Here is a 54802-nt window from a genome sequence, read left to right on the forward strand (position 1 = left end):
CCCGGCGCTGATGGACGACGTCACCGTGCAGACCATCGCCGAGGTGGCCGACCAGCGGGTCACCGCGACGCTGGACCGCTTCGGCGTGCAGGAGGACGTCGGGGCGGGCCTCGACGCGGTCGTGTCGGCGCTGCGTCGCAACCAGGTCGACACGATGCTGATCGTGGACGACCCGTCGTCGACGGCGCAGCTGTGGGTCGGCCCCGAGCCGACCGACATCGCCATCGACCCGGGCCAGCTCACCGCCGTGTCGGTGGCCGACCCCCGGCGGGTACGCGCCGACGCGGCCCTGGTGCGGGCGCTCGTCGGCACCGACGCCGAGCTGACCGTGCTCGCGCCGGACGAGGCGCCCGAGCTGACCGACGGGGTGGGCGCGGTGCTGCGCTACGTCGACGCCGGCACCCCCGGCCGGTCACATGGCTGAGCGTACGGTCGCCGACCTGGTGGTGGAGCGGCTACGGGCGTGGCGGGTGCCGCGCGCCTTCGGGTGCCCAGGTGCCGCCGTCGCCCCGCTCGTCGCCGCCCTGGACCGTGCGGGCGGGGACCCGGAGTTCGTCCCCGCCCGGCACGAGGAGACGGCCTCGTTCATGGCCAGCGGGCACGCCAAGTTCACCGGCGAGATCGGGGTCTGCCTGGCCACCCAGGGCCCGAGCGCCGTGCACCTGCTCAACGGCCTGTACGACGCCAAGCTGGACAGCAAGCCGGTGGTGGCGATCGTCGGCGAGGACATCGGCGGCCCGCTCGGCGGCGCCCACGAGGAGATCGGCCTGAGCCGCCTCTTCGGCGACGTCTGCAACCAGTTCGTCCGCTACGCGCGCGCCCCAGCTCAGGTGCCTGCCGTGCTGGACCAGGCGTTCCGCACCGCCGCCGCCACCCGCAGCCCCACCTGCGTGGTGCTGCCCCGCGAGTTGCAGGTGGCCCCGGTGCCCGACCTGGTCCCGCAGTTCGCCGGGGTGATGTCGGCGACGCCGGGGGAGCCCTTGGCGCGGGTGCTGCCGCACGACGCCGACCTGGCCGCCGCCGCGTCGGTGCTCGGCATCGGCGACCGGGTGGCGATCCTGGTCGGGCAGGGCGGTCACGGCGCGGGCGACGAGATCGTGGCGCTGGCCGACCGGCTCGGCGCGGGGGTGGCCGCCAGCCTGCTCGGCAAGCCGGTGCTCGACGAGCGGCTGCCCTTCCACGCCGGGGTGCTCGGCGAGGTGGGCACCACCGCAGCGGCCCAGCTCATGGGCGGCTGCGACACCCTGCTGCTGGTCGGCACCAACGATCCGTGGACCGACTACTATCCGCTGCCCGGCCAGGTCCGCACCGTCCAGATCGACATCGACGGCCGGCGGATCGGCAACCGTTACCCGGTGGACGTGCCGCTGGTCGGCGACGCCACCGAGACACTGCGGGCCCTGCTGACCCGCGTTGCGGACCGGCCCCGGCGGGCGTGGCGGGAGACGGTGGAGGCGTCGGTGGACCGGTGGCGGCAGGCGGCGGCGGCCCGCGCCGCCGAGCCCGCCGGGCCGGTCAACCCGCAGCTCGTGCTGCACGAGCTGTCCGCCCGGCTGCCCCGGGAGGCGGCCGTCGCCGTCGACGTCGGCTCGGTCGTCTACTGGTACGCCCGGCATCTGGAGCTGCCGCCCGGCGTCACCGCCCACCTCTGCGGCACCCTCGGGTCGACCGGCTGCGCCCTGCCGTACGCGGTGGCGGCGAAGCTCGCCCGCCCCGACCGGCCGGTGCTCGCCCTCGCCGGCGACGGCGCGATGCAGCTCAACGGGCTGGCCGAGCTGATCACGGTGGCCCACCACTGGCGGGAGTGGTCGGATCCCCGGCTGGTCGTGCTGGTGCTCAACAACCGCGACAACTCCGGGGTGGGCGACGGCCGCCCGCCGGCCGGGGTGGCCGACCGGCGCCCCGACGTCCCGTACGCCGGTTGGGCCCGCCTGCTCGGCCTGCACGGGGTCCGGGTGGATCGGCCGGAGCTGGTCGGCGCGGCGTGGGACGAGGTCCTCGCGGCGGACCGGCCGAGCGTGCTGGAGGCCGTGGTCGACCCGACCGTCGCGCTGCGCCCCCCGGAACCGGCCCTGGCCGACCTGCGCGGCCTGTTCGCCGGCGGCGACGCGGCCCGGCGGATCCACGGGCGGATGCTCGACAACCGGGTCGCCGTCGAGGCGGAGGACCTCGTGTAGCCCGCCCCGGGCCAGGGCGAGTGACCCACCTACGACACGCCGGGCGGCGTGGCGGTCTCGGGATTCCGGGGCCGCCACGCCGCCCGCGCGTACGTCCCAGGGTCGGCTCGCGGTCCCGGCTCCGGACGACCCGCCCAGCGGGCACGCGCGAGGGCGGACGCCCCGTTTAGACCCCATCGGGACGGGAAGCCGGGCCGCGTGGTGAGCGAACGAGGCGGGTCCGGACCGGCGCACACGGTGCGCCCGGACCTCACGGCGGACGGGGCCGGACTTGCCGGCGACCGGGTGATGACGGCGGGCAGCACGGCCCGGATCATGGTCGCCGCCGCGGTGCGCGCCCTGCGCGGGGAGGACTGCGCCGACCTGCGGAACCCGGGCGTGCCGTCCCGCTTCCCGGGCGCCCCCGAGCCGGTGCGCCGGGGCGCGGCCGCGCGGGCGGCCGGGCGGGTGGCCCTCACCCCCGACCAGGCGGCCGAGGTCGACGCCGACCGGGTCGCCCGGTGGATCGTCGACCAGTACCCGCGCCGGTGCTACCCGGGCGTGGTGCTCGGCTCGCCGCACGGCGCGGCCGTGCACCTGGCGGTCGCCCTCGGGGTGCCCTGGCTGCCCGCCGCCTTCGAGACGACGGTGCACTGGAGCGGCGGCGCGGTGGACCGGCCCGACGCCGCCCTCGACCACGGCGCGGCGCTCGCCGGCCGGCTGCTGGCCGACAACCCGGACGTGCACGTACGCCAGGTGCACTGCCCGGCCAGCCGGGGCCCGTTGTCCGGGGCGACCGTCTCCCTCACGGTGCGCTGGCAGTCGCTGCCGACGGCGTACGCCCGGTTCCTCGCCGACCGCCTCGCGCCCGACGCCCCGGTGCTGCTGCTGCGCGACGCCCGCACCTGGCCGGTGTACGACGCCGGACGGGGGCACAGCTTCCAGGCCGGCTCCCCGGCCAGCGGCCTGGACCCGGTGGACTTCCACCCGGACTCGCACGTCCTGCGCCAGGTGCTCCGCTGCGTCGGCGGCGACGGGGCCCGCTGGCAGCCCCCGGAGGTCCCCTGCCCGCAGGGCTACGCCGAACACGGCGTGGAGCCCGGTTTCGAACTCGCCGTCCGGGACTGGGCCGGGCGGCGGGGCAACGGCGTGCACCGGGTGCTCTTCCCCCGGCCGGAGGCGCTCAGCGCCGCCGTCGCCGACCTGTACCGGGGATGGCTGCGGCGGGCCGGCAAGACGGGCGACCGCCTCGTCGTGGAGTGCGGGCGGCTGCTCGACCCGTGGCAGGTGGTGCGGGCGGGGCTGGTGCCGTACTGGTGCGAGAACGCCACCCGGCGCACCGTCGACGCCGCCGAGTGGTGGCTGGCCGGCAGCGAGCCGTTCAGCTCCGTGGACGTGCTCCCGGAGTCGCCGGGGATGCGCTCGCCGGCCCTCGCGGGCCTGCCGCAGTGGCTGGCCGTGGCCGCGTTCGGCCGCCGCCGCCGGGCCCTGGACCGCATCGCCGCCCGGGGCTACCCGGTCGCGACGGTGCCGACCCGCCGGGCCACCGAGGTGCTCCGCGCCCAGCCGTACGACCTGCCGGCCCCGCCGCCGCTGTCCGCCGCGACCGCCGTCGAGGCGTTCCGGGCCGGCGGCGCCCGGCACGGCCTGGTGGTCGGCTGACCGGTTCGTCCGCCGCGCCGCGGGACGTCCCGGGCGGCGCGCCCAGTCGGTCGCACCGACCGGCCGAAACATCCTCGCGAACCCGGGCCGGCGTGATTGAGTACCTACGGAGCGGGAACACCGCTGGCTGCGACGGCCGGGCAAGGCTGCGCAGCCTGCTGTCGCCGCTCCTCGACGGATCCCGTCATGTGACCCACTTCCGGCCCGGTGCGTGGCTCGACCACGCGCACGTCCGGTTTCCCGACCCGGGCGGGGGACCTTCCTGAGGGAGGCGCGGATGTTCGGACAGCCCAGCACGACCACGGCACCACCCCCCACCGACCGGGGGCTGGAGGATCTCGACGCGGCGGCGCTGGCGTACGCGGCGCGGATCGAGGGCCTGCCCCCCGAGCGGCGGCAGGAGGCCCGCGACGACCTGGTGCGCTTCGCGTTGCCGTTCGCCGGCCGGCTCGCCCGCCGCTACCGGGGGCGGGGCGAGCCGCTGGAGGACCTGGAGCAGGTGGCCCGCCTCGGTCTGGTCAACGCGGTCGACCGGTACGACCCGGAGCGGGGCTCGTTCACCGCGTACGCGGCGATCACCATCGTCGGGGAGATCAAGCGCCACTTCCGGGACCGCACCTGGGGGGTGCACGTGCCCCGCCGGCTGCGCGACCTGATCCTGGAGGTGGGGCAGGCCACCGCCGCGCTGACCAGCGAGCTGTCCCGGGCCCCCACCGTCGCCGAGCTGGCCGAGCGGCTGGAGACGCCGCAGGAGGAGATCCTCGCGGCCCTGGAGTCGGCGGCCGGCTACAGCCCGGCCTCGCTCAACGCGCCCGTCGGCGGGGAGAGCTCCGCCGAGTTCGGTGACCTGGTCGGCGAGAGCGACAACGCGCTGGAGTCGGTCGACGACCGGGTGACCGTCAGCGGGCTGCTGCACCGGCTGCCCTGGCGGGAGCGGCGGATCCTCGCCATGCGCTTCTACGGCAACCAGACCCAGGCCGAGATCGCCGCCCGGTTCGGCATCTCGCAGATGCACGTGTCCCGGCTGCTGTCGCGGGCGCTGACCTGGCTGCGGCAGGCGATGCTGGCCGACGCCCCGCCGCCGTGGCAGAACGGCCCGGCCGAGACGGAACCGGTGACGAAGCGCGGCTGAGGCGCAAGGAAGGGCCCCCTGTTAACGCCTGAGGTAGAAAGGGGCGCCCTTCTCACACCCCGGAGCCCGGCGGGCTCACGGCTCCGTCGAGTCGCCGCGGCTGTGCGGGTGCCGCCACCGCTCGTTCTCCTGCGGGGCCCGCTCCGCGTCGAGCCCGCCCGGCTCCGGGGCGTCGGACTCGTCGAAGCTGGGCCGGCGCACCTCCTCCGGCTCCGGCACGTCCACCGGCCGCGCGCCCGACTGCGGCGCGGGCTGGTACGCGACGGCCTCCCGGGCGCCGTGCGCGCCCTCGGCGGCCGGCGACTCGGGCGCGTGCCGCTCGTGGTGCAGCTCCTCGGCGAAGCTCTGCGGCGGCTTCGTGGTGCGCTGCGGCAGGTCCCGGCCCAGGTCGGAGACGAGGCGGCCGTACTTGGCGTCGAAGGCGGGGCGCTCGGAGCGGATCCGGGGCATCCGGTCGAAGTTGCGCAGCGGGGGCGGGCAGGTCGTCGCCCACTCCAGCGAGTTGCCGAAGCCCCACGGGTCGTCGACCGACACCATCGCCCCGTACCGCCAGGACTTCCACACGTTGTAGATGAAGAACAACGTGGACGCGCCGAGCACGAACGACCCGACCGTGGAGATCATGTTGAGCGTGGTGAAGCCGTCGCCGGGCAGGTAGTCGGCGTACCGGCGGGGCATGCCCTCGTTGCCGAGCCAGTGCTGCACCAGGAACGTCGCGTGGAAGCCGACGAACATCGTCCAGAAGTGCAGCTTGCCCAGCCGCTCGTCGAGCAGCCGCCCGGTCATCTTCGGGAACCAGAAGTAGACCCCGCCGAACGCGGCGAAGACGATGGTGCCGAACAGCACGTAGTGGAAGTGCGCCACCACGAAGTACGAGTCGGTGACGTGGAAGTCGACCGGTGGGCTGGCCAGCAGGACCCCGGTGAGCCCGCCGAGCAGGAAGGTGACCAGGAAGCCGACGGCGAACAGCATCGGCGTCTCGAAGGTGAGCTGCCCCTTCCACATGGTGCCGATCCAGTTGAAGAACTTCACCCCGGTGGGCACGGCGATCAGGTAGCTCAGGATGCTGAAGAACGGCAGCAGCACCTGCCCGGTGGCGAACATGTGGTGCGCCCAGACGCTCATCGACAGCACGGTGATGGCGACGGTGGCCAGCACCAGCCCGGTGTAGCCGAAGATCGGCTTGCGGGAGAAGACCGGGATGATCTCGGTGATGATGCCGAAGAACGGCAACGCCACGATGTAGACCTCGGGGTGGCCGAAGAACCAGAACAGGTGCTGCCACAGCATCGGGCCGCCGGTGGCCGGGTCGAACACGTGCGCGTCGAGCAGCCGGTCGGCGGCCAGGGCGAACAGGGCGGCGGCCAGCAGCGGGAAGACCAGGATCACCAGGACGCTGGTCAGCAGCATGTTCCAGGTGAAGATCGGCATCCGGAACATGGTCATGCCGGGGGCGCGCAGGGTCAGCGTGGTGGTGATCAGGTTGACCGCGCCGAGGATGGTGCCGAGGCCGGAGATGGCCAGGCCGACGATCCACAGGTTCCCGCCGATGCCGGGGGAGTGTTCCATCCGGCTCAGCGGCGTGTACGCCGTCCAGCCGAAGTCGGCGGCCCCGCCCGGGGTGGCGTAGCCGCCGACGACCAGGGTCCCGCCGAACAGGTAGAGCCAGTACGCGAAGGCGTTGAGCCGGGGGAACGCCACGTCCGGCGCGCCGATCTGCAACGGGACGATGTAGTTGCCGAACGCGAACACCAGCGGCGTCGCGAACAGCAGCAGCATGATCGTGCCGTGCATGGTGAACGCCTGGTTGTACTGCTCCGGGGAGAGGAACTGCATGCGCGGCTGGGCCAGCTCGGCCCGCAGCAGCAGGGCCAGCACCCCGCCGATGAGGAAGAAGACGAACGAGGTGACCAGGTAGAGCAGGCCGATCTGCTTGGCGTCGGTGGTCCCGATCAGCTTGATCAGCTTGGCCCCCGGCAGGGCCGGGCGGACCGGGCCGGGAAAGCCGCCGAAGCGGGCCGGCGCGAGGATCGCGGGCCCTCGGTCTCGGGCAGGCTCCGTGGTTACCCGCTTGGGCATGCTTCTCACCCCGTCGTGGCGACAGAAAGGGACGGGCGTGCCTACCCGCCCCTCTCCCTATGTAACCAGGCGAGAGCGGTAATTTCGGTCAATTCGCGGGTGGGCGGGTCTCCGTCAACCGTGAACACGACCGCGTCCACCGGCAGCCGGGCGACCGGCGGGTCAGGTGGCGGGCAGCATCGCCCAGACCACCTTGCCGTCGACCACCGGCGCGCTGCCCCAGCGCTGGGCCAGCTCCCGCACCAGCAGCAGGCCCCGGCCGCCCTCGGCCCGCAGGTCCGTCCGCGTCGCCGCGCGCGCCGCGGCGCGGCTGCCGTCCGCGACGGCCACCTGCAGGTACGGCCGGCGCAGGGTCAGCGTGACCTGCATCGGGGTGCCGGCGTGCCGGACCACGTTGCCGACCAGCTCGCTGAGCACCACCGAGGCCGGGCCGACCAGCTCCGGCAGGTGCCACCGGCCGCAGGCGTCGGCGACCAGCTCCCGGGCCCGCCGGCACGCGCCCGCCACCGGTTCCAGGCGGACCCGCAGCCGGGGCGCGGCGGCGGCCCCCGCCGTCCGGGTCGCCTCGGCGCAGTCCCGCTGCACCGGCAGCCCCCGGCACACCCTCGACTGGGTCAGCCAGCTGGCCGTTCGCGCCGGTGGCGCGCAGAGCACGACGGGCACCGCCGGCCAGCCGGCCGCCTGGCGGGCGGTGGCGGCGAAGACCGACAGCGCGAGCCCGTCCCGGACGGTGAGGTCGTGGAGGTCGACCACCAGCGCGTCCGGCTGGGCGGTGAGGCAGCGGTCGAGCACCCGGTGCACCGTCCGCATCGTCGCCAGGTCGAGCGCGCCGGCGATGCGTACGACGGTCACGGGCGACTCGTCGCGGACCTCGCAGGTGATCCGGCTCGGCATGCGTGGTCCTCGTTTCCGTCTCGGGGTGACCCGGACGTACCCGGCGTGGTGCCGGGTGAAACGGAACGGCGGCGCGCTCAGCGGGGCCGGCGGTCACGCGTCGTGAGCACGCCCAGCGCGATCATGCCGGCGCCGAGGACCAGGTGCAGCCAGTTGTCGGCGTTGTTGACGGGGATGAAGTTGGCGCCGCTGCCGTGGTCGACCACCAGGCCGTAGAGCCACAGCACGAGGTAGATCGCCCCGCCGCCGATCAGGAACGTCCGCGCCCCGTCCCACGTGCGCGACAGCGCCAGGCCGGCCAGCCCGAAGGCCAGGTGCACGGCGTTGTGCAGGACCGAGACCTGGAACACCCCGAGCAGCTTCGCCCCGGAGCCGTGACCGGCGAAGCGCAGGTCGCCGAAGTCGGTGGTGATCCCCGGGACGAAGCCGAGCAGCCCGACCAGGAGGAAGACCACGCCGACGGTGGCTGCGGCACGCCGCACCGGCGCCCGGCCGTCGGCCGGGTTGCGTCGGGCCCGCGCGTGGGCCATCGGACCGGCCACCACGACCTCCTCACCGCGACTGTCCGACCGCCGGGCGGGAGCCCCCCGGTCGGGCGGCGCGTTCCCGCCACCGCCCCGCGCAAACGCGGGCGGTCCGCGCCGGCAGTGTCGGCAGTGTTTGCAGGGGGCCCCTGCTATGCAGAAAGCGTTAATAGGGTGCCCTTCCTTACCCCGCCGTCAGGCGGGTTGCAGGGGGCGGGCCGCGGTCTGCCGGACCTGCTCGTACAGCCCGACGTACGCGCGCGCCATCACCGCCGGGGTGAACCGCGTGGCGGCCTCCCGGCGGCACTCGTCGCCGTCGAGCACGCTCGCGGCCAGCAGCAGGTCGGCCAGCTCGTCCTCGTCGGCGGTGAGCAGCCCGGTGCGGCCGTGCTCGATCAGCTCCGGCAGGCAGCCCCGGGCCGTCGCCACGACCGGGGTGCCCAGCGCCAGGGACTCGACCACGGCCGTGCCGCCGGGCTCCTCCCAGCGCAGCGGGAACAGCGAGGCGCGGGCCCCGGCCAGCAGGTCGTCGCGCTCCTGCCCGGCGACCGTGCCGACCCAGCGGACCAGGTCGCCGTCGACGTGCGGGGCCACCTCGTCGTAGAAGAACCGCACGTCCGGGTTCTGCCGGGCCTCGTCGCCCGCCGCGGCCAGGTCCTGCGGCCGGTGGTAGGGCCCGACCGGCCCCGCGAGCACCAGCGGCACGCCGACCCGCCGCGCCAGCCGGGCGCCGACGTCCTGACCCTTGCCCGGGTTGATCCGGCCCAGGATGATCAGGTAGTCGCCCTTGTCCGGCCGGGGCCGCCGGTCGGCGTCGACGGCGAGCGGGGTGGACAGGTGCACGTGGCCGACGGAGTGCTCCTGCAGCGCCCGGGGGGCGCGGGCCAGCTGCGCGGCGGACACCCCGTTGACCCGGACCCGGTCGCCGCCGTCGAGGTTGCCGTACAGGTCGGGGTGCTTGGCCAGGTCCCAGTGCAGGGTGTGCAGCACCGGCGGGGCCTGCGGGCCCATCGCCGCGAGGGTGGCCAGGCCGACGGCCTCCACGTGGTCGTGCACCAGATCGATGTCGTCGCGGGCGTGCAGCGCGCGCACCACGCCGCCCAGGTGCGCCTGGGAGATGCCGCAGACCTGGTTGTACGGCCGCTGCAGGGCGTGGAACTGGCCGTCGTCGAAGACGGCGATCTTCTCGTCGACGGGCAGGGTGCTGCTGTCCACGGAGGCGAGGACCACCCGCACGCCCAGCCTGCGCAGCTCCGGCACGAGGGTGGCCACGACGTTCTCGATCCCGCCGTAGCCGGGCGGCGGCACGGACAGCCACGGGCCGGCGTTCATCAGGACGGTGAGGCTCATGCGGGATTCCTTCCCTCGGCGGGCCGTCGGGTCGCGCTGGCGGACGCTCCGGCGCGCCGCCACCCCGTTCGTGTCGGCGCACCGGCATCCGGCTTCGGCGCGCCGGCTACCGGTGGCTTCGTCACGCGGGCACCCGGCGCCGCGGCACCCGGTGCCGCAGCTCCGCCAGGGGCGGGCGCTCCTCGACCGAGACGTCACTGACGACGATCTCCCGGTCGAGGTTCGGCAGCGCGTCGGAGCCGCCCCGCCGGAACTGGGTCAGCAGGGCGGCCGGCACGGTGCCGGGGTTGGCCCAGCCCCGGCGCTGCAACCGGGACCAGGCGGTCAGCATGATCTGCGCCGACATCCGGCCCAGCGCCGCCGTGTCCTGGTGGCGGTGCCGGCGCTCACCCAGGTCCACCTGGGCGAGCGCGTCCAGGCCGACCAGGTCGAGCAGGTCGATCAGCATCGCCGTCTCCACCCCGTACCCGGAGACGAACGGCACCCGCTCCAGCACGTCGCGGCGGCCGGCGTACTCGCCGGCGAGGGGCTGGACGAAGCCGGCCAGCTCCGGCCAGAACAGGTTGAGCAGGGGGCGGGCCATCAGCTCGGTGACCCGGCCGCCCCCGTCGGCCTCCACGCTGGCCGCCCCCACCAGCGGCCGGTGGTAGAACCCCTTGACGAAGTCGACCGACGGGTCGGTCAGCAGCGGACCGATCAGGCCGGTGACGAAGTGCGGGCGGAACTCGTGCAGGTCGGCGTCGACGAACGCGACCACGTCGCCCTCGGCCGCCGCCAGCCCGGCCCACAGCGCGTCGCCCTTGCCGGTCAGCCGGGGCAGCCCCCGCGTCATCTCGTCCTGGCCGACGACCTCCGCGCCGGCGGCCCGGGCCACCTGCGCGGTCCGGTCCGTCGACCGGGAGTCCACCACGATCAGCTCGTCGACCAGGGCCACCCGGTCCATCAGGTGCTCGCGGATGGTCGACACGATCGCGCCGACCGTCGCCTCCTCGTTACGCGCCGGCAGGACCACGCTGACCCGGCTGTCGCCCTTGGCGCGCAGCAGCCGCCGCGACGTCCACTCGGCCGCCGAACTGGTCCGATACGTCGCCCATGCCTCCACCACCGGTGTCACACTCGCCTCTGCATCCCGCACTGACGCACCCCCAGATCGTGGTGGAAAACGCGGAGGACGGAATTCCCAGTTCCGTCCGCGCGCTAACCGGATTGTCGCTAACAGCTTGATCACGGGCCGCGCCCCCACCGGTTTTCGGCAGGTGAACGTTTGATTGCGCGCCCCACCGGGGAGTGTGCATCGCGCGAATGCGACAGCGTGGCGAAAGGGTGTGCCGATGCGCGGGTGCCGGGTGGGACTGGTCGGGGCCGGCGGGGTGGCGCAGCGCCACGCCCGGGTGCTGGACGGCTTCGACGACGTCGAGATCCTCGGCGTGACCGACGTGGCGCGCGACGCCGCGACCGCCCTGGCCGACGCGCACGGGGCACGGACCTTCGCCGACGTCGACGAGCTGCTCGCCGCCGGCCCCGACGCGGTGTACGTGTGCGTGCCGCCGTTCGCGCACGGGCCGGTGGAGGAGGCGGTGATCGCCGCCGGGGTGCCGATGTTCGTGGAGAAGCCCGTCGCGGTGGACCTGGACACCGCCGAGCGGATCGCCGACCTGGTCGCCCGGCGCGGGCTGCTCACCGGCGTCGGTCACCACTGGCGGTACCTGCACGTGGTCCGGCACGCCCGCGAGCTGCTCGCCGACCGGCCGGTGCGGATGGTCGGCGGCGCCTGGCTGGACAAGGTGCCCCCGGTCGCCTGGTGGGCGCGGCGGGACCGCTCCGGCGGCCCCGTGGTCGAGCAGGCCGCGCACGTGCTGGACCTGATGAGGGTGCTCGTCGGGGAGGTGACGGAGGTGACCGCGTACGGCGACGGCACCCCGCCGCCGGTCGACGGCGCCGACGTCGACTCGGTGACCACCGCCGCCCTGCGCTTCGCCGCCGGCGCGGTCGGCACCGTCTCCGCCGCCTGCGTCCTGGGCTGGAAACACCGGGCCGGGCTGGAGATCCTGGCCGACGGCCTCGCCCTGAGCCTGACCGAGGACGGCCTGACCGTCCGCGACGCCGACGGCGAGCGCCACCTGTCCGCCGATCCCGACGCCGCCCGCACCGCCGTCGACCGGGCCTTCGTCGACGCGGTCCGGCGCGTGGGCGACGACGTGCGGGTCCCGTACGCCGAGGCGCTGCGCACCCAGCGGCTGGCCCTCGCGATCGCCGAGTCGGCCCGCACGGGGCGACCGGTGTCCCTGCCGACCGGTCCCGCCGCGTCCCCCCACGCCGCCGTGCCGACCGCGACGCGGGTGGGCGTCGATGCGTGACCGGGTGGTGGTGGTCAGCGGCCCGGGGCGGGTCGAACTGGTCGAGCAGGACGCCGACGAGCTGCGCGACGGCACGTTCCGGGTGCGGACCCTCTACAGCGGGGTCTCCGCCGGCACCGAGCTGAGCTTCGTCAAGGGCACCAACCCGTACCTCAACGTCACCTGGAACTCGGGGCTGGGGCTGTTCCAGCCGGGGGAGGCGAGCACCCCGTACCCGGTGACCCGGCTGGGCTACATGCAGGTGGGGCGGGTGGTCGAGAGCCGCACGCCGGCGGTCGCCGTCGGCACGGTCGGCGCGATGACGTACGGCCACCGCACCGGCCACGTCGCCGACCCGCTCGCCGAGCGGTTCGTCCCGCTGCCCGACGACCTCGACCCCCTGCTCGGCGTCTACGTCGCGCACATGGGCCCGATCTGCGCCAACGGGCTGCTGCACGCCGCCGCCGACCTGCACGGCACCGACGTGCGCTCCCTCGGCGACGGGGTGGCCGGCCGCCGGGTCGCGGTGGTCGGCGGCGGCGTGGTGGCCCTGCTCACGGCCCTGTTCGCCCAGCACCACGGCGCGGCGTCGGTGGTGGTGCTCGACCCGACCCCGCAGCGGCGGGCGGTCGCCGAGGCGCTCGGCCTGCAGACCCTCGACCCGGCCGCCGACGACCCGGCGGTGGTGCTGAAGACCCGGTGGAACCACGCCGCGGGCGACCGGGGCGCCGACGTCGTCTTCCAGTGCCGGGGGCAGGCGTGGGCGTTGCAGCTCGCGCTGCGCCTGCTGCGCCCCCAGGGCGCCGTGATCGACCTGGCCTTCTACCAGGCGGGCGCGGACGCCGTCCGCTTCGGCGAGGAGTTCCACCACAACGGGCTGTCGCTGCGCTGCGCCCAGATCGGCCGGGTGCCGCGCGGGCTCGCCCCGACCTGGGACCGGGAGCGGCTGTCGGCCGAGACCGTCGACCTGCTGCGGGCGTACGGTGATCGGATCCGCACGCATCTCGTGTCGGCGGTGGTGCCCTTCGATGAGGCTCCGGAGCTGCTCACCGACCTGGCCGAACGCCGCCGACAGGAGTTGCAGGTGGTGTTGACCGGCTGACCGGGCCGCACGATCCGGCCCGGGTCGCGTACCGTTGCGGCTCATGGGTGTGTCGCAACGGTTGAAGAGCAGGTTCCGTCGGTTCCTCCAGCGCCCGGGGACCACGGTCGACCTGGGCCCGCTGGAGAAGCTGCTGCCGGCCATCGAGGGCCGCGAGGAGGAGCTGTCGGCGCTGACCGACGCCGAGCTCACCGAGGCCGCCGGCTCCGCCACGGGCTACGAGGAGATCTGCGCGATCGGCCGCGAGGCCGCCCGGCGCGGGCTGGACCAGCGGCCGTACGACGTGCAGCTGCTCGGCGCGATGGCCCTGCTCTCCGGCAAGGTCGCCGAGATGGCCACCGGTGAGGGCAAGACCCTGACCGCCACGATCGCCGCGTACGGGCACGTCCGGCTCGGCAACGGCCCGGTGCACGTGCTCACCGTCAACGACTACCTGGCCCGCCGTGACGCCCGCTGGATGGAGCCGGTCTACACCCTGCTCGGGCTGACCGTCGGCTCGGTCAGCGAGGCGTCCACCCCGCAGGAGCGCCGCGACGCGTACGCGTGCGACGTCACGTACGTCTCGGTCAGCGAGGCCGGTTTCGACTACCTGCGCGACCAGCTCGTCACCGACCTCGACGACCGGGTCCAGCCGGCGCTGCGCACGGCGATCGTCGACGAGGCCGACTCCATCCTGATCGACGAGGCCCGGGTGCCGATGGTCCTCGCGGGCGCGGTCGGCGGCGAGCAGGACCCGGTGCACGCCGCCGCGGCCCTGGTGCGCGGTCTGCGCAAGGGCAAGCACTACACCGTCGCCGAGGACGGCCGCAGCGTCGCGTTCACCTCCGCCGGCCTCGCCGCCGTGGAGGCCAAGCTGGGCGGCATCGACCTGTACGACACCGAGCACGTGGGGCAGCTCTCGGCCGTCAACGTGGCCCTGCACGCGCACGCCCTGCTGCACCGCGACGTCGACTACATCGTGCGGGACGGCTCGGTGGAGCTGATCGACGAGATGCGCGGCCGGGTGGCCCAGCGCCGCCGCTGGCCCGACGGCCTCCAGGCCGCCGTGGAGGCGAAGGAGGGGCTCGACGCCACCGCCGAGGGTGAGGTGCTGGGCACCATCGCCGTGCAGGCGTACATCGCGCTCTACCCGAAGGTGTGCGGCATGACCGCCACGGCGGTGCTGGTCGGCGACCAGCTGCGCGAGTTCTTCGGCCTGGAGGTGGCGGTGATCCCGCCGAACACCCCCTGCGTGCGCGAGGACGAGCCGGACCGCATCTACGCCACCCGGGCCGAGAAGGACGAGGCGCTGGTCGACGAGATCAGGCGCTGCCACGACAAGGGCCGGCCGGTGCTGGTCGGCACCCTCGACGTCAAGGAGTCCGAGCAGCTCGCCGTCGGGCTGGAGGCCGCCGGGGTGCCCTGCGTGGTGCTCAACGCCAAGAACGACGACGACGAGGCGGCGATCATCGCCGAGGCCGGCGCGTACGGCGCGGTCACCGTCTCCACCCAGATGGCCGGGCGGGGCGTCGACATCCGGCTCGGCGGCAGCGACTCCGCCGACCGGGACCGGGTCGCCGAGCTGGGCGGCCTCTACGTCATCGGCAGCGGCCGGCACGACAGCCGCCGCGTCGACGACCAGCTGCGCGGCCGCGCGGGCCGGCAGGGCGACCCGGGCGGGTCGGTGTTCTTCGTCAGCCTGGAGGACGACCTCGTGGTCCGGCACGCCAGCGACGCCATCCCGGCGTCGCCTCGGATGAACGCCGACGGCCTGGTCACCGACCCGCAGGTCGACTACGCCGTGGAGCACGCCCAGCGGGTCGCCGAGGGCGTCAACCACGAGATCCACCGCAACACCTGGCGCTACAGCGTGGTGATCGAGCAGCAGCGCAAGGCCCTCGCCGAGCGGCGGGAGCGGCTGCTGACCAGCGACATCGCCGCGCTGATGCTGCTGGAGCGGGTGCCGGAGAAGGCCGAGGAGATGGACGAGGACCTGCTCGCCCGGGCGGCCCGGTCGATCGCCCTCTTCCATCTCGACCGGCTGTGGGCCGAGCACCTCGCCGAGCTGTCCGAGGTGCGCGAGGGCGTGCACCTGCGCGCCCTGGGCCGGCTCGACCCCCTCGACGAGTTCCACCGGGCGGCAGTGCCGGCGTTCAACGCGCTGGTGCCGGAGATCGAGGCCCGCACCATCGCCACGTTCACCGAGACCGAGTTCGACGAGGACTGGGAGCCGGACGCCTCGACGCTGGTGCGGCCGTCGGCGACGTGGACGTACCTCGTCCACGACAACCCGTTCGGCTCGGAGCTGGACCGGCTCATCGCCTCGGTGGGGCGTCGGCTCAGCGCCGCGCCGCGCTGAGGTGCGACTTTTCGGCCGTTTCGACCCGGCTTGCCGGGGGTACTAGCGCGCGTCGAAAGAATCGGGAGAGCACAGACGATGAGACAGCGCAGGGGCGGTACGGGGCGCCGGTGGTCGGCGTTCCCGGCGGGGGCAGTGGCCCGGTGAACCTGGAGGCGCAGGCCGCCGGCACCGAGACCCTGAGCGTGCTGGAGACGGCGGCGCTGCTGCGGGAGCTCACTGCCGGCCTGATCGAGGTGACGGATTTCGACGCGGCGCTCGTCCAGTTGGTCGGGCTCACCCAGGCGGCCGTCGCCGGGGTCGCCTGGTGCGGTTTCACCGCGCTGCGGGCCGGCGAGCCGGCCGGGGTGGCCGCTTCCGACCCGGCCCTCGCCGGCCTGGACGACCTCAGCGACGGCCCCGACACGCCGGCGATGAGCGCCATCCACCGCCGCGAGATGATCCTCGCCGAGGACCTCGGGCGGGAGTCGCGCTGGCCGGCCTGGACGGCCCGGGCCCGGCAGGCGGGGGTGCGTGGCGTCATCTCCGCGCCGGTCGACGTCGACGAGCAGGTCATCGGGGCGATCAACCTGTACGCCTCGACGCCGGACGCGCTGACCACCCGTCACCAGCTCACGGCGATGCTCCTCGCCGAGCACGCCGGGCTGCTGCTGGCCGCCGTCCGGGGCCGGGAGCGGCGGGCCGCCGAGGCCACCGAGCGGGACGCCGCGCTGCTCGGCGAGGGGGTGGTCGGGCAGGCGATCGGCGTCATCATGACCCAGCGCGGCTGCCCCGCTCCGGAGGCCCTGGAGGTGCTGCGCAGCGCGGCGACGTCGCTGGACATCCCGCTGCGCGAGGTCGCCGAACGCCTGGTGGCCACGGTCGCCCGGCCCCGGGAGGGCTAGCGCCGGGCCGGGGCGGTCGGGCCCGCCGGCCACCAGCCTGTCGGCGATCCGACGGCCGGCCGTTTCCCCACGGCGACCGGCGGGTAGCACCCTGGACTGGTGAGCTGAAGCGACCAGGGGAGGGCGCGATGGAGAGCCGACTGCGGGTGCACGGGCATCCCATCCAACCGATGCTGGTGACGTTCCCGTTCGGGCTCTTCGTCAGCGCCACCGTCTTCGACCTGGCCGACGTCGCGGGCGGTCCCGCGTTCCTCGGCGAGGTCGGCTACTGGACCTCGGTCGCCGCCCTGGTGGCGGCCGCGCTGTCCACCGTCGCGGGGATGGTCGACCTGTGGGACGCCGCGGGCGAGTCGACCCGCCGCACCAAGATCACCTTCAACCTGGTCAACGCGGCGATGGCCGCGCTGTTCCTGCTGACCTGCCTCATCCGGGCGCACTCGCCGCAGCGGGGCGCGACCGGCGTCATGCTCGCCGCCGAACTGGTCGCGCTCGGGCTGGGCGGGGCCGGCGTGTGGCTCGGCGCCCGCCTGATGCGTCAGTTCGAGGCGGGGCGCGCCGAGACGGGCACCCTCGACGCGCTGGGCCCGGTGGCGGGCTCCACTGTGGAGATCGTCCGGCCCCGCGCCTGAAACCCGGTTGTCCCGGCGTGGTGGGTGCGGCGATGCTTTCGCCCATGAGCGGAAAGCGGGGATTCGAGGAGCTGATCGCCGAGGGCGCGTCCGTGCCCGTGCAGGGCTGGGACTTCTCCTGGCTGCTGGGGCGGGCCAGCGAGGAACGACCGCCGTGGGGCTACGCCCGGCTCGTGGCCGACCGGATGGCCCGGGCCGACGCGGCGCTGGACATCGAGACCGGCGGCGGGGAGGTCCTCGCCGAGGTGCCCCGCCCGCCCCGGGTGCTGCTGGCCACCGAGGCCTGGCCGCCCAACGTGGAGGTGGCCCGGCGCAACCTGCGCGCGGTCGGCGCGAGGGTGCTCCAGGTCGCCGAGGGCGGCGGCCTGCCGGTGGCCGACGCCGCCCTGGACCTCGTGGTGAGCCGACACCCCGTGCATACCCCCTGGGACGAGATCGCCCGCGTGCTGCGGCCCGGCGGGACGTTCCTGTCCCAGCAGATCCGCGGCGGCACTATGCGGGAGCTGAGCGAGGCGATGCTGGGTCCGCTGCCCCCGCCGCAGCGGCAGCTCCCCGGCCAGGCCGTCGCCGCCGCCGAGGCGGCCGGGCTGACGGTGCTCGACCTGCGCGAGGCGCGGCTGCGCACCGTGTTCCACGACGTCGCGGCGGTGGTCTACTTCCTGCGCAAGGTGGTCTGGACGGTCCCCGGGTTCACCGTCGAGCGCTACCGACCCCAGCTCGCCCGCCTGCACGACCGGATCGAGGCCGACGGCCCGTTCGTGGCCCACGCCCGGCGCTTCCTGATCGAGGCGGTCCGGCCCGCCTGAGCCTGCCTGGGCCGACCCGCGGCCGGCGTCGCCTGCGCCGGCCGCGGGGACCGCTGCGGTGCCCTGCCCGCGGTCGGCGTGGCTGTGGTCAGCCGTGCGCCTCGGCGTGATGCGCGGCGAGCACGTCCGCGCCGAAGTCGCTGGCAGGGCGGCGCAGCACGGTGTGGGCGTGGTTGCCGTCGTCGGCGGTGTTGTCGTACTCGATGAGCAGGTCGTCGCCCTGCACCCGGTAGTAGTGGCGCTGCCCGGGCCCGGTGGGGCCGGCCCAGGCGAAGTGCAGCGGCCCGCCGGCGAGCCGGCGGGCCTCCCGCGCGGCCAGCTGCGGCGGCAACCGGTCCAGGTACACGGCGACGAGCTGGTCCAGCAGGGCCCGGCCGGTGGGGCCGAGCCGGTCGGCGGGCACCCCCAGTGGCGCGATCTGCCCGGCGACGCGGGGACGGGTGGCACTGACGATGTCGGCGGGGGCGTCGTCGGCGACGATCGCCGCCGCCCGTCCCGCCGGACCGATGGCGTCGAGCAGGGCCCGCCCCAGGTCCTCCTCGACCCCGAGCGGCCGGGACACCGGGTGCCCGGCGTGCCGGACGGCGGCCGGGTTCGCGCCGAGGAAGACGGGCGCGGGGGAGACCTGGTCGTCGACCACGGTCATGCTCACCGACAGGTGGTGTCCCTCGAACCGCCAGGCCCACCGGTCGTCGCGGGCCGGGTCGCCGAAGACCGCGACCCAGTAGTCGCCGCTGTGCCGCCCGCGCCGCCAGCCTTCGGCCCGGTCGAGCACCTCCTCCAGCGCGACGACGGCCATCGCCTGCGCGTACGCCGCCGGGCTCAGGGCCGTGGCCAGCAGCCGGTGCGCGGCCTTGCGGCCGGCGCGGTCCAGGTCGGCCAGGCACACCCCGGGGCGCGGCCGGGGACGGTACTCCAGCCACCGCCGGGCCCCGTCGTCGTCGAACCGGTGCGTGGCGCGGGCCCGCGCCGACTCGTCCAGCGCGCCGAGCAACGCGGTGCCGGCCGCGCGCATCTGTTCGGGTAGGGAATCGTCCACCGACCCTGTATACCCGGGCGGGACGCGGCCAGCGCGCCGCGAGCGGGGCCGGCGCGTCGCCTGGTAGCTTGCCGGGCCGGCGCGGGAGGGGCGATGGGCGACGACAGGGTGTACGTGGGCAAGGCGGACGTGGACGGCCCCCGGGAGGGCGGCTGGCTGCTGGGCCACTTCATGCCGGAGGGCGATCCGCGGCGCAGCGGCGACGTGGAGGTGAAGTGGGGCGTGCACGCGGCGGGGGAGGCCCGCTCGCGGTGGGCCACCGACGAACGGCGCACGGCGCTGCTGGTGCTGGTCAGCGGCGGCCGGTTCCGGGTCGAGCTGCCGGACCGCACGGTGCTGCTCGCCGAGCCGGGTGACTACGTGGTGTGGGGGCGGGGCGTGGACCACTCCTGGTACGCCGAGCGCGAGTCGGTGCTGCTGACCGTGCGCTGGCCGTCGGTGCCGGGCTACCGGGTGGAGCCGCCGGTGCGCCGCTGAGGCGCGCGCCGGACCCATGGGATGTCCCAGCATGTGGTATTACCTACTAAACCTATAGGCTTTACCTCCTATGCTGGTGGTTGCACGCTCCGTACCGATCCCGTGAGGTCCCGCATGGTAGTCAGCCGCCGTCCCGAGCCCGACCTGCTCGCCGTCGCCGCCCGGTACGCCGCCGACCCGGCCGGCTGGTCGGTGCCGCTGCGCTTCCATCCCGAACACCGGTGGTACGCGCGCCTCGCGGTCGCCGCCGACCACGAGGTCTGGGCGCTGAGCTGGCTTCCCGGCCAGGGCACCGACCTGCACGACCACGGCGGCTCCTCCGGGGCCTTCCTGGTCGTGGACGGCGTCCTCACCGAGGAGACCGTCAGCGGCGGCCGGCTGCGCCCGCACCGCCTCGCCGCCGGGGCCGGCCGCCGCTTCGGCGCCCGCCACGTGCACGTGGTCACCAACCGCGACGACCAGCCGGCGGTCAGCGTGCACGTCTACCGTCCCGCGTTGACCCGGATGACCCGCTACCGCCTCGTCGACGGCCTGCTGCGGGTGGCCGAGGTCGCCGAGGCCGGCGTCGCGTGGTGACATCGTTGACCACCTCGACTCCCTGGAAGGACCCGATGATGCCGCACCACCCCGCCCGCGCCGAGAGCTGTCCACGTCCCGTGCCACCCCCCGGCTCCCGGGGCATCGACGAGATCCTCGCCGAGGCGCGCTCCCGGCTGCGGCGGCTCGACCCCGAGCAGGCGCACCTGGCGTACCGCGAGGGCGCCCTGCTGGTCGACATCCGGCCGGCCGCGCAACGCGCCGCGCACGGCACGGTGCCCGGCGCCCTGGCGATCGAGCGCAACGTGCTCGAGTGGCGCTTCGACCCCCGGTGCGCGGCCCGGCTGCCCCAGGCCGTCGGCTACGACGTGCCCGTGGTGGTGCTGTGCCAGGAGGGCTACACCTCCTCGCTCGCCGCCGCCGCGCTCCAGGACATCGGCCTGCACCGCGCCACCGACGTCGTCGGCGGCTTCGCCGCCTGGCGCATCGCCGGCCTGCCCACGCTCGGCCCCACGCCCCCGCCCCGTTCCCCGTCCGTCGCGCCGCCGGTGACCGCCGGCCGGGCGCACCACTGACCGCCGCGCCCCACCGGACGCGGCGGTCGGCACCGCCATCTGAGGAGGCACCATGTCCGTCGTCGCCATCTCCTCGCGCCCCCACCCGCCGGGCCGGGCCGAGCGGGCCCCCCAGTGCCGCCCCGACCGCGCGCCGGCAGGCCGGGTCGACCGGGTCCCGTCGCCGGGACACGCCCGGTCCGTGCCGACACTGACCGTCACCGTCGAACTCGCCCCCGGCCAGCTGACGCCCCGCCTCGCCCGGCTGGTCGAGCTGCTGGGGGAGCTGGCCGAGTCCGGCGAGGGCACGCTGCTGGCGGGCTCCACGGAACAGGGTCGCCGCGCACCGGAGCCGTGGGCCCCGGCGGAGCGCCGGCCCCGCCCGGTCGAGTTCCGGTCGGCGCAGGCCGACCCGGCGGGGCCGCGACCGCTCGTGCCCCGGGTCTCCGCCGCCGCCCCGCCGCCCCCCGAGGACCCCGAGGAGGTACGCATCCTGGCCGCCTCGCGGGTGGTGCGGCAGGGCCCCCGGGTCATCCCGCTGACCCGCATCGAGTTCGACCTGCTGCACTTCCTGGCCGAGCACCCCCGCCGGGTCTTCACCCGGTTGCAGCTGCTCAGCAACGTCTGGGGCTACGAGCACGCCATCGCCCGCACCGTCGACGTCCACGTCCGACGGCTGCGCGCGAAGCTCGGCGCCGCCACCCCGTTGGTCACCACCGTCTACGGGGTCGGCTACCGGCTCGCCGACGAGGCGCGGGTCAGCGTCGACCCGCACCGCTGAGACGTCCGCCGCGCAGCCGGCGACGCGGCGCACCCCGGCTCCGGGGTGCGCCGCGTCCGCGTGTCGGACGTCCGCGCCGCCTGGCCGGTCACCCTGCGGCCCGAGCGCGAACGGCGGGCCGCGCGGGTACCCCCCCGTATCCCACGATCATGGTGACTCTGCTGTAATCATCAGGCCTCGTACGCAGAGCGAGCATCCGGCTCCGATGTGTTCGTCAATTGTCACATTCATGCAACGTAGCCGCCCCTTGACCGCCAGGTGGGCGCCGGGAAGCATCGATGCAGCGGCGTCCCGGGCCGTGGGGAGATACCCGGACCAGCCAAGGAGGACCATGTCGGTCAGCCCCGCATCGCCGCGCGCCGGATGGCATACGTCCCAACCCGCGGTTCCCGGTCGGCCCCCCGGCGGTCAGCGCCGTCCCGTCAACGGCACCACGCCCGTGCTCACCGTGACCCTCAGCATCCCGCTCGTGGCCGAGGAGACCCTGACCCCGGCGGCCCGCCGCCTGCTCGACGCGGCCCGCGAGATGCTGGAGCGGGGCGAGGGGGTCGTCACCGCCGGCCCCGTTCCCGAACGGCGGCCCGACCAGGTGCCCGCCGGGCGCACGCCGCCGCGTCCCCTGGCCCCGACCATCCCGGCGCTGCACATCCTTGCGTCGTCCCGGTCGGTGCTGCGCGACAACGAGCCGCTGCCCCTGACCCGGCTGGAGTTCGACCTCCTGCTGCACCTGGTCGCCCACCCCCGGCGGGTGTTCACCCGGCTGCAGCTGCTCAACGCCGTCTGGGGCTACGAACACGCCGGGGTCCGCACCGTCGACGTGCACGTGCGCCGGCTGCGCGGCAAGGTCGGCGTGGACGTGCCGCTGGTCACCACCGTCTACGGCGTCGGCTACCGGCTCGCCGACGACGCCCGGGTGACCATCGACCGCAGCGGCTGACGACCCCACCGGCCGGGCCCGTCAGGGCCGGCCCCGCCGCCCGGCCCGCGTCGCGCGCGGCGACCGGGCACGATGGTCGGATGCGCGTGCGTCCCATCTCCCCCGACCGCCTCGTCACCGAGCTGACCGAGCGGCTCGTCGCCGCCGACCCGCCCGGCCGGCTCCGCGTCGTGGTGGACGGCGCCCCGGCGGCGGGCCCCGACGAACTGGCCGCCGCGCTGGTCGACCCGTTGCGCGCCCTCGGCCGCCCCGTGCTGCACGTGCGGGCCGCGGACTTCCTCCGTCCGGCCTCCGTGCGGCTGGAGTTCGGCCGGACCAATCCCGACGCCTACTACGAGGGGTGGGTCGACGAGCCCGGCCTGCGCCGCGAGGTCCTCGACCCGGCGGGGCCCGGCGGCTCGGGCCGGATCCTGCCGTCCCTCTGGGACCCCCGCACCGACCGGGCCAGCCGGGCCGGCTACGTCACGCTGCCGCCCCACGGCGTCGTCCTCGTCAGCGGGGCGCTCCTGCTCGGCGGCGGGCTCCCCGTCGACCTCGCCGTGCACCTGGAGCTCTCCCCGGCAGCCCTGGCCCGGCGCACCGACCCCGCGCTGCGCTGGACGCTGCCGGCCTTCGCCCGCTATGCAGAGGAGGTCGCCCCGGCCGGCTTCGCCGACGTGGTGGTGCGCGTCGACGACCCCCGCCACCCCGCCCTCGTGGAGCCGGACGCCGCCCGGTGACCCCGGGGCCGCACGCCCCCTGGGGCGCCGCCCCGGGAGGCGGGCCGCAGATTCCAGAAATTCGGTGGTTTGGCGCGGCCGCACCCGGGGTAATCGCCCGGCTCACAGAGCGCGAGTGATCTCCACCCGCCTCACGCAGCGACCGGGCCGGGCACCACCCCGGCGCACCAGCCAGGAAAGGCAGGCAGCGATGCTCGTCCACGACACGGTAGCCACCGGCCGATCGCAGGCGGACACCGACCAGATCCGGGCGTCCCTGCGGGCTCGCTACGAGGAGCTCTCCGCCGAGTACGAGCAGGCGGTGCTGCAGAGCCAGGTGCTGCGCCTGGTGGAGGTCGGCGACACCGCCGGCGACGACCAGGCCGACAGCGGCACCAAGACCGCCGAGCGGGACACCGCGCAGTCGCTGCTGCGCACCATCCTCGACCGCCGGGCCCAGTTCGAGCGGGCCCTGGGCCGGCTCGACGAGGGCACGTACGGCTTCTGTGAGGGCTGCTCGGCCCCGATCCCGGTGGAGCGGCTGGAGATCTTCCCCTCCGCCACCGCCTGCGTCACCTGCAAGCAGAGCCGGGAGCGGCGGGCCGCCTGAGGCGGCCCCCTCCGGTTGCCGGTCGGTAGCGGACGCGGTGCACTCCACCCATGGGTGAGATCAAGGTGGGCACCGCGTCCTGGACCGACCGGACCCTGCTCGACTCCGGGTGGTATCCGCAGACGGCGGACAACCCGGAGAAGCGCCTGTCGTACTACGCGAAGCAGTTCCCGCTGGTCGAGGTCGACGCCACCTACTACTCGCCGCCGGCCGAACGCACGGCGCGACTGTGGGCCGAGCGCACCCCGGCCGGGTTCACCTTCAACGTCAAGGCCTTCAGCCTGCTGACCGGCCACCCGACGCGGGTCTCCGCGCTCTACAAGGACCTGCGGCCGGACACCGACAAGCGCAACGTCTACCCCGGCGACCTGCCCGCGCAGGCGTACGAGGAGGTGTGGACCCGGTTCCTGTCCGCCCTCGACCCGCTCGTCGAGGCGGGCCGGCTCGGCGCGCTGCTGTTCCAGTTCCCGCCGTGGTTCACCATCAAGCGGGACAACAAGCAGTACCTGTTGGAGGTGGCCCGCCGGTGCGCGCCCCTGCGGCCGGTGTTCGAGTTCCGGCACGCCTCCTGGTTCGCCGGGGACAACCGCGACGAGACGCTCGGCTTCCTGCGCGAGCACGAGCTGGCGTACGTCTGCGTGGACATGCCGCAGGGCCACCGGTCCTCGGTGCCGCCGGTGCTGGCGGCCACCGCCGACCTGGCCGTGGTCCGCTTCCACGGCCACAGTGCCAAGTGGACCAGCAAGGACATCCACGAGAAGTTCGGCTACGACTACTCCGACCGGGAGTTGCGCGACTGGGCCCCGAAGCTGCGCTCGCTCGCCGACGACGCGGGCGAGACCCACGTGCTCATGAACAACTGCTACCGGGACTACGCACAGCGCAACGGCCAGCGCCTCCAGTCCCTCCTGGACGCCGGCCCCTGACGCCGGCTGGTGTGCTCAGGCGGGCCCGGGGAACAAGATCGTGCTCAATCAGGGAATGAGTGGCCTCCGCCCCCACACGCGTCGCAGACGGGTAGATCTTGGAAGCGGGTGGCCCCTCCAGGGGCCGGAATCTTCCAAGATTCGCCCGGCCCCGGCTTGTCGCCGTGGTGCCGGCGCGCGTTCGAGGGCAACCGGGTAGGGAGTCCTGAGCCGGGGTCAGCCCGCCTCGACGCCGCCGGCCCGGAGGATCTGCCTGACCCGCTCGCGGGTGTAGCCGGTGGCCCGGACGATGTCGACTTGGCGCATGCCGTTGCGGGCTGCCTCGACGATGGCTCCCGCGAGGCGGGACCGCGCCGTGGCGATGTTGCCTTTGGCCTCGGCGATGATTCGGTCCGCCTCGGCCTGAGCGCCGGTCATCGCCGCCCGCGATTCTTCGTAGGCCCGGACCGACGCAGCGAGGTCTGTCACGACGCAATCGTTCCACAGTGAGTTCGGCTGTCCGCGCGGGCAGCGCCAGGTCTTATGCCCGGCTGGCCCTCAGTCGGGCTCCACGCCTGCCTGGCGCAGGAGGGTGCGGATCCACTCGCGGGACAGGCCCGTGGCGGCGACGAGGTCCCGCATGCGGGTGCCGGCCCGTGCTTCCGCCACGATCGCTTCGCCGAGGTCCCGCCGCGCTTGACGCAGCGCGTCCTGGCTCGTGCGCACCTGAGCCTTGGCGGCGTCCACGGCGTTCTGGGCAGCCCGGTAGGCCGCCGTCACCGAAGCCAGATCCTTCGCCACGCCGTCACACTGTCACACCAGCGATCTTGGCCATTTGTCGGTCGAGAAACTGGCCAGCTAAGTGTTCTAGTATTGGCCAGCAAGAGGTTATTCTGTTGGCATAGAAGGATTGGGGTCGACAGGGGAGGTTCTCACCGTGAGTGTGTTGCCGCCGTTGCCCGGGTGCGGGGGTCGGCCACCGTCCGGATCGAGGTGTACGGGGCAGGCGGCCTCGACGCCGCCGCGTACGCATGCACTGGGCACGCGGCCCCGATCGTCGCGACGATCGAGGCCGCGGGTGGTCCGCTTGTCCGACGCCGCGCGTCCCCGAGTCGGGCCGGCCCTGCGGGCACGTCTACCGGTACCCGACCGGCGGGTTGGCCGACCCGCCCGGCGACGCCCATCCTCGCGCTGGTGCGACCGGGACGGCTGCGCCGCGAGGCGGCGGCACCGCTCCGTGCGGCTCCCGCTGACGCCGCGCTCGCCGGCACCGCCCGCCGGTCCCCTGGCCGCCGAAGACCCGACCGCCGAAGACCCGACCGCCGAAGACCCGGCGGCCGAAGGCCCCATCGCCGGAGGCCCGGCGATCGGAGCCCCGCCCGCCGAAGCCGCCGCCGACGTGGCGCTGGCGCTGGCGCTCGTGCCCGGCGCGGGCCCGGTGCTCGTGGTCGCCGTCGGCGGGGCCGAGCCCGGCGAGCTGATGCTCACCCTCGACCAGGGGCGGGTGCTGTCCTACCGGCTCCGCCGCCTGCTCGACCTGGCCGCCGCGACCCACGCCCGCCGCGCCGGCCCCGGCGTGCGCCCCCGCAACCGGCGCGGCTGCCCCTGACCGGGCAGGGGTCAGCTCGTCTCGCCGGCCACGCTGAACGAGCGGAGCCGGTCGATCGCCAGCGCGGTGAAGCCCACGCTGATCAGTGCGCTCATCACCGCCGCCACCGGCACCGACACGTCACCCAGCAGCAGCTCGGTGGGGGCGATCCGGTCGGCGAGGGCGATCACGTACTGCTGGATGGAGAGCACCCGCGTGCCGCTCACGACGCTGCCGAGCAGCCCCTCCCAGATCAGCACGTAGACCAGGCCGAGCAGCACCGGCCGGCGGGTGAGCAGGCTGAGCGCCAGGAACAGCGCCGAGTACGCCAACGCGCCGACCGCGGACGCGGCGGCCAGGGCCAGGCCGAGGCGTGCGGAGTCGGCCAGCAGGCCGGCGGCGTAGAGCGGCACGGCGACGGTGACCCCGGTGACGGCGGTGGCCACCGCCAGCTTGGGCAGCACGATCTGCCAGCGGGGCAGGGGCTTGGTCAGGATGTGCACGACCGTGCCGTCGTCGATCTCGGCGCCGAGCACGCCGGTGCCGACGATCAGGGCGACGACCGGGAGCACCACGGCCAGGCCGAGGCCGACCAGCACCGGCGGGGCCCAGTCGCGCGGGGTGACCCCGAGCGACCGGGAGAGCACCGCCAGGCCGACCAGCACCACGGGCAGCGGCAGCAGCAGGAGGAAACGGCGACGCCCGAACAGCCCGCGCAGGGTGAGCCAGGAAACGGTGGACATGGGGTTCAGGCCTCCACGAGGTAGGAGAAGACGCTCTCCAGGGACTCGTCCTCGGGCACCAGCTGGCGCACCCGGACGCCCTCCCGCAGGGCGATCTTCGGCAGCACGCGGGTGAACGCGCCGTAGTCGCCGGCGCGCACCGTCAACCCGGCGCGGCCCAGCTCGACGCCCGTCACCGACGCCTCGGCCATCAGCGCCACGGCGAGCGCCCGGTCGTCGGTGGAGCGCACGGTGAACACGTGCGGCCGGTTGGTCATCAGCCGGCGGATGGTGCGGAAGTCACCGGAGGCGGCCAGCCGGCCGGCGACCATCACCTGGACGGTCCCGGAGACCTGCTCGACCTCCTCCAGGATGTGCGAGCTGAACAGGATGGTGCGGCCGGCGTCGCCGAGGCGGTGCAGCAGCTCCATCATGTGCAGCCGCTGCCGCGGGTCCATCCCGTTGAACGGCTCGTCGAGCAGCAGCACCTGGGGCTCGTGCACCAGCGCGGCGGCCACCCGGGCCCGCTGCCGCATGCCCTTGGAGTACGTGCCGATCCGGCGGTCCTGCGCGCCTTCCAGCTCCACCAGGGCGATCGCCCGGCGGGCCGCCGCGGCCGGCTCCGCCAGCCGGTGCAGCTTCGCGCTGGCCAGCACGAACTCGTACGCGGTGAGGTAGGTCTGCACCGCCTCGCGCTCGCTGACCAGGCCGAGCCGGCGGTAGACCTCGGGGTTGCGCCAGGTGGGCTGCCCGCCCAGGGTCACCATCCCGCGCGACGGGGCCAGGAAGCCCGCCATCATGTGCAGCAGGGTCGTCTTGCCCGCGCCGTTGGGGCCGAGCAGCCCGGTGACTCCGGAGCCGAGGCTCATGCTGACGTCGTTGACGGCCACCACGTTGCCGTACCAGCGGGAGACGCCCGCGAGGTCGAGGGCGCCGGTGGCGGCCGTGGGCGTCCCCGTCGCCGGGGCGGCGCTGGTCGTGGTCATCGGGCGGCCACCTTCCGGTATCGACGCAGCAGCAGGGCGACGCAGCCGGCCACGAGCAGCACGGCGGCGACCGCGTAGACAGGGCCGAAGCCGCCGATGGGGACTCCGCTCTGGCCCTCGGACGTCAGCAGGTCGCCGAGCGCCCAGGAGCCCACGCCGCCGACCAGCGTCGACGGCGAGGCGAGGAAGGCCAGCTCGTTGACCGTTCGCGACGGCATGACCGACAGGGTGCCGACGATCGGCGTGGTCATCAGGAACACGGCGACGATCCCACCGGCCGCGAACGCCCGCTTGCCGGTGAGGGAGGCGACCAGCAGCCCGACCGAGGCGAAGACCGCCGCCCACAGCCCGGCGTAGAGCAGGCTTGGCAGCAGGTCGAGCAGCTCCTCGGCGACGCCGCTCATGCCGTCGCCGGTGCTGAACGCGGCGCCGAGGAACATCACGAACTGCGGGCCGCCGAGCAGCAGCCAGAGCGCGGTCGCCAGCGCCAGCAGCTTGGCCAGCGGGTAGTCCGCGCGCGGCAGCGGCCGGGAGAAGTAGAGCGGCAGCACCCCGCTGCGCAGGTCACGGGAGACCAGTTCGGGCGCGGCCACCGCGACGAAGAAGATGACCAGCCAGCTCATGTTGTCGGCGAACTGGGCGTACGTCATCACCGCCTCGCCGATCTGGGCGCGGATGGCGGTGAGGGCGGCGGCGACCGCCGTGACGATGCCGACCACCAGCCACGGGAAGATCTTGGCCTTGGCGCTGCGCCCCAGGCCGAACGCTGTCCGCAGGCCGTGCAGGTAGAGCGCGCCGAAGACGGCCCGGCGGCCCAGCCGGGGGCCGGTGTACCGCTGGTAGCCGATGTCGTGGATGACGCCGGTCGGCTCAGGCATGGCTGGGCTCCCTCGTGGCGAAGAGTTCGGCCACCCGGTGCCGGCGCTGGTCCAGCCGGTGCAGCGGCAGGTCCAGCTCGGCGACCGCGCCGAGGATCAGGTCGTAGGTGGCGTCGTCGACGAGCTCGACGAGCAGCAGCCGGCCGTCCCGGCGCACCGGCAGGCCGAGCGCGCCCAGCCGGGCGGCCAGCTCCTCGGTGCCCTCGCTGACCTCCACGGCGAGCACGTCGGTCGCGGAGGTCATGGCGGAGATGTGGTCGGCGCGCAGCAGCCGCCCGCCGTCGATGGCGACGAGGGTGTCGCAGATCCGTTCCACCTCGCCGAGCAGGTGCGAGCAGACCAGCACGGAGATGCCGAACTCGGTGCCGATGCGGTGCACCAGCGTCAGCATCGCGTCCCGGCCGGCGGGGTCGAGGCCGTTGGTCGGCTCGTCGAGCAGCAGCAGGTCGGGGTCGTGCACGAGGGCCTGGGCGAGCTTGACCCGCTGCTTCATGCCGGTGGAGTAGCCGCCGACGGGGCGGTAGCGCTCCTCGTAGAGCCCGACGTGCCGCAGCGCCTCCGAGGCCCGTTCCCGGGCGACCGTGCGCGGCAGGCCGCTGATCCGGCCGAGGTGGGTGACCAGTTCCGCGGCGGAGAGGTCCGGCGGCAGGGCGTCGTGCTCGGGCATGTAGCCGACCCGGGCGCGCACCCGGGCGGAGTCGGTGGTCGGGTCGAGGCCGAGCACCCGGGCCCGGCCGCTGGTCGGGGTGAGGAGGCCGAGCAGGATCTTGATCAGGGTGGACTTGCCGGCGCCGTTGGCGCCGACCAGCCCGATGATGCCCGGTTCGACCGCGACGGTCAGGTCGGCCAACGCCGTGACCCCGCCCCCGTACGTCTTGGTCAGCGACTCGGTCGCGATGAGTGTCACGCCGTACAGCGTAGGGACCGGGGGTCGCTTGTGGCCGGCGGCCCGTCCCGGGCGGATCCCTGAACTTCCTGGCCGGCTACCCCTAGGGTCCCGGGCCGACGCGGGCGGCATCAGCCTGGCGCAGCGGACTATCGACTAGAACCAGCGGAGAAAGCTACGCTGCGACCGAACTTTCGTCGGCCTGAGGAGAAGTCGTGTCGCGCCGTACCGGCAAGCCCTCCTACCTGCTGGCGGCGTCCGACACGCGCCGCCGTAGCAAGGCCCGTCTGGCCGCCATCGTGGCGGCGATCGGGCTCGCGGGCGTTCTCGTGGGCGGTGCCACCGGCTACACGGCCAGCCGACCGGACGGCGTCGAATCGGCTGTGGCCGAGATGCGCAGGGCCGAGGTGGAGCGTGACACCCAGCAGGTGGCCGAGCTGACGACGACGGCCCGACGCCTTCGTGACGAGATCTCTCCCATTCTCAGCGCCATCCGGGCGGCTCCGTCGGACGGTGGGCAGCCGGGCCCGGAGCAGGCCCGCCAGTGGCGACAGACCCTGCTTCGGGCCTTGGAGCCGTTCGCCAACCCTCCGTCGGGCACCACCGCCACCAACGTGGCGCGCGCAGGGCTGAAGGGCGCTGTGGAGCAGGCGTCCCTGGCTGTCGAGTCGTATCTCCTCGCTGTCACCGGGCCGCCGACCCAGCGGGGTGCTCTGACGGAGCTGGCGAAACGACAGGCAACGCAGGCGGTGGCGGCCTGGTCGGTCGCGGCCACCCAGCTCGATCAGGTCAACATCGACACCGGCCAGGGCCACCAGCATGTCCACCTGGACGCCGGTCCGGGCGGCGACGCCTTCGCCCCCGACGGCGCGGCGGAGGGCTCCGGCGGCTGACCCTGCGCCCGCGCCCTGCGGGCGGCCGGTCTCACCCCCACGGGGTGAGGCGGCCTCACCCGGGCGGGGCGCAGGGTGGGCGGTGTGCGTGGCCCGTCGGTGGGCCACCCGAGTTGGGCAGGGGGTGCGCACGATGACGGTTCGGGACGTGCCGGATCGACGGCGCGGCGACGTGTTGCACGTGGTCGGGTCGGCCGGCGACCGCCCACGCGCGGTGGCGCGGCCCGGTCGGGTCAGCCCCGTTCGGCAGTGGCGCGGCCCGGCCGGGCCGCCGCGCCGCGAAGACCACCGACGGTGAGGGTCACCGACACCGGACACGACCGACCTACGGGGGTGGGCAGATGGCTGAGCAGCTGATCTCGGCGTTCGAGAGTTCGCTGGACAAGACCAACCTGATCCTGAAGGACATCGAGGCGGCGTACGGCTGGCCGAAGGAGCAGCGCAACCAGTCGTACGCGGCCCTGCGCACGGTGCTGCACCTGCTGCGCGACCGGATGCCGGTGCAGGAGAGCGTGGAGTTCGCCGCGCAGTTGCCGGTGCTGCTGCGGGGCATCTACTTCGACGGCTGGCAACCGTCGGACGTGCCGATCAAGCTGAACCGGGACGACTTCCTCTACGAGGTCCGCCAGGGCTTCCCGTACGACGTCGAGGGCGGCCCGGAGCGCGTGGCCCAGGTGGTGCTGGACACCCTGCGCCGGCACGTCACCCAGGGGGAGTGGGACGACGTCCGCTCCACCATGCCCGAGGACCTGGCCCAACTCGTTCCCTGACGCCCGGACGCCGGCCGGCCGACCCCGACGACGGCGGTCGGTCGGCCGCGTCGGCCCCGGCGGGGTCGCCCGCGTCGGGCGGGCGGGTCGTGGGACGGGCGTCGACGGTGAGGCCGTGCAGCACCGCCACGGCGGCCAGCGGGAACAGGGCGGCGACGGCGAACCCCGGCCCGAAGCCCAGCCCCGCCACGGCCAGCCCGAACAGCGGCGGGGTGGCCGTGGCGGCCACGTTCTGCAGCACGGTCTGTGCGCTGGTGGCCCGACCCGCCCAGCTCGCCGGGGCCACGTCCGCGACGGCCGCGTACGCGACGCCGTGCCAGCTGACCGTGGCGACGAGGGCGACCAGCAGCAGCGGGGCCGCCGGCGGGGCGTGCAGCGCCTCGGCCACGGCGAGGGCCCCGAGGGCGGCGGCGGTGCCGGCGGCGATGACCCGCAGCGGCCGGAGCCGTTGGGCGGACCGGTCCGACCAGCGGCCGGCGAGCACCCGCGCCGCCGCCGCGACGAGCTGCGCCCCCGCGATCAACGGCCCGGCGGTACGCACCGGCCAGCCGCGTTCGGTGACGAGGTAGTCCAGCGCGTACGCGCCGACGACGAACTGCGCCACGACCAGCAGGGCGCTCGCCCCGTGCACCCGCCACAGCGTCGGCGACCGGTACGGCGACCGCGCGCGGGTCCCGCCGGCGCCGGGCGAGTCGGCGGGCCCTGCGGTGGTGGGCGAGCCGCTGGCGGGCGAGCCGGCGGTGGCCCGGCCGGCGGCGGTCCTCGGCCCGTCGACCAGCAGCAGGGCGGCCACGATCCCGGTCAGCGCGGAGACCGCGGCGGCGACCAGCAGCGCCAGGCGGGGGCCGCCGGAGTCGGCCAGCACCGGCAGGATCGCCGAGGCCGCCGCCACGCCCAGCGGCTGCGACGTCTGCCGGATGCCCATCGCCAGGCCCCGCTCGCCGGGCGCGAACCAGCCGGTCACCACCCGGCCGCTGGCGGCGTACACGGCGGAACCGGCGGCCCCGGCGAGGGCCAGGAGCACGAACAGGGCCGGCCCGGCGGCGGAGGCGGCCCCGGCCAGGAACGCGGCCCCGCCGGTCAGGCCCAGGCCGATGACGAGGCGCTCGCCCCGCCGGTCGGCGAGGACGCCCCAGCCGATGAGGGCGAGCACCATGCCGAGGCTGGGGCAGGCCACCAGCAGGCCCAGCTCCCACAGCGGCAGGTCGGTGGTGCGGCGTAGCGCGGGCAGCAGGAACGGCAGCCCGTACAGGTAGAGGGTGCCTGCGGTCTGCGCGGCGGTGCCGATGCCGAGCATGACCCACCGGCGGGAGTCGGCCATGGCCCGAGGCTAGCCGCCATCCCGATATGAGAGACGATTATCTTGCTATCTGGGAAGCCGGTCCGGGTTCGGCAGTGGCCCGTCGCCGGGCGTCGCATGCGGCGGGCCGGTCGGTTGACGACGGATGTCGATGCTGACAGGATATCGGGAGCGCTCCCATCGTCTCGTCGTCGCCGTGGCTGGCGACCCGTAACGAAGGACAGGGAACGCATGCGCATCCACCACCACATCGGTCGGCGCACCAGGTCGGGCCTGCTGGCCGGCCTGCTCGCCGCCACGAGCGCGCTCGCCATGGGCATCGCCGTCGCCCAACCCGGCACCGCCGAGGCCGCCGCCAGCCTGAGGAGCCTCGCCGACGCCAAGGGCCGCGACATCGGCTTCGCCCTGGACCCCGGCCGGCTCTCCGAGAGCCCGTACAAGCAGATCGCCGACACCGAGTTCAACCTCGTCGTCGCCGAGAACGCGATGAAGTGGGACGCCACCGAGCCGAACCGCAACCAGTTCTCCTTCGGCCAGGGCGACGCGGTCGTCAACTACGCCGCGGGCAGCAACAAGAAGGTGTACGGCCACACCCTCGTCTGGCACAACCAGATGCCCGGCTGGACGTCGAACCTCTCCGGGACCGACCTGCTCGCCGCGATGAAGAACCACATCGCCGGGGTCGCCGGCCACTTCAAGGGCAAGGTCTTCGCCTGGGACGTCGTCAACGAGGCGTTCGCCGACGGCGGCTCCGGCGGACGCCGCGACAGCATCCTCCAGCAGCGCATCGGCAACAGCTGGATCGAGGAGGCGTTCCGCGCCGCCCGCGCCGCCGACCCGGGCGCGAAGCTGTGCATCAACGACTACAGCACCGACGGCATCAACGCCAAGAGCACCGCGATCTACAACCTGGTGAAGGACTTCAAGTCCCGGGGCGTGCCGATCGACTGCGTCGGCTTCCAGGCGCACCTGATCATCGGGCAGGTCCCCGGCGACATGCAGGCCAACCTCCAGCGCTTCACCGACCTCGGCGTCGACGTGCGGGTCACCGAGCTGGACATCCGGATGTCCACCCCGGCGAACTCCTCGAAGCTGGCCACGCAGGCCGCCGACTACAAGAAGGTCTTCAACATCTGCCTCGCCGTGGCCCGGTGCCAGGGCGTGACCGTGTGGGGCATCACCGACAAGTACTCCTGGATCCCGGGAGTCTTCCCCGGTGAGGGCGCCGCGCTGATCTGGGACGACAACTACGCGCCGAAGCCCGCGTACCAGGCGGTCGCCGAGGCCCTCGGCAGCGGCACCACCCCGACCACGCCCGCACCGACCACCCCGGTCCCGACCACGCCGGCCCCCACCACGCCCGCGCCCACCACGCCGCCCCCGACCACGCCCGCCCCGAACGGCAGCTGCACGGTGACGTACGTGCCGAACTCCTGGGGCAACGGCTTCACCGCCGAGATCCGGATCCGCAACGACGGCCCCGACCCCGTCAACGCCTGGAGCTTCGGCTTCTACTTCACCGCCGGGCAGCAGGTCACCAACGCCTGGAACGCCACCGTCAGCCAGTCCGGCACCCAGGTGCTGGCCCGCAACGCCAGCTACAACGGCGCCGTGGCCGTCGGCGGCACGGTGAGCTTCGGCTTCCAGGGCACCCACACCGGGTCCAACCCGTCGCCCACCAGCTTCACGTTCAACGGCAAGGTCTGCGCCAACGGCTGACCGCCCGCGTCCCGCCGGCACACCGGGCGAACCGGACGTGCCGGCGGGACGCGCCGTCTACGGTGGGGTTAGAGAAGATCGTGCCGGGGGTACCACCCGTCGCACGACGAACCCCCGCCGCGCGGCGGGGCGGGAACCTGGCGAGGAGCACCGCATGGCACTCAACGACGACGACATCCAGACGACCAGCGGCGGCGGCCTGGAGGGCCCGGCCGACGGTGGTGCCACCCCCGGTCAGCAGGACGGCGGTGCCGACGGTGGCGCGGAGGGCCCGGCTGACGGCGGGGCCACCCCGGGCCAGCAGGACGGCGGTGCCGACGGCGGTGCCGAGGGCCCGGCCGACGGCGGCGCGACCCCCGGTCAGCAGGACGGCGGTGCCGACGGTGGCGCGGAGGGCCCGGCCGATGGCGGGGCCACCCCGGGCCACCGGGACGGCGGCGCCGACGGCAGCGCCGGCTGACGCCTCGCGATGACGATCACCGACCCGCCGGGCGGCCACGGCCGCCCGGCGGTCCCGTCTGCCGCCGCCCGCGCCCTCGCGCGCTGCGTCGCCGTCGAGCCGGGCAAGTTCGCCGCCGCACACTGGGGCCGGGCGCCGCTGCTGTCCCGCGCCGCCGAGCTGCCCAACGCCGACGGCTTCACCGACCTGCTCGGCCCCGCCGACGCCGACGAGCTGCTCAGCCGGCGCGGGCTGCGTACCCCCTTCCTGCGCATCGCCAAGGACGGCCAGCTCGTGCCGGCGGCGCGCTGGACCGGCGGCGGCGGCGCGGGCGCCGAGATCGGCGACCAGGTCCTCGACGAGCGGGTCCTGGAGCTGTACGCCTCCGGCGCGACCCTGGTGCTACAGGGCCTGCACCGCACCTGGCCCGCCCTGATCGACTTCGCCCGCGACCTCGGCACCGCCCTCGCGCAGCCGCTGCAGGTCAACGCCTACCTGACCCCGGCCGGCAGCCAGGGCTTCGCCACCCACTACGACACCCACGACGTCTTCGTGCTCCAGGTCGACGGGCGCAAGCACTGGCGCATCCACCCGCCGGTGCTGCCCGACCCCCTCGAACGGCAGCCCTGGGGCGGCCGGGCCGACGAGGTCTCCGCGACCGCCCAGGGCCCCGCCGCGCTCGACGTGGTCCTCGAACCGGGCGACGCGCTCTACCTGCCGCGCGGCTGGCTGCACAGCGCCCAGGCCCAGGAGACCAGCTCCCTGCACCTGACCGTGGGCATCCGGGCGCTGACCCGGTACGCCATCGTCGAGGAGCTGCTCGCCCTCGCCGCCGCCGACGCCCGGCTGCGCGCCGGCCTGCCGTTCGGCACCGACGTGGCCGACCCCGACGCGATCGAACCGGAGCTGACCGAGACCGTCGAGGCGCTGCGGGACTGGCTGCTGCGCGCCGACCCGGCCGCCGTGGCCGCGCGGCTGCGGGAACGCGCCTGGCCGGCCGCCCGGCCCGCCCCGATCCGGCCCCTCGCCCAGGCCGCCGCGCTCGCCGCCGTCGCCGCCGACACCCGGCTCGCGCCCCGGCCGGGGCTGCGCTGGCGGCTCGAACCGGCCGGGGACGGAAAGATCGCGCTGCGCCTGTTCGACCGGACGCTGACCCTGCCCGCCGGCTGCGAGCCGGCGCTGCGCGCGCTGCTCACCGGCGCGGTGAGCCGGGTCGGCGACCTGCCCGGCCTTGACGACGACGCCGACCGGATCGTCCTGGCCCGCCGCCTGCTGCGCGAGGCGATCGCGGTTCCCGAGGAGTAAGGAAGGGCACCCTGTTAACGCTTTCGGTATAGGAAGGGCCCCTTCCTAACCGCGCGGGGGGCTCGGCACCGCGCGGCGCGGCTCAGCGGGCGAGGACCAGCAGCACGCCGGTCGTCACCAGGCCCGCCAGCAGGACGACCGTGACCGGCCGGGGCGACAGCACCGCGTGCCGACGGTCCGCGAGCCGCTTGGCCAGGGCCAACCCGACCAGCGGGCCGAGCAGGGTCACCACCAGCGCCAACACCGGCAGGCCCACCGCCAGGTCCCCGCCGTTGCGGGCCCCGAGCGCCCGGGCGCCCAGGCCGAGGGCGAACATCAGCGCCGCGCCCACCACCCCGCACAGCGCCAGCAGCGGGTTCGCCGAGGCGGGCAGCTCGCCGGGCTGCCGGGTGCGGTCCAGCAGCCCGCGCACCCCGTGCAACAGCAGCAGCGGGTCGCCAGAGGCGTCCCGGGCCGGGCCGGGCGGGTCGCCGAGCCGGCGGGCACCCGCGCCCAACCGGGCCCGCAACTGCTGCCACAGGTGGGCCGCCTCGGCGTCCACCCGCTCCACCAGCTCCCGCGCGTCGGCCGCCTCCCGCTCGGCCTCGCGCAACTGCTCGGCGGCCTCGGCGACTGCCCGCTCGGCGGCGGCGCACTGCTGCTCGTGCCAGGCGTGGGCCTCGGCGCGCTGGGTGCGCACCCGGTCGGTCAGCTCGGCCAGCCGCCGCACCTGCGCCGCGTACGTCTCACTGGTCACCGGTTCGTTCACGCCGACGGTCCGTAGGGGATGATGACCTGCCCGGTGCGGTGCGCCGCCCGGTCGAAGAAGAGCCCCCGCCACGGCCGCGGATACCAGTCGGGGCCGCCGCTGCCCGGGTACAGCGACGAGCCCAGCTCGCCGCCCTGCACGTCGAGGGCCACCCACGCGCCGATCTGGTCGGTGCGGGCGGCCGGCCCGCCGAGGTCGACCCGCATCCGGGCCACGCCGCGCCACCAGGCCAGCACGTGCGTGCGCCGCTCCGGGCCGTCGTGCAGGATGCGCCGCAGGTGCTCCAGTCCGGTGCGCCCGCCGACCCGCGCGGCCAGCCGCCCCGCCGCCGCGTCGACCGCGTACAGCAGCAGGTAGTGCGGGGTGGCGGGGGTGCCCGGCCGGTCCAGGGCCGCCGCCGTCTCGGCCATCAGCTCCGGTACGGTCTCGTCGTCGTACCAGGCGGCGTCGTCGGCCAGGTCGGCGTAGAGCTCCCGGGCGGCCGGGTCGGCGTCGGGGTCGAGGCAGGCGATGGAGTACCGGGCGGTGCCGGGGCGGTGCTGGCGGGCCAGCGACCGGGCGGCGGCGTCCAGCACGGCGCACGCCTCGTCGACGCGGGTGCCCAGCACGGCGAGGTTGCGCCCGGGGGCCCGGGGCAGCCGCAGCGCCGCCGAGCGGGCCTGCACGTCGATGATCTCTCCGAGCAGCGCCACCGGGGTGCGCGGCACCCCGTCGCCCTCGGGCGGGGTGAGCGCCCGGAAGTCGGGGGCGTCGGCGAGCCGGGGGATCGCGTCGCCGTCGAAGAGCCGGGCCGGCTTCGCGTCGGCGGGGCGCATCCGCCACAGCCGGTGCTGCAGCTCGCTCCACGCGTCCCAGTCGCTGGCCGACGGGATGCGCGCCACCTCGTTGCCCTCGACCAGGCCCGACTCGGCGTTGACCACGGCGTGGTGGCGGGGCAGCGACTGGGCGGCGTCGTTGCGTTCGGCGAGGATGCGCAGCGCCTTGGGCAGCGCGATGCGCAGGGTGAACTGGGCGACCAGCGCAGGCCGCCCCCACAGCGCCTCGATGCCGCGCACGTCCTGCGAGGCCAGCACCAGGTGGATGCCCTGGGAACGGCCCCGGCGGGCCAGGTCTTCGAGCAGGTCGGCGGCCTCCCGGGCGACCACGTCCCGGCCGGCCAGTAGCGCCTGGAACTCGTCGACCACCGCGACGATGCGGGGCCAGTGCCCCGTCGGGTCGACCGCCCGCAGCTCGGCGAGCTTGGTCACCTCGTGCTTCTTCGCCGCGTCGGCGCGCCGGCGCAGCTCCTCGGCGAGGAACCGCAGCAGGGCCAGCCCGAACTCCCGGTCGGTGTTGACGTTGATCCCGACCAGCCGCATGTGCGGCAGCCAGCTCGGGTCCCGCCGGCCCTGGGCGAACCGGGCGAAGGACACCCCCTCCTTGAAGTCGAGCAGGTAGAACTCCAGCTCGGCGGGGGAGTAGCGGGAGGCCAGCGCCCCGATCCAGGCGAAGATCAGGTTGGTCTTGCCGGTGCCGGACGGCCCCCCGATCAGCGCGTGCGGCGGATAGTCGCCGAGATTGAGCAGCACCGGGCGGCCGTGCGGGCCCTCGCCGATCGGCGCGGTCAGCCCCGTCGAGGAATCCTCCCGCCACATCTGCTCCGGCGGCGGCAGCAGGTCGGTGAACGGGGCCGGCGGGGGGCCGGCGTTGACCCGGGCGGCGACCTGCCGGCACGTCTCGGTGACCAGCGTGGCCGGCGGCGGCGGGTCCAGGGTCACCGGCAGGCCGGGCGGGCCGCCCACCCGGGCGCCGTCGGGGCCCACCACGACCCGGGTCACCGTCGGGTCGTCGGGCACCGGCACACCGCGTACGACCAGGTGCACCCCGCACGCCGCGCCGGTGCGGACGACCCGGTCGAGCTGGCCGCGCTCGTGCCGGGACAGCTCGTCGCCGCCGAGCAGCACCGCCACCCGCCACGGCTCCGGACGGCGGCCCGTCGCGGCGGCCAGCTCCCGCAGCGAGCGGTACTCCCCGGCGAGCACGGTCTCGTTGATCCGGCGGATCTGCTCCACCAGGTCGTCCAGCAGCCGGCCCAGCCCGCCGGGGCCGACGAAGGTGAGCAGCCCGGCGGTGCCCAGCGGGGCGAAACCGGCCAGCCCGCCGCCGAGGTGCTCCGGGTCGTAGCCGAACAGCCGCACCGCGCCCGGGTCGGCCCGGCCCAGGCTGCGCAGCAGCAGCGCCGGCACCACGGCCGCCCCGCCGTCGGCCCCGGCCCCGCTCAGGTGCACGTGCCCGGCGTCGAGCAGCGGCACCAGCGCCGGCACCGGCTCCGCGCCGGGGATGCGCACGGTGCCGACGCGTACGGCGCCGGGGGTCTCGCCGCGACCGGCCGGCGTCACGGTCCACCGCGCCCAGTCGGCGCTGGCCGCGCCGGGCGCCTCGCGGCGGGCGGCGTCGACGGCCCGGCGGGCCAGCTCGGCGATCCGGGCGGTGTGCCGGGCGTCGATCTCGGCGAGCCGCCGGTCCCGCTGCGCCCCCACCTTCTCCGGAACGGCCGCCGCGGCGCGCTGCACCCGGGCCAGCCGGTCCCGGGCGGCGGCCAGCTCGGCGTCGGCGACGGCGAGCCGGTGCCGGGTGGCGCCCAGCGCCTCGGAGAGCATCCCCCGCACCCGGGTCACCAGCTGGGTGCGGCGGTCAGCCATCGGACCCCCGGCCGGCGCGCCCGGTGGGCGGCGCGGGACGCACGGGGGGCAGGCCCTGCGCGGCCCGCTCCCGGGCGGCGCGCTCGCGGTCCGCCCGCTGCCGCGTCGCCTCGTCCCAGGCGTCGCGTTCGGCCTCGCGGCGTTTCTGCTGCGCGGGCCCGCTCTCCTTGTCGGCCTGCCCCTCGTCGCGGGGCAGGTCCTTGCCGAGGCGGGCCAGCAGCACGGCGGTGACCACGCCGGCGGTGACGGCCGCGTCGGCGGCGTGCGGCTGCTCCTCGCCGCTGCCGCGCGGCGGCGGGGGCATCCGGCAGACCCGGGTCAGCAGCGTCTCCAGCACCGGCGGGGGCAGCCCGGGCAGCAGGTCGCGCACCCGGCCGTCCAGCTCCCGACGCAGCCGGGGCAGGTCGTCGGCGCGGGGCGGGTGCCCGAGCAGTTCCCCGGCCAGCTCGCGCAGCAGCGGCGGGGCGAGCGCGGCCAGGCCGAGGCCGACGTCGGCGTGCGCGGCACGCAGCTCGCGGTGCAGCCGGTCCCGGTCGCCGCCACGGACCCCGTCGGCGACCCGGCGCAGCAGCTCCCGGGAGTCACCGATCCGCTCGTCCGGCTCGTCCGGCGCGCCCTCCCGGCCGCCGGTCAGCTCCGCCACCCGCACCGCCCACCAGCGGCGCAGCACCGGGTTGTCGTCGCGGGCCGGGGGCGGTCCGTCGCCGGCGGCGGGCGGCGCGTCGCGCGGGGCGTCGTGCACCTGCCGGTCGCCGGCCGGGCGGGCCGGCGGCGCGCCGTCGGGGGCCAGGCCGATGGCCGAGAGGTACGTCGACAGTTGCTCCTGGGCCACCCGCAGCGCGTGCCCGGCGGCCTCGGCGTGCTCGACGGCCGCGGACAGCTCCGGCACCCCCATCGGGTTGGCCGACTCCTGCCGCACCCAGCGCAGCCGCTCGGTGGCCTGACCGAATTTCTCCAACGCGAGGGCGAGCTGGGCCAGCGGGAACTCCTCCGCGGCGGCCCGCACCTGGGCCCCGACGTCCTCGATGATGGACACGCCCGCCCCTACAGGGTCGAAACGTAGAGTTGCGCCTGCTCCACCGCGACGAGGGTCGCCGCGAGGCACTCCTCCAGCTCCTGACTGGCCTGGGTCAGTGACGCCTGCGCCGCCTCGACGGTCTCGTGCCCGCTGCCCTCCAGCGCCCCGGCCAGTGTCTGCTGCGCCTCGGCCAGCTTCTCGCCGGCGGCCTGCACCGCGGTCTGCCCGTCACCGATCTGTTGGAGGGCGACATCGATGGCTGCCTTCAGCTCGGCGACGCTCGCCACGGGGACCTCCTGGGGGCGGGGAGATCTCCATTACAACCCATCCCCCGTGGGCAGAGAACATCCGCCCTGTCGGTGTTGCTGCCCGGCTGTCCGATTACGTCACTGACGTGCGCAAACCGCGCCCGAATGTCTCGCCCGTGCGTCACCCGATCCCACCCACGGGACTCGCCCCCTCGGTCGGGCGTCCGGTGATCAAGAGGCTTGCGTCATCGTCGAGATCAACCCTGACGCTTTCTCTTGATCACCGACCGGGGTGGGGTTGGGGGTAGGTCAGGTGGGGAGCCAGCGGGGGCCCTGGACCTCGGCGCCGAGCGCGCCCACCCGGGAGCGCAGCTCACGGTCGGCGGTGACTACGAGGCGGCGGCGGCCCGGGGCGGCCCCGACGAGGCCGACGATGGCGTCGTCGCCCGAACCCGGGGCGGCGACCACCCGCACGCCCGGCACGGCCGGGACGCCCCGCGCGGCGCCCTCCACCACCAGCACCACCTCCGCCGGCCCGGGCAGGTGCGGCGGCACCCCGGACTCGGCCAGCGGGACGAGGGCGTCGCGCAGCCGGGCGGTGGCCCCGGCCCGGTCCCGCCACCACCCGTCGGGGCGTGAGCCCACCACGTTGGCGGCGTCCACGATCAGCAACGGCGTCGGCTCCATGCCCCCAGCCTGCCACCGCCGTGCGGTCGTCCCCGCCCGGCCCGCCGGGGCACCCGCCCGCGTCGCCGCCCCGGTGCCGGCGCCCACCGCCCGCGCTGCGCGCCTCCGCCCCGCTCCCACCCGGCCCGTCCCCGCCCCGGCCGCGTTTGTCGCGCCGACCGCCGGGTAGCCACCGCCGACCGTGCCGGCGGCGACCGCACCGGCGAGCGTGCCCGACCCGCGGGAGGACAACGATGATGGGACCCGGCGACCTCGGCTCCGACCCGTGGGACGAGTTCCTGGCCCGGTACTTCGGCCGGGGCGAGGGGGGACGCCGACCGGCGCACCGGGTCGACATCACCCGGCTGATGACCGCCGACGCCCGGGAGATGCTCGCCGACGCGGCCCGCCGGGCTGCGCAGCGGCACAGCAACGACCTCGACACCGACCACCTGCTCTGGGCGGCGTTGCAGCGCGAGGCGCTGCGTGACCTGGTACGCCGGGCCGGCGCCGACCCGGACGCCCTGGTCAACGCCCTCGGCGGGCGCGGCGAGGGCAAGCCCGGGGGAGAGGTGCCGCCGAACCTGTCCCTGACCCCGGCCGCGAAGCGGGCGCTGCTCGACGCCCACCAACTTTCCCGCGCGATGGGCGCCAACTACATCGGCCCCGAGCACATCCTGATGGCGCTGCCGCTGAACCCGGAGTCGCCGGCGGGCCGGATGCTGGCCGCCGGCCGGATCCAGCCCGAGTCGTTGCAGGCGGCCAGCGCCGAGCGCGGCCCGATGTCCGGCCCGAAGCCCGACCACGGCACCCCGACCCTCGACCAGTACGGCCAGGACCTCACCGAGCTGGCGCGCAACGACCAGATCGACCCGGTGATCGGGCGGGCCGCCGAGATCGAGCAGGCCGTGGAGATCCTGTCCCGGCGGACGAAGAACAACCCGGTGCTCATCGGCGAGGCCGGCGTCGGCAAGACCGCGATCGTGGAGGGCCTGGCCGAGCGGATCTGCGACGGCGACGTGCCGCAGACGCTGATCGGCAAGCGGGTGGTGCAGCTCGACCTGGCCGGCCTGGTCGCCGGCACCCGCTACCGGGGCGACTTCGAGGAGCGGCTCAAGAAGGTCATCGAGGAGATCCGCGCCCACCGCGACGAGCTGATCATCTTCCTCGACGAGATCCACACCCTGGTCGGCGCGGGCGGGGCGGGCAGCGAGGGCGGCATGGACGCGTCCAACATGCTCAAGCCGGCGCTGGCCCGCGGTGAGCTGCGGGTGATCGGCGCGACCACCCTGGACGAGCACCGCCGCAGCATCGAGAAGGACGCCGCGCTCGCCCGCCGGTTCCAGCCGGTGCTGGTGCCCGAGCCCACCGTCGAGGACACCGTCGCCATCCTGCGCGGCCTGCGGGACCGCTACGAGGCCCATCACCAGGTCCGGTTCACCGACGAGGCGCTGGTCGCCGCCGCCGAGCTGTCCGACCGGTACGTCACCGACCGGTACCTGCCCGACAAGGCCATCGACCTGATCGACCAGGCCGGGGCCCGGGTGCGGCTGCGCACCCGTACTCCCGCCTCCGACGTGCGGGAGCTGGAGCAGCAGCTCGACGAGGTGCGCCGGGACAAGGAGCAGGCGGTCGCCGACGAGCAGTACGAGCGGGCGTCGGCCCTGCGCGACCGGCTCGCCGAGCTGGAGGCGCAGATCAGCCGGGCCAAGGGCGACGACGGCAGCGGCTCCCAGGTCCCGGCCGTCGGCCCGCAGGAGATCGCCGAGGTGGTGTCCCGGGCCACCGGCATCCCGGTCGCCCAGCTCACCGAGGAGGAACGCGACCGGCTGCTGCGCCTGGAGGGACACCTGCACCAGAAGGTCGTCGGCCAGGAAGACGCGGTCGGCGCGGTCGCCGAGGCGGTGCGCCGCTCCCGCACCGGGCTGGCCGACCCGAACCGGCCGATGGGCAGCTTCCTCTTCCTCGGCCCCACGGGCGTGGGCAAGACCGAGCTGGGCCGGGCCCTGGCGGAGGCGCTGTTCGGCGAGGCCGACCGGATGATCCGGCTGGACATGAGCGAGTTCCAGGAGCGGCACACCGTCGCCCGGCTCGTCGGCGCGCCCCCCGGCTACGTCGGCTACGAGGAGGCCGGCCAGCTCACCGAGGCGGTGCGCCGCCGCCCGTACGCGGTGGTGCTGCTCGACGAGATCGAGAAGGCCCACCCCGACGTGTTCAACATCCTGCTCCAGGTGCTCGACGACGGCCGGCTCACCGACAGCCAGGGCCGGACGGTGAACTTCAAGAACACCGTACTGATCATGACGAGCAACCTCGGTTCGGAGCTGATCACCGGCACCCAGCGGGCCGTGGGCTTCGGCGCGGGCGAGCCCGGCTCCGAACGGGAGAGCGACGAGCTGCGCGAGCGGCTGATGCGTCGGCTCCAGGAGAACTTCCGCCCGGAGTTCCTCAACCGTATCGACGAGGTGATCATCTTCCGGCGGCTGGAGCAGCAGCAGCTGCGCCAGATCACCGAGCTGCTGCTGGAGGAGACCCGCCGCCGCCTGCACGCCCAGGACATCGACGTCGCGTTCACCGTCGCCGGGATCGACTGGCTCGCCGAGCACGGCTACCAGCCGGAGTTCGGGGCCCGCCCGCTGCGTCGGGTGATCCAGCGCGAGGTGGACAACCGGCTGTCCCGGATGCTGCTGGAGAGTGCCGTCTCGCCCGGGCAGCGGGTCACCGTGGACGCCCGCGACGGCGCGCTGGCCTTCGAGGTGGGCGCCGGCGACCGGGGCTACACCGCCGCCGCGACGTCCCACCCCCGGTGAAGGGGCGGAGGCCGCAGATGACCGAGCCCGAGGAGGCCGCCGAGGAGGCCGGGACCGACCCGGACCGCAGCGAGCCGATCGAGGCACCGCCGACGGCCAACCCCGCGCGGGTGCGGGTGCCGCCGGAGGGCCTGGGTTCCCACACCGGCGATCCGGAGCCGTCCGGGCCGCCGCCCGGAGAGGAGGCGTGATGGTACGCGAGGCGCGACTCGATCCCGAGGTCGAGGTGCTCTGGGAGGACTTCCACGCCGAGGTGAACGTGACCTCCGAGCAGCTGCGCAGCTGGCTGCTGACCCGCGGCTCCGGCACGGAGTCGTTCGGGGCGGGGCCCGACCTCGACCTGCCCGAGCCGGGCCGGCAGATCCTGGCCGTGCTGCGCAAGCGCAAGGTCGACCTGACCCGCGAGGACATCGAGGTGATGCGGGAGGCGGTCGACCGGATCCGGTCCCTGACCGCCGCCCGCCCGGCCGACGGCGTCGCCGACGACGAGTGGCGGCGTGCCCTGCTCGACCTGGGCCACGACGCCCTCGTGGAACGCTGACCTCCCGTCCGTCGGCCCGCCGGGCCCGCGTGCGACGGGCCCGACCGGCGAAGGCCCCGCTGCCCGGTGACGGCGGCGGGGCCTCGGCCGGGCCGGGCTCACTCCGGTTCCAGGCTGCCGATCTGCAGGCCGAAGGCGTCGGCGGCGGCCTGGCGTTCCCCGCGCGCCCGCTCCTCGCGGCTGAGCAGGGTGGCGTACTCGGTCACGTCGGCGGGGCCGGGGACCTCGGGCAGGCGGCGCAGGAACGCCTCCACGTCCCGGGCGGCGGCGCTGTGCGCGGCGGCCGCCACGCGCAGGGTCTCCCGGTCGTCGGCGGTCGGCTGGGCATCGGTCATGGGCCCGTGATACCCACCGTCAGGCGGTTCGCACCCCGGAACCGGCGCCCCCGGCGAGCGGCCCGGCCTGGGCCGACCGGCGTACCCCGAAGTCGGGGTGCCGCAGCAGCCAGGCCAGGTAGTCGGGGTGCGTGGCGAGCGAGTCGTCGTACACGGCCACCGCCGCTTCCAGCACCTCCTCGGCGAAGCTCGCGCCGGCCGAGTCGGGGTGCCAGCCCAGCAGCAGCCGCCAGCGCAGCGGCGCCCCGGCCAGCCGGCGGGTGACCAGGCCGGGCACCGGGCGGAAGGTGGCCTGGCACAGGGCCACCGCCGCGCCGGCCTCCACCAGGTCGATGCAGCCGCGCACGTCGGCCTCGTACACCTTGCGGGGGGTGAAGCCGGCGCGGGCGCAGGCGGCGGCGAAGCAGTCGCCGAAGCAGCCGTCGCCCGGTGCGGCGACCCACTGCTCGGCGCGCAGGTCCACCAGCCGCACCTCGTCGTGGTCGGACATCGGGTGCTGCTCGGGCAGCAGCACCTGCACCGGCTCCAACGCCACCTCCCGCCAGGCCAGCCCGTATCCGGCCGGCGGAACGGCGTCGCCGCAGACCCCGACCAGCGCGTAGTCCAGCCGGCCGCCGCCGACGAGCTGGGCCAGCTCGTCGGCGGACCAGGAGGCGTACGTGGTGATCTGGGCCTGTGGGTGCGCGGCGGCGAGCCGGTGCACCAGGCGGCCGAGGATGGGGCTGTTCACCCCGCCGAAGCGGTACCGGGCGGGGGTCGGGCCCGCGCCGGCCAGCCGGGCCGCCTCGTCCTGGAGGCCCTGCATGGCCGGCAGCAGCACCCGGGCCCGGGCCAGCACCAGCTCGCCGAGCGCGGTGGGCCGGGCGCCCCGGCGGTCCCGTTCGAACAGCGGCCCGCCGAGTGCCCGCTCGATGCGTTGGAGCTGGGCGGTCAGCGCCGGCTGGGCCAGGCCGAGCGTGGACGCCGCCTTCGTCACGCTCCCTGTCTCCGCGATGGCGCAGACCACCCGCAGGTGTCTCAGCTCCAGATTCATACGGTGACGGTATGACCACGGAAGGATCGATGGAAGGGCTCTGGCGGATAGGAGTTGGCCAATGTCTATTGGTGACCGCCCGGTATCCGGTCGGTGACCCCGTCGTAACCGTCCGGTATCCGGTCAGTCGCCGGGTGGAAGCAGGTCCGACGCGTACGTGGGCCGACCCGTCACGGCGTCGCGGACCTTGTCCACCACCCCCACCGCCGGCTCGACGATCCGGTTCCACGGCGGGCTCGCCGGCGTCCCCGGGTGCGGCCGGGTCGGCGCGGCCTCCTCGGCGATCTCCCACCGGTTGCCCAGCCGGATCAGCTCGGCGGCGGTGGCCACCTCGCGCAGCGACGCCAGCAGCGCCGCCGTCCCGGCGACGTGCCGGCGCACCCGGTCGGCCACGTCGGTCAACGCCGGATCCGCCGGCCCGGCCAGCGCCTTCAGGGCGGCCAGCAGCTCGGCCGCCGCCCCGACCTCCCGGTCGACCGCCGCGGCCGCCCCGGGCACCGCCGCCCGGACGGCGGGGAACAAGTACTGTTCCTCCGCCGACAGATGCCGCGACACCACGGCGGTCAGCACCTCGACGACCTCGGCGAGCCGCTGCGGCGCGGCGTCCGGGCCGGTGACCCGGTCGACCAGGTCGAGCAGCTGCCGGTGCTCGCGCTCGACGAGGTCGACCACGCTCGGGCCGCCGGGTCGGTAACCCTCCTCGGGTACGGGCGGCAGCGGCGGCAGGGGAACGGTCATGGTGCCCTCCTCGGCGGGCGGGCGCGCGCTGCGAGGAGGAGGCGGCCCGGTGAGCGGTGCGGGACGGCAGCGGCGGTACCCAGACCGCGTACCGCCGAAACGGAGGGCCCGCGCGACCAGGCCGCCCGGGGCGCCGGCGGCGGTGTCGGGCGGCCGGGGGAGCTGCCCGACCGGCGCGGCTGGTATGAAGAACCGATGACGAGCGACGCCGCCTCCGCCCCGCCCGACCCCACCGCCGAGGTCGTCGACCTCTGCCGCGACCTGCTGCGCATCGACACCACCAACACCGGGGACAACGCCACCAGCGCGGGCGAGCGCGTCGCCGCCGAGTACGTCGCCGAGAAACTCGCCGAGGTGGGCGTCGAGTCCCGCATCCACGAGTCCGCCCCCGGCCGGGCCAACCTCGTCGCCCGCATCCCCGGCGCCGACCCCGGCCGGGACGCCCTGCTCGTCCACGGCCACCTCGACGTCGTCCCCGCCGACGCCGACGAGTGGTCGGTGCACCCGTTCTCCGGCGAGCTGCGCGACGGCTACCTGTGGGGCCGGGGCGCGATCGACATGAAGGACTTCGACGCCATGGTGCTGGCCGTGGTGCGGAACTGGCAACGCACCGGCGTCCGGCCCGCCCGCGACATCGTGCTGGCGTTCACCGCCGACGAGGAGGCCGGCAGCGACTACGGGGCGCACTACCTCGTCCAGCACCACCGCGACGCCTTCGACGGCTGCACCGAGGCCATCGGCGAGGTCGGCGGCTTCTCCTACACCGTCGACGACTCCCAGCGGCTCTACCTCATCGAGACCGCCGAGAAGGGCATCGACTGGCTGCGGCTGCACGCCAAGGGCCGCCCCGGCCACGGCTCGATGGTGCACGACGACAACGCCGTCACCGCGCTCGCCGAGGCCGTCGCCCGCATCGGCCGGCACCGCTTCCCCGTGGTCGTCACCGACACCGTGCGGGCCTTCCTGGAGGAGGTCTCCGACCTGCTCGGCGTCGAACTCGACCCCGAGGACCCGGAGACGGCCATCGCCAAGCTCGGCCCCATCGCCAACATCATCGGCGCGACCATCCGCAACACCGCCAACCCGACCCGGCTCGCCGCCGGCTACAAGGACAACGTCATCCCCGGCCGGGCCACCGCCACCATCGACTGCCGCAGCCTGCCCGGCCAGTCCGAGCTCCTCGAACAGCAGCTGCGCGAGCTGGTCGGCCCCGACATCGCCATCGAGTACGTCCACCGCCAGCCCGCCCTGGAGACCACCTTCGACGGCGACCTCGTCGAGGCCATGTCGGCGGCGCTGCGGGCGGAGGACCCGGGCGCCCGGCCCGTGCCCTACATGCTCTCCGGCGGCACCGACGCCAAGGCGTTCTCGCAGCTCGGCATCCGCTGTTTCGGCTTCGCCCCGCTGCGGCTGCCGCCCGACCTCAACTTCTCCGGCCTGTTCCACGGCATCGACGAGCGGGTGCCGGTGGACGGACTACAGTTCGGCGTGCGGGTTCTCGACCGCTTCCTCCGGAATTGCTGACCGTGTCCGCCGCCCCATCCCGCCCGGCACGGATCGTCCCCCATCGCGAAGGGAACGCACATGACCGACCAGCACGGTGAGCTGGACGCCGCCCTGGAGCGGGTGATCGACGCCGCCCGCCACCACCTGGCCGCCGTCCGCGCCGCACAGGGCCGCATCGACGACGACGACGTCTGGCAGGCGTACGTCGCCCTGAACAACGCCTCGTTCGCCTACGACGAGCAGTTGCTCGACGCGTTCGGCGAGGTCACACCCTGGGACGTCGAGTCCATCGACCCCGACGAGGCCGACGAGCGCTTCGGCGCGGCCGACGGCGTCGAGGCGACCGACCCGCACCCCCGGGTCATCTCGGTGCGCCAGCGCCGCGACTACCGGGTGCCCAGCGTCGCCGCGCTGATCCGGGCCGCCGAGGCCGCCCGCCGCGAGGGCACCCCCGAGGAGGACGAGGCCGCACCCGTCGAGGGCGTCGGCGAGGCGGTGCTGGAGCTGCTGCAGAGCGGCGACGGCTCGCTGTCCGCGCTGGACGTGCCGGAGCTGGAGCCGCTCGACGGGGTCGTGATGGTCAGCGAGGTCGGCACCCCCGTCGACCTGGAGTCCTTCGACGACGACGATCCGGTGGGCCCGTTCCAGCCGGCCGCCGACGACCGCCTCGTGGGCCGCCTCGACGAGCACCCGTTCCTCGACCTGACCGACGAGGAGCACGACCACGCGGGCCACGACCACGCGGGGCACCACCACTAGGCCGGGCTCGTCCCGGGGCCCGGCCAGCCGGCCGGGCCCCGGGACGCCGGGCTCGTGCCGCCCGGGTCAGTACGACAGGCCGGGCTGCGGCTGGTTCACCACGCGGCGCCGCAGCACCACCTGCCGCGTGCCGTCCCGGTACAACCGCACCCGGGCCAGCTCCCACCCGGAGAACTCCGCCTGGATCGCCAACTGCGCCGCGGCGGTCAGCCGGTCGACGTTCGAGGGCAGCCGCAGCGGCGCGTATTCGTAGTCCATGCGTTCCATGCTGCCCAGCCCGGCGGCCGTCCGCCACCCTCCGCGCCCCGCCCGGCCCAGCCCGGCAGCGCGGGGGCCTGGCCGGATCCGCTCAGCCGTCCCGCTCGGGATAGCCCACCGGCACCGCCGACACGTCGTCGAGCGCGACGATGATCTCCGCCGGCAGCGTCATCCGCTCCACCTGGAGCGCGCCGAGCAACTGCCCGACCGTCCGCGCGCCGAGGATCGGCGCCGTCACGCCCGGCCGGTCCCGGATCCACGCGAGCGCCACCTCCAGCGGCGACACGCCCAACCCCCCGGCCGCCGTGGCCACCGCCTCCACGATGCTGGAGCAGCGCGGCTCCAGGTACGTCGCCACGAACGGCTCGAAGTGCGGCGACGCCGCCCGCGAGTCCGCCGGCCGGCCGTGCCGGTACTTGCCGGTGAGCACCCCCCGCCCCAACGGCGACCAGGGCAGCACCCCCAGCCCCAGCGCCGCGCACGCCGGCAGCACCTCCCGCTCGACGCCCCGCTCCAGCAGCGAATACTCCACCTGGGCGGCCACCACCGGCGCCCGCCCCGGCCAGGCCGCCTGCCAGGCCGCCGCCCGGGCCGTCTGCCAGCCCGAGAAGTTCGACACCCCGACGTAGCGGACCCGGCCGCTGGCCACCGCGTGGTCCAGCGCCGCGAGGGTCTCCTCCAGGGGCGTGTCCGGGTCGTACCCGTGCACCTGCCACAGGTCGACGTGGTCCGTGCCGAGCCGGCGCAGCGAGGCGTCCAGGGTGCGCAGCAGATGACCCCGGGAGCCGTCCCGGCGCCGGCCGCTGCCCGGCCGCAGCCCCGCCTTCGTCGCGATCAGCAGCTCGTCGCGGGGAACCAGGCTGCCCAGCAGCGACCCGATGACCGACTCCGCGTCCCCGTCGCCGTACACGTCGGCGGTGTCCACCAGGTTGCCGCCCGCGTCGAGAAAGCTCTTGAGCTGGGCGGCCGCGTCGTCGGCGTCGGTGTCCCGGCCCCAGGTCATGGTGCCGAGCGCGAGCCGGGAAACCGCCAGCCCGCTTCGGCCGAGCGGTCGCTGTTGCATGGGTGAACCTTATTTCGAACCCGCCGCCACGGATATCCTCGCTCCCGTCAAGTTCCTGCTCGCCCTCCGGGCGACACCCTGCACCCGGCCGGGCGGCGGGTTCGGGGGTGAGCCGGTGATCGGCCGGGCCGCCCGCATTGCGTAACCTGATGCGACCTGTGGTGCGCCGATGGGGGAGGACCAGTGCGACTCGGGCTCAGTCTCGGATACCAGACGGCGTGGAGCACACCCGCCGACCATGTGGCGCTCGCCCAGGAGGCCGACCGGCTCGGCTACTCGGTGGTGTGGGCGGCGGAGGCGTACGGCTCCGACTCGCCGAGCATGCTGGCCTGGATCGCCGGCCAGACCGAACGGATCGACGTCGGCAGCGCGGTGATGCAGATCCCCGCCCGGACCCCCGCCATGACCGCCATGACGGCGGCGACCATCGACGCGCTCTCCGGCGGCCGGTTCCGGCTCGGCCTGGGCGTCTCCGGCCCCCAGGTCTCCGAGGGCTGGCACGGGGTGCGCTTCGCCAAGCCCCTCGCCCGCACCCGCGAGTACGTCGACATCGTCAAGCTCGCCATCGCCCGCAAGGAGGTCGCGTACGACGGCGAGTTCTACACCCTGCCGCTGCCCGACGGCCCCGGCAAGGCGCTGCGACTGGGCTTCCACCCGCCGCGCGAGCAGGTCCCGATCTACCTCGCCGCCGTCGGCCCGAAGAACCTTGAGCTGGCCGGCGAGATCGCCGACGGCTGGCTGGCCGTCTTCTACGCCCCGGAGTTCGCCGACGAGCAGCTCGCCGCCGTGGCCGCCGGCCGGGCGAAGGCCGGCAAGGAGCTGGCCGGCTTCGACGTCGTGCCGTCGGTGCCGGTGGTCGTCGGCGACGACGTGGCGACCTGTGCCGAGCTGGTCCGCTGGTACGCCGCCCTCTACGTCGGCGGCATGGGCAGCCGGCAGCAGAACTTCTACAACCAGCTCGCCACCCGGATGGGCTACGGCGACGCCGCCCGCGAGGTGCAGGACCTCTACCTGGCCAAGCGGCAGCGCGACGCGGCCGCCGCCGTGCCGATGGAGTTCATCGACCGCACTTCGCTGCTCGGGCCCAAGGAGCGCATCGCCGAGCGCCTGCGCGAGTACGCCGCCGCCGGCGTCACCACCCTGTCGGTGACCCTCTTCGTCGCCGACCGCGACAGCGGCGTGCAGACGCTGCGCACCGTCGCCGAGGCCCTCGAGATGTCCGGGGTCGGCGAGTGACCTGGATCGAGGCCATCGTCCTGGGCGTCGTCCAGGGGCTCACGGAGTTCCTCCCGGTCAGCTCGTCGGGGCACCTGCGGATCACCTCGGCGATCTTCTTCGGCCGGGACGCCGGCGCGTCGTTCACCGCCGTCACCCAGCTCGGCACCGAGGCGGCGGTGCTCATCTACTTCGCCAAGGACATCTGGCGGATCACCCGAACCTGGATCGTCGGGCTCTGGGACCGCTCGGTGCGTGCCAGCCTCGACTACCGGATGGGCTGGTACGTCATCGTCGGCTCGATCCCGATCGGGCTGTTCGGCTTCCTGTTCAAGGACCAGATCCGCACCGCCGGGCGCAACCTGTGGGTGGTCGCCACCACGCTGATCGTCTTCGCGTTCGTGCTGGCCTTCGCCGAGTACTGGGGGCGGCAGAGCCGCACCCTGGAGAATTTCCGGATGCGCGACGGCATCGTCATGGGCTTCGCCCAGGCGATGGCGCTGATCCCCGGCGTGTCCCGCTCCGGCGGCACGCTCACCGCCGGACTGCTGCTCAACCTCACCCGGGAGGCGGCGGCCCGGTACTCGTTCCTGCTCGCCATCCCGGCGGTCGTGATGTCCGGCATCTTCAGCGTCGGGGACGTCTTCGAGCCGTCCGCGCCGGGGACGTCCGCGCCGAGCGGGGCGCAGATGGTGGTGGCCACGCTCATCGCCTTCGTCATCGGCTACGCGGCCATCGCCTGGCTGCTGCGCTACGTCGCCCACCACACCCTCTACGTCTTCGTGCTGTACCGGGTGGCCCTGGGCACCCTCGTGCTCGCCCTCCTGATGACGGGCACCATCGCCGCCACCTAGGAGCGCATGCAAGGAAGGGCCCCTTGTTAACGCTTTCTGTATAGGAGGGGCCCCTTCCTAACACTCGGCTGCTGAGGTGAAGACGCTGCCGGCCGGGCCCCTGTTGTCGGGGCCCGGCCGGCAGCGTGTGTGTATGTGTGTGGTGTCAGCTGTTGTTCCAGTGCTGGGTGACGAGGTCGGCGGCCTGCTGTTCCCACTGGGCGTAGGCGTCGGGGTAGGCGGAGACCTGCACGGTCTGGGCGGCGTCGGTCAGGGGCATGTCCTGCCAGCCGTCGACCTGTCGGAGGCCCTTGAGGAACGCGGTGGTCGCGTACTGCGGGTCGGTGATCTGCTCCGGGGTGCCCCAGCCGCTGGAGGGGCGTTGCTGGAACAGGCCGAGGGAGTCGTGGTCGTTGCGGTCACCCAGGTGACCGAGGTTCTGCAGCTTCGACTCCTGCAGGGCGGTGCCGATGGAGATGACGGCGGCGCGTTCGTCGAGGCCGGTCTTCTTGGTGGCGGCGATGATGGCCTTGGCGTTGGCGGTCTGCTCGGCGTCGAGGTCGATGCGCGACTGCGCGCCCTGCACACCGTGCGGGATCAGCTTCCCGGCGTCGGTGGTCGTGTCGGCCTGTGCGGCGGCGACGGGCCGCGCGTCGACAGTGCCGCTGGTGGTGTGGTGGTTGAGGGGGCCGGCGGCGAGGCCGCCGGCGAACGCGAGTCCGGCGATGCCGAGGACGCTCTTACGCAGGATGGTCGTGTTCATGGGGGTGTCTCCTATCCGGGGGGTCGGCACACCCGCGCGCCGAAGGGGGCATGGCGGGGGTGTGCGAGCACCACGTCGAGGCGCCCGAACAACGAACAACGGGGGAAGAAGAGGAGGGTCGGCTGCCTTGCGGCGCCGGGTCCAGGTGTAACGACCGGCGACCGGCTGCTGCGGTCGTCCGTCAGGTGTAACGCCCCCGCCCCGGCCGGGATTCCGGCCGCAGGGTGCCGCCGGTCACCACCCCGGCCCCGGCCTGACCCGGCCCAACCCCGGCCCGCCCCACACGCACCCCGTCGGGTCGGACAATTCGCTCATTCCGGTGGAGGGGTGACGGGATGCCGGGCAGGTGGGGGTATCAACGGCGCGGGATGCCCCCACCTGCCCGACATGAAGTCGATCACCGCGCCCGGGTCGGACAAACCGCCCACACGGGTGGTGGCGTGACGGGATGCCGGGCAGGTGGGGGTGTCCCGGCGCGTTGACGCCGCCATGTCGCCGACACGGAGTCGATCAACCTATCGCCGCGTCCCGGTCCGTACCGCCTAGGGTGGGCAGCGTGGCGACTCTTCTCCTCCTGCGGCACGGCCGCACCACCGCGAACGCCGACGGCGGTCTCGCCGGACGGCAGCCCGTCGAGCTGGACGACACGGGCCGGGCCCAGGCGAGCGCGGTGGGTGAGCGGCTGCGCGGGCTGCCCCTCGCGGCGGTGGTGACCAGCCCGCTGGTCCGGTGCCGGCAGACCCTGGAACTGGCCCTGCCGCAGGCCGCGCCGACGGTGGACGAGGGGCTGATCGAGTGCGGGTACGGCAGTTGGGAGGGACAGCCGCTCAAGAAGCTCGCCAAGGAACCGCTCTGGCCGGTGGTCCAGCAGCACCCGAGCGCCGTCGTCTTCCCCGACGGGGAGGCCATGGCGGCGATGGCGGCCCGAGCTGTCGCCACGGTGCGTTCCTGGGACGCCCGGATCACCGCTGAGCACGGGCCCGAGGCGGTCTGGTTGGCGTGCAGCCACGGCGATGTGATCAAGGCCATCGTCGCGGACGCGCTCGGCGTACACCTTGATCTTTTTCAGCGCATCGTCGCGGACCCGGCGTCGGTCACGGCGATCCGGTACACGCCGCTGCGGCCCTTCCTGCTGCGGCTCAACGACACCGGCGGTGACCTGGCCGGGTTGGTGCCGCCGTCGCGCCGGCGTCGGCGGCGGGCCACGCGGCCGGCGGAGTCCGACGCGGCGGTCGGCGGAGGAGCGGGGGCCGGGCGGTGAGGCCGACGGCGGGCGTCCTCCCGGTCGGTCGGCCCGGGTGGCAGGACGGGTGCGGCGCGGGCGCGCGATTCCGGGTCGGTGGGGTGCGCGACGCTGTGGCACGCCGGATAGGGTCGTGGGTATGACCCACCAGGTGCACGCCTTCGAGCCGCCGGAGCGGTTCGTCGCCGGGACCGTCGGGGCGCCCGGGGAGCGCACGTTCTTCTTGCAGGCCCGCGGCGGAGGCCGGCTGGTCAGCGTCGCGCTGGAGAAGGTCCAGGTGTCGTTGCTCGCCGAGAAGCTGGAGGAGTTGCTCACCGAGGCGCAGCGCCGCTTCGGCGTGCAGTTGCCCGAAGCGGTGACGTCGGTGGGCGACAACGACCCGCTGGACACGCCGGTCGACGAGGAGTTCCGCGTCGGCACCCTCGGCC

56 protein-coding genes and 1 pseudogene (1 of these 57 cut by a window edge) are annotated in these 54802 nt (G+C 74.9%); 33 read left to right on the forward strand and 24 right to left on the reverse strand.

The window, feature by feature from the left end:
- The 4 genes and pseudogenes from LPA42_RS22180 to LPA42_RS22195 form a co-directional block, all read left to right on the forward strand.
- Nucleotides 1-424, forward strand: a pseudogene (locus LPA42_RS22180) (peptide chain release factor 1); the annotation flags it as partial.
- Nucleotides 417-2177 carry a thiamine pyrophosphate-binding protein gene (locus LPA42_RS22185; RefSeq protein ID WP_077939914.1) on the forward strand — a complete coding sequence of 587 codons (1761 nt, stop codon included), beginning with the start codon at nucleotides 417-419 and terminating at the stop codon, nucleotides 2175-2177. The pseudogene LPA42_RS22180 and the gene LPA42_RS22185, both read left to right, overlap by 8 nt.
- A gap of 288 nt (nucleotides 2178-2465) precedes the next feature.
- On the forward strand, nucleotides 2466-3818 hold the full coding sequence (locus LPA42_RS22190) for a hypothetical protein (RefSeq protein WP_077939929.1): 1353 nt from the start codon (nucleotides 2466-2468) through the stop codon (nucleotides 3816-3818).
- Nucleotides 3819-4095: 277 nt separating this feature from the next.
- Complete coding sequence (locus LPA42_RS22195; RefSeq protein WP_074473317.1) at nucleotides 4096-4950, forward strand: SigB/SigF/SigG family RNA polymerase sigma factor; 855 nt, start codon at nucleotides 4096-4098, stop codon at nucleotides 4948-4950.
- Nucleotides 4951-5025: 75 nt separating this feature from the next.
- On the opposite strand, the gene ctaD is transcribed toward LPA42_RS22195, so the two are convergent.
- From ctaD to LPA42_RS22220, 5 genes are all read right to left on the reverse strand, one after another.
- Nucleotides 5026-7029: a cytochrome c oxidase subunit I gene (gene ctaD, locus LPA42_RS22200; protein WP_077939915.1), complete on the reverse strand. Its 2004-nt coding sequence runs from the start codon at nucleotides 7027-7029 to the stop codon at nucleotides 5026-5028.
- 162 nt (nucleotides 7030-7191) lie between these two features.
- Nucleotides 7192-7923, reverse strand: coding sequence for an ATP-binding protein (locus LPA42_RS22205; RefSeq protein ID WP_077939916.1), 732 nt, complete (start codon nucleotides 7921-7923; stop codon nucleotides 7192-7194).
- 77 nt (nucleotides 7924-8000) lie between these two features.
- Complete coding sequence (locus LPA42_RS22210) at nucleotides 8001-8453, reverse strand: DUF4383 domain-containing protein (protein WP_043969536.1); 453 nt, start codon at nucleotides 8451-8453, stop codon at nucleotides 8001-8003.
- A 189-nt stretch (nucleotides 8454-8642) separates the two neighbouring features.
- Nucleotides 8643-9797: a glycosyltransferase gene (locus LPA42_RS22215; protein WP_077939917.1), complete on the reverse strand. Its 1155-nt coding sequence runs from the start codon at nucleotides 9795-9797 to the stop codon at nucleotides 8643-8645.
- Between the two features lie 121 nt (nucleotides 9798-9918).
- Nucleotides 9919-10899 carry a glucosyl-3-phosphoglycerate synthase gene (locus LPA42_RS22220; protein WP_228986841.1) on the reverse strand — a complete coding sequence of 327 codons (981 nt, stop codon included), beginning with the start codon at nucleotides 10897-10899 and terminating at the stop codon, nucleotides 9919-9921.
- A 229-nt stretch (nucleotides 10900-11128) separates the two neighbouring features.
- Here LPA42_RS22220 and LPA42_RS22225 point away from each other — a divergent pair, with 229 nt between their 5' ends.
- From LPA42_RS22225 to LPA42_RS22250, 6 genes are all read left to right on the forward strand, one after another.
- The gene (locus tag LPA42_RS22225) at nucleotides 11129-12154 is read left to right on the forward strand and encodes a Gfo/Idh/MocA family protein (protein WP_077939930.1); all 1026 of its coding nucleotides are present in this window, start codon (nucleotides 11129-11131) and stop codon (nucleotides 12152-12154) included.
- Nucleotides 12147-13235, forward strand: coding sequence for a zinc-binding dehydrogenase (locus LPA42_RS22230; RefSeq protein WP_077939919.1), 1089 nt, complete (start codon nucleotides 12147-12149; stop codon nucleotides 13233-13235). The genes LPA42_RS22225 and LPA42_RS22230 overlap by 8 nt, the downstream gene beginning before the upstream one ends.
- A gap of 43 nt (nucleotides 13236-13278) precedes the next feature.
- Nucleotides 13279-15573 (forward strand): accessory Sec system translocase SecA2, encoded by a 2295-nt coding sequence (gene secA2 / locus LPA42_RS22235; RefSeq protein WP_077939920.1) that lies wholly within the window; start codon nucleotides 13279-13281, stop codon nucleotides 15571-15573.
- 143 nt (nucleotides 15574-15716) lie between these two features.
- The gene (locus LPA42_RS22240) at nucleotides 15717-16457 is read left to right on the forward strand and encodes a GAF and ANTAR domain-containing protein (protein WP_077939931.1); all 741 of its coding nucleotides are present in this window, start codon (nucleotides 15717-15719) and stop codon (nucleotides 16455-16457) included.
- Between the two features lie 128 nt (nucleotides 16458-16585).
- Complete coding sequence (locus LPA42_RS22245; protein WP_077939921.1) at nucleotides 16586-17086, forward strand: DUF2231 domain-containing protein; 501 nt, start codon at nucleotides 16586-16588, stop codon at nucleotides 17084-17086.
- A 44-nt stretch (nucleotides 17087-17130) separates the two neighbouring features.
- On the forward strand, nucleotides 17131-17892 hold the full coding sequence (locus tag LPA42_RS22250; protein WP_077939922.1) for a class I SAM-dependent methyltransferase: 762 nt from the start codon (nucleotides 17131-17133) through the stop codon (nucleotides 17890-17892).
- An 88-nt stretch (nucleotides 17893-17980) separates the two neighbouring features.
- Here LPA42_RS22250 and LPA42_RS22255 read toward each other — a convergent pair whose 3' ends face one another.
- Nucleotides 17981-18907: a DUF3500 domain-containing protein gene (locus LPA42_RS22255; RefSeq protein WP_091284161.1), complete on the reverse strand. Its 927-nt coding sequence runs from the start codon at nucleotides 18905-18907 to the stop codon at nucleotides 17981-17983.
- A 117-nt stretch (nucleotides 18908-19024) separates the two neighbouring features.
- Here LPA42_RS22255 and LPA42_RS22260 point away from each other — a divergent pair, with 117 nt between their 5' ends.
- From LPA42_RS22260 to LPA42_RS22295, 8 genes are all read left to right on the forward strand, one after another.
- Nucleotides 19025-19408 carry a signal peptidase I gene (locus LPA42_RS22260; protein WP_077939924.1) on the forward strand — a complete coding sequence of 128 codons (384 nt, stop codon included), beginning with the start codon at nucleotides 19025-19027 and terminating at the stop codon, nucleotides 19406-19408.
- Between the two features lie 114 nt (nucleotides 19409-19522).
- Nucleotides 19523-19984, forward strand: a complete 462-nt coding sequence (locus LPA42_RS22265; RefSeq protein WP_077939925.1) for a cysteine dioxygenase family protein — start codon at nucleotides 19523-19525, stop codon at nucleotides 19982-19984.
- Between the two features lie 38 nt (nucleotides 19985-20022).
- Complete coding sequence (locus LPA42_RS22270) at nucleotides 20023-20520, forward strand: rhodanese-like domain-containing protein (RefSeq protein WP_091284157.1); 498 nt, start codon at nucleotides 20023-20025, stop codon at nucleotides 20518-20520.
- 52 nt (nucleotides 20521-20572) lie between these two features.
- Entirely contained in the window at nucleotides 20573-21280 is a 708-nt protein-coding gene (locus tag LPA42_RS22275) for a winged helix-turn-helix domain-containing protein (protein WP_091284154.1), read from the forward strand.
- 331 nt (nucleotides 21281-21611) lie between these two features.
- Nucleotides 21612-22217, forward strand: coding sequence for a winged helix-turn-helix domain-containing protein (locus tag LPA42_RS22280; RefSeq protein WP_077939932.1), 606 nt, complete (start codon nucleotides 21612-21614; stop codon nucleotides 22215-22217).
- Between the two features lie 80 nt (nucleotides 22218-22297).
- Nucleotides 22298-22936: a uridine kinase gene (locus tag LPA42_RS22285; RefSeq protein WP_077939933.1), complete on the forward strand. Its 639-nt coding sequence runs from the start codon at nucleotides 22298-22300 to the stop codon at nucleotides 22934-22936.
- A 190-nt stretch (nucleotides 22937-23126) separates the two neighbouring features.
- Nucleotides 23127-23525, forward strand: a complete 399-nt coding sequence (locus LPA42_RS22290; protein ID WP_043968735.1) for a TraR/DksA C4-type zinc finger protein — start codon at nucleotides 23127-23129, stop codon at nucleotides 23523-23525.
- Nucleotides 23526-23575: 50 nt separating this feature from the next.
- Nucleotides 23576-24451: a DUF72 domain-containing protein gene (locus tag LPA42_RS22295; RefSeq protein ID WP_077939934.1), complete on the forward strand. Its 876-nt coding sequence runs from the start codon at nucleotides 23576-23578 to the stop codon at nucleotides 24449-24451.
- A gap of 216 nt (nucleotides 24452-24667) precedes the next feature.
- Here LPA42_RS22295 and LPA42_RS22300 read toward each other — a convergent pair whose 3' ends face one another.
- Nucleotides 24668-24919: a hypothetical protein gene (locus LPA42_RS22300; RefSeq protein ID WP_077939935.1), complete on the reverse strand. Its 252-nt coding sequence runs from the start codon at nucleotides 24917-24919 to the stop codon at nucleotides 24668-24670.
- A 69-nt stretch (nucleotides 24920-24988) separates the two neighbouring features.
- The gene (locus LPA42_RS22305) at nucleotides 24989-25231 is read right to left on the reverse strand and encodes a hypothetical protein (RefSeq protein ID WP_141722317.1); all 243 of its coding nucleotides are present in this window, start codon (nucleotides 25229-25231) and stop codon (nucleotides 24989-24991) included.
- Between the two features lie 436 nt (nucleotides 25232-25667).
- Here LPA42_RS22305 and LPA42_RS22310 point away from each other — a divergent pair, with 436 nt between their 5' ends.
- Nucleotides 25668-26039, forward strand: coding sequence for a hypothetical protein (locus LPA42_RS22310; protein ID WP_077939937.1), 372 nt, complete (start codon nucleotides 25668-25670; stop codon nucleotides 26037-26039).
- Nucleotides 26040-26050: 11 nt separating this feature from the next.
- On the opposite strand, the gene LPA42_RS22315 is transcribed toward LPA42_RS22310, so the two are convergent.
- The 4 genes from LPA42_RS22315 to LPA42_RS22330 are packed head-to-tail and all read right to left on the reverse strand — an operon-like array spanning nucleotide 26051 to nucleotide 29511.
- On the reverse strand, nucleotides 26051-26761 hold the full coding sequence (locus LPA42_RS22315) for an ABC transporter permease subunit (protein WP_077939938.1): 711 nt from the start codon (nucleotides 26759-26761) through the stop codon (nucleotides 26051-26053).
- Nucleotides 26762-26766: 5 nt separating this feature from the next.
- Complete coding sequence (locus LPA42_RS22320; protein ID WP_077939939.1) at nucleotides 26767-27726, reverse strand: ABC transporter ATP-binding protein; 960 nt, start codon at nucleotides 27724-27726, stop codon at nucleotides 26767-26769.
- Entirely contained in the window at nucleotides 27723-28604 is an 882-nt protein-coding gene (locus LPA42_RS22325) for an ABC transporter permease (RefSeq protein ID WP_077939940.1), read from the reverse strand. Before LPA42_RS22325 ends, LPA42_RS22320 begins: the two co-directional genes overlap by 4 nt.
- Complete coding sequence (locus tag LPA42_RS22330; protein WP_077939941.1) at nucleotides 28597-29511, reverse strand: ABC transporter ATP-binding protein; 915 nt, start codon at nucleotides 29509-29511, stop codon at nucleotides 28597-28599. The genes LPA42_RS22325 and LPA42_RS22330 overlap by 8 nt, the downstream gene beginning before the upstream one ends.
- 194 nt (nucleotides 29512-29705) lie before the next feature.
- Here LPA42_RS22330 and LPA42_RS22335 point away from each other — a divergent pair, with 194 nt between their 5' ends.
- Together LPA42_RS22335 and LPA42_RS22340 are read left to right on the forward strand one after the other, a co-directional pair.
- Nucleotides 29706-30383: a hypothetical protein gene (locus LPA42_RS22335; RefSeq protein ID WP_077939942.1), complete on the forward strand. Its 678-nt coding sequence runs from the start codon at nucleotides 29706-29708 to the stop codon at nucleotides 30381-30383.
- A gap of 341 nt (nucleotides 30384-30724) precedes the next feature.
- Nucleotides 30725-31153, forward strand: a complete 429-nt coding sequence (locus LPA42_RS22340; RefSeq protein WP_077939943.1) for a DUF2267 domain-containing protein — start codon at nucleotides 30725-30727, stop codon at nucleotides 31151-31153.
- On the opposite strand, the gene LPA42_RS22345 is transcribed toward LPA42_RS22340, so the two are convergent.
- On the reverse strand, nucleotides 31086-32474 hold the full coding sequence (locus LPA42_RS22345) for an MFS transporter (protein WP_198956757.1): 1389 nt from the start codon (nucleotides 32472-32474) through the stop codon (nucleotides 31086-31088). The two genes, LPA42_RS22340 and LPA42_RS22345, sit on opposite strands and share 68 nt — an antisense overlap.
- 210 nt (nucleotides 32475-32684) lie before the next feature.
- On the opposite strand from LPA42_RS22345, the gene LPA42_RS22350 reads away from it, so the two are divergent.
- The 3 genes from LPA42_RS22350 to LPA42_RS22360 all read left to right on the forward strand — a co-directional run bounded on the left by LPA42_RS22350 (nucleotide 32685) and on the right by LPA42_RS22360 (nucleotide 35916).
- Nucleotides 32685-34172: an endo-1,4-beta-xylanase gene (locus tag LPA42_RS22350; RefSeq protein ID WP_228986833.1), complete on the forward strand. Its 1488-nt coding sequence runs from the start codon at nucleotides 32685-32687 to the stop codon at nucleotides 34170-34172.
- 154 nt (nucleotides 34173-34326) lie between these two features.
- The gene (locus LPA42_RS22355) at nucleotides 34327-34632 is read left to right on the forward strand and encodes a hypothetical protein (protein ID WP_077939946.1); all 306 of its coding nucleotides are present in this window, start codon (nucleotides 34327-34329) and stop codon (nucleotides 34630-34632) included.
- A 9-nt stretch (nucleotides 34633-34641) separates the two neighbouring features.
- Nucleotides 34642-35916 (forward strand): cupin domain-containing protein, encoded by a 1275-nt coding sequence (locus LPA42_RS22360; RefSeq protein WP_077939947.1) that lies wholly within the window; start codon nucleotides 34642-34644, stop codon nucleotides 35914-35916.
- An 82-nt stretch (nucleotides 35917-35998) separates the two neighbouring features.
- Here LPA42_RS22360 and LPA42_RS22365 read toward each other — a convergent pair whose 3' ends face one another.
- From LPA42_RS22365 to LPA42_RS22385, 5 genes are all read right to left on the reverse strand, one after another.
- On the reverse strand, nucleotides 35999-36664 hold the full coding sequence (locus tag LPA42_RS22365) for a hypothetical protein (protein ID WP_077939948.1): 666 nt from the start codon (nucleotides 36662-36664) through the stop codon (nucleotides 35999-36001).
- Nucleotides 36661-39345, reverse strand: coding sequence for an FtsK/SpoIIIE domain-containing protein (locus LPA42_RS22370; RefSeq protein ID WP_077939949.1), 2685 nt, complete (start codon nucleotides 39343-39345; stop codon nucleotides 36661-36663). The genes LPA42_RS22365 and LPA42_RS22370 overlap by 4 nt, the downstream gene beginning before the upstream one ends.
- Complete coding sequence (locus tag LPA42_RS22375; RefSeq protein WP_228986834.1) at nucleotides 39338-40381, reverse strand: hypothetical protein; 1044 nt, start codon at nucleotides 40379-40381, stop codon at nucleotides 39338-39340. Before LPA42_RS22375 ends, LPA42_RS22370 begins: the two co-directional genes overlap by 8 nt.
- Before the next feature lie 8 nt (nucleotides 40382-40389).
- On the reverse strand, nucleotides 40390-40650 hold the full coding sequence (locus LPA42_RS22380) for a hypothetical protein (RefSeq protein WP_007076395.1): 261 nt from the start codon (nucleotides 40648-40650) through the stop codon (nucleotides 40390-40392).
- A gap of 270 nt (nucleotides 40651-40920) precedes the next feature.
- A complete protein-coding gene (locus LPA42_RS22385) occupies nucleotides 40921-41298 on the reverse strand; it encodes a hypothetical protein (RefSeq protein WP_228986835.1) in 378 nt (125 codons plus the stop codon).
- Between the two features lie 233 nt (nucleotides 41299-41531).
- Between LPA42_RS22385 and LPA42_RS22390 the strand changes: the two genes are divergently transcribed.
- The 3 genes from LPA42_RS22390 to LPA42_RS22400 are packed head-to-tail and all read left to right on the forward strand — an operon-like array spanning nucleotide 41532 to nucleotide 44628.
- Nucleotides 41532-44087, forward strand: a complete 2556-nt coding sequence (locus LPA42_RS22390) for an ATP-dependent Clp protease ATP-binding subunit (RefSeq protein WP_077939950.1) — start codon at nucleotides 41532-41534, stop codon at nucleotides 44085-44087.
- Nucleotides 44088-44104: 17 nt separating this feature from the next.
- Nucleotides 44105-44278 carry a hypothetical protein gene (locus LPA42_RS22395; RefSeq protein ID WP_158229503.1) on the forward strand — a complete coding sequence of 58 codons (174 nt, stop codon included), beginning with the start codon at nucleotides 44105-44107 and terminating at the stop codon, nucleotides 44276-44278.
- Nucleotides 44278-44628, forward strand: a complete 351-nt coding sequence (locus LPA42_RS22400) for a DUF3140 domain-containing protein (protein ID WP_043968760.1) — start codon at nucleotides 44278-44280, stop codon at nucleotides 44626-44628. The genes LPA42_RS22395 and LPA42_RS22400 overlap by 1 nt, the downstream gene beginning before the upstream one ends.
- A 98-nt stretch (nucleotides 44629-44726) precedes the next feature.
- Here LPA42_RS22400 and LPA42_RS22405 read toward each other — a convergent pair whose 3' ends face one another.
- The 3 genes from LPA42_RS22405 to LPA42_RS22415 form a co-directional block, all read right to left on the reverse strand.
- Complete coding sequence (locus tag LPA42_RS22405; RefSeq protein ID WP_077939951.1) at nucleotides 44727-44963, reverse strand: hypothetical protein; 237 nt, start codon at nucleotides 44961-44963, stop codon at nucleotides 44727-44729.
- Between the two features lie 19 nt (nucleotides 44964-44982).
- Nucleotides 44983-45996 (reverse strand): LysR family transcriptional regulator, encoded by a 1014-nt coding sequence (locus tag LPA42_RS22410; protein ID WP_077939952.1) that lies wholly within the window; start codon nucleotides 45994-45996, stop codon nucleotides 44983-44985.
- 123 nt (nucleotides 45997-46119) lie between these two features.
- On the reverse strand, nucleotides 46120-46734 hold the full coding sequence (locus LPA42_RS22415; protein WP_077939953.1) for a hemerythrin domain-containing protein: 615 nt from the start codon (nucleotides 46732-46734) through the stop codon (nucleotides 46120-46122).
- 195 nt (nucleotides 46735-46929) lie between these two features.
- On the opposite strand from LPA42_RS22415, the gene LPA42_RS22420 reads away from it, so the two are divergent.
- A complete protein-coding gene (locus LPA42_RS22420; RefSeq protein WP_077939954.1) occupies nucleotides 46930-48258 on the forward strand; it encodes a M20/M25/M40 family metallo-hydrolase in 1329 nt (442 codons plus the stop codon).
- A gap of 60 nt (nucleotides 48259-48318) precedes the next feature.
- Nucleotides 48319-48999 carry a hypothetical protein gene (locus tag LPA42_RS22425; RefSeq protein WP_077939955.1) on the forward strand — a complete coding sequence of 227 codons (681 nt, stop codon included), beginning with the start codon at nucleotides 48319-48321 and terminating at the stop codon, nucleotides 48997-48999.
- A 66-nt stretch (nucleotides 49000-49065) separates the two neighbouring features.
- Here the strand turns inward: LPA42_RS22425 and LPA42_RS22430 are convergent, their stop codons facing one another.
- On the reverse strand, nucleotides 49066-49257 hold the full coding sequence (locus LPA42_RS22430) for a DUF5703 family protein (protein ID WP_043969542.1): 192 nt from the start codon (nucleotides 49255-49257) through the stop codon (nucleotides 49066-49068).
- A 91-nt stretch (nucleotides 49258-49348) separates the two neighbouring features.
- Entirely contained in the window at nucleotides 49349-50320 is a 972-nt protein-coding gene (locus LPA42_RS22435) for an aldo/keto reductase (protein WP_043968769.1), read from the reverse strand.
- A gap of 183 nt (nucleotides 50321-50503) precedes the next feature.
- On the opposite strand from LPA42_RS22435, the gene LPA42_RS22440 reads away from it, so the two are divergent.
- Nucleotides 50504-51556, forward strand: coding sequence for an LLM class F420-dependent oxidoreductase (locus LPA42_RS22440; RefSeq protein ID WP_077939956.1), 1053 nt, complete (start codon nucleotides 50504-50506; stop codon nucleotides 51554-51556).
- The gene (locus LPA42_RS22445) at nucleotides 51553-52389 is read left to right on the forward strand and encodes an undecaprenyl-diphosphate phosphatase (RefSeq protein WP_077939957.1); all 837 of its coding nucleotides are present in this window, start codon (nucleotides 51553-51555) and stop codon (nucleotides 52387-52389) included. The genes LPA42_RS22440 and LPA42_RS22445 overlap by 4 nt, the downstream gene beginning before the upstream one ends.
- Nucleotides 52390-52534: 145 nt before the next feature.
- On the opposite strand, the gene LPA42_RS22450 is transcribed toward LPA42_RS22445, so the two are convergent.
- Entirely contained in the window at nucleotides 52535-53131 is a 597-nt protein-coding gene (locus LPA42_RS22450; protein WP_077939958.1) for a hypothetical protein, read from the reverse strand.
- A 547-nt stretch (nucleotides 53132-53678) separates the two neighbouring features.
- Between LPA42_RS22450 and LPA42_RS22455 the strand changes: the two genes are divergently transcribed.
- Both LPA42_RS22455 and LPA42_RS22460 read left to right on the forward strand, forming a co-directional pair.
- Nucleotides 53679-54392, forward strand: a complete 714-nt coding sequence (locus tag LPA42_RS22455; RefSeq protein ID WP_077939959.1) for a histidine phosphatase family protein — start codon at nucleotides 53679-53681, stop codon at nucleotides 54390-54392.
- A 121-nt stretch (nucleotides 54393-54513) separates the two neighbouring features.
- A protein-coding gene (locus tag LPA42_RS22460) for a DUF3090 domain-containing protein (protein WP_077939960.1) crosses the window boundary here: on the forward strand, nucleotides 54514-54802 show its 5' portion. Its footprint extends 296 nt past the window's final position; only the first 289 of its 585 coding nucleotides appear in the window; it begins with the start codon at nucleotides 54514-54516; the stop codon falls past the right edge of the window.

Source organism: Micromonospora sp. DH13 (genome assembly GCF_020873825.1).
Classification (GTDB): Bacteria; Actinomycetota; Actinomycetes; order Mycobacteriales; family Micromonosporaceae; genus Micromonospora; species Micromonospora haikouensis.

Excerpts from the sequence above, each read along its gene's own strand:
- LPA42_RS22185 (WP_077939914.1), top strand. The coding sequence starts at position 417 with ATGGCTGAGCGTACGGTCGCCGACCTGGTGGTGGAGCGGCTACGGGCG.
- LPA42_RS22190 (WP_077939929.1), top strand. The coding sequence starts at position 2,466 with ATGACGGCGGGCAGCACGGCCCGGATCATGGTCGCCGCCGCGGTGCGC.
- LPA42_RS22195 (WP_074473317.1), top strand. The coding sequence starts at position 4,096 with ATGTTCGGACAGCCCAGCACGACCACGGCACCACCCCCCACCGACCGG.
- ctaD (WP_077939915.1), bottom strand. The coding sequence starts at position 7,029 with ATGCCCAAGCGGGTAACCACGGAGCCTGCCCGAGACCGAGGGCCCGCG.
- LPA42_RS22205 (WP_077939916.1), bottom strand. The coding sequence starts at position 7,923 with ATGCCGAGCCGGATCACCTGCGAGGTCCGCGACGAGTCGCCCGTGACC.
- LPA42_RS22210 (WP_043969536.1), bottom strand. The coding sequence starts at position 8,453 with ATGGCCCACGCGCGGGCCCGACGCAACCCGGCCGACGGCCGGGCGCCG.
- LPA42_RS22215 (WP_077939917.1), bottom strand. The coding sequence starts at position 9,797 with ATGAGCCTCACCGTCCTGATGAACGCCGGCCCGTGGCTGTCCGTGCCG.
- LPA42_RS22225 (WP_077939930.1), top strand. The coding sequence starts at position 11,129 with ATGCGCGGGTGCCGGGTGGGACTGGTCGGGGCCGGCGGGGTGGCGCAG.
- LPA42_RS22230 (WP_077939919.1), top strand. The coding sequence starts at position 12,147 with ATGCGTGACCGGGTGGTGGTGGTCAGCGGCCCGGGGCGGGTCGAACTG.
- secA2 (WP_077939920.1), top strand. The coding sequence starts at position 13,279 with ATGGGTGTGTCGCAACGGTTGAAGAGCAGGTTCCGTCGGTTCCTCCAG.
- LPA42_RS22245 (WP_077939921.1), top strand. The coding sequence starts at position 16,586 with ATGGAGAGCCGACTGCGGGTGCACGGGCATCCCATCCAACCGATGCTG.
- LPA42_RS22250 (WP_077939922.1), top strand. The coding sequence starts at position 17,131 with ATGAGCGGAAAGCGGGGATTCGAGGAGCTGATCGCCGAGGGCGCGTCC.
- LPA42_RS22255 (WP_091284161.1), bottom strand. The coding sequence starts at position 18,907 with ATGCGCGCGGCCGGCACCGCGTTGCTCGGCGCGCTGGACGAGTCGGCG.
- LPA42_RS22260 (WP_077939924.1), top strand. The coding sequence starts at position 19,025 with ATGGGCGACGACAGGGTGTACGTGGGCAAGGCGGACGTGGACGGCCCC.
- LPA42_RS22265 (WP_077939925.1), top strand. The coding sequence starts at position 19,523 with ATGGTAGTCAGCCGCCGTCCCGAGCCCGACCTGCTCGCCGTCGCCGCC.
- LPA42_RS22270 (WP_091284157.1), top strand. The coding sequence starts at position 20,023 with ATGCCGCACCACCCCGCCCGCGCCGAGAGCTGTCCACGTCCCGTGCCA.
- LPA42_RS22275 (WP_091284154.1), top strand. The coding sequence starts at position 20,573 with ATGTCCGTCGTCGCCATCTCCTCGCGCCCCCACCCGCCGGGCCGGGCC.
- LPA42_RS22280 (WP_077939932.1), top strand. The coding sequence starts at position 21,612 with ATGTCGGTCAGCCCCGCATCGCCGCGCGCCGGATGGCATACGTCCCAA.
- LPA42_RS22285 (WP_077939933.1), top strand. The coding sequence starts at position 22,298 with ATGCGCGTGCGTCCCATCTCCCCCGACCGCCTCGTCACCGAGCTGACC.
- LPA42_RS22290 (WP_043968735.1), top strand. The coding sequence starts at position 23,127 with ATGCTCGTCCACGACACGGTAGCCACCGGCCGATCGCAGGCGGACACC.
- LPA42_RS22295 (WP_077939934.1), top strand. The coding sequence starts at position 23,576 with ATGGGTGAGATCAAGGTGGGCACCGCGTCCTGGACCGACCGGACCCTG.
- LPA42_RS22315 (WP_077939938.1), bottom strand. The coding sequence starts at position 26,761 with ATGTCCACCGTTTCCTGGCTCACCCTGCGCGGGCTGTTCGGGCGTCGC.
- LPA42_RS22320 (WP_077939939.1), bottom strand. The coding sequence starts at position 27,726 with ATGACCACGACCAGCGCCGCCCCGGCGACGGGGACGCCCACGGCCGCC.
- LPA42_RS22325 (WP_077939940.1), bottom strand. The coding sequence starts at position 28,604 with ATGCCTGAGCCGACCGGCGTCATCCACGACATCGGCTACCAGCGGTAC.
- LPA42_RS22340 (WP_077939943.1), top strand. The coding sequence starts at position 30,725 with ATGGCTGAGCAGCTGATCTCGGCGTTCGAGAGTTCGCTGGACAAGACC.
- LPA42_RS22345 (WP_198956757.1), bottom strand. The coding sequence starts at position 32,474 with ATGGCCGACTCCCGCCGGTGGGTCATGCTCGGCATCGGCACCGCCGCG.
- LPA42_RS22350 (WP_228986833.1), top strand. The coding sequence starts at position 32,685 with ATGCGCATCCACCACCACATCGGTCGGCGCACCAGGTCGGGCCTGCTG.
- LPA42_RS22355 (WP_077939946.1), top strand. The coding sequence starts at position 34,327 with ATGGCACTCAACGACGACGACATCCAGACGACCAGCGGCGGCGGCCTG.
- LPA42_RS22360 (WP_077939947.1), top strand. The coding sequence starts at position 34,642 with ATGACGATCACCGACCCGCCGGGCGGCCACGGCCGCCCGGCGGTCCCG.
- LPA42_RS22370 (WP_077939949.1), bottom strand. The coding sequence starts at position 39,345 with ATGGCTGACCGCCGCACCCAGCTGGTGACCCGGGTGCGGGGGATGCTC.
- LPA42_RS22385 (WP_228986835.1), bottom strand. The coding sequence starts at position 41,298 with ATGGAGCCGACGCCGTTGCTGATCGTGGACGCCGCCAACGTGGTGGGC.
- LPA42_RS22390 (WP_077939950.1), top strand. The coding sequence starts at position 41,532 with ATGATGGGACCCGGCGACCTCGGCTCCGACCCGTGGGACGAGTTCCTG.
- LPA42_RS22395 (WP_158229503.1), top strand. The coding sequence starts at position 44,105 with ATGACCGAGCCCGAGGAGGCCGCCGAGGAGGCCGGGACCGACCCGGAC.
- LPA42_RS22400 (WP_043968760.1), top strand. The coding sequence starts at position 44,278 with ATGGTACGCGAGGCGCGACTCGATCCCGAGGTCGAGGTGCTCTGGGAG.
- LPA42_RS22405 (WP_077939951.1), bottom strand. The coding sequence starts at position 44,963 with ATGACCGATGCCCAGCCGACCGCCGACGACCGGGAGACCCTGCGCGTG.
- LPA42_RS22410 (WP_077939952.1), bottom strand. The coding sequence starts at position 45,996 with ATGAATCTGGAGCTGAGACACCTGCGGGTGGTCTGCGCCATCGCGGAG.
- LPA42_RS22415 (WP_077939953.1), bottom strand. The coding sequence starts at position 46,734 with ATGACCGTTCCCCTGCCGCCGCTGCCGCCCGTACCCGAGGAGGGTTAC.
- LPA42_RS22420 (WP_077939954.1), top strand. The coding sequence starts at position 46,930 with ATGACGAGCGACGCCGCCTCCGCCCCGCCCGACCCCACCGCCGAGGTC.
- LPA42_RS22425 (WP_077939955.1), top strand. The coding sequence starts at position 48,319 with ATGACCGACCAGCACGGTGAGCTGGACGCCGCCCTGGAGCGGGTGATC.
- LPA42_RS22430 (WP_043969542.1), bottom strand. The coding sequence starts at position 49,257 with ATGGACTACGAATACGCGCCGCTGCGGCTGCCCTCGAACGTCGACCGG.
- LPA42_RS22435 (WP_043968769.1), bottom strand. The coding sequence starts at position 50,320 with ATGCAACAGCGACCGCTCGGCCGAAGCGGGCTGGCGGTTTCCCGGCTC.
- LPA42_RS22450 (WP_077939958.1), bottom strand. The coding sequence starts at position 53,131 with ATGAACACGACCATCCTGCGTAAGAGCGTCCTCGGCATCGCCGGACTC.